A 57,671-nucleotide genomic window follows, 5' to 3' on the forward strand; every position below is an offset into this window, starting at 1 on the left:
ACCTTCATCGCGATCTGTGCGGCGTTGCTGCCGACCACCGAACCGGTGCGCGGCAACTGCCCTTCGGGCAGCAGGTGCACGAAAGGCTCTTCGTGATAGGCCTTTTCGTAGGCCGCCCGTAGCTGTGACAGCGGTGCCGTGGTCCGCGCGGTGCAGGTGGCAAGGATGCCGCGGGCGGTCGGGATCAGGACCGGGGTGAACGACACCGTGACCTCGCGGTCGGTGACCTGACGAAGCCCCTGCACGATTTCCGGCGTGTGCCGATGCGCGCCGCCGACGTTGTAGGCGCGCGCCGACCCGATGACCTCGGCGCCGAGCAGGTCGACTTTAGCGGCGCGGCCCGCGCCCGAGGTGCCGCTGACCGCGACGACGGTGACGGCGGGGTCGATGAGATCGGCCGCCACCGCGGGGAAAAGCGCCAACACCGCGGCGGTCGGATAACAGCCGGGCACGGCGATCCGGCGGGCCTCGCGCAGCGCGTCTCGGTTACCCGGTAGCTCGGGTAGGCCGTACGGCCAACTCCCGGCGTGCGGCGAGCCGTAGAAACGCTCCCATGCGGTCGCGTCGGTCAACCGGAAATCGGCGCCGCAGTCCACCACAAGCGTCTGCGGGCCGAGTTGCTCGGCCAGCGCCGCCGAGTGGCCGTGCGGCAGTCCCAGAAATACCACATCGTGGCCGTTCAGGACCTCGAGCTCGGTGGGTTCCAACACCCGCTGCGCTAGCGGCAGCAGATGCGGATGGTGATCGGCAAGGCTACTTCCCGCGCTGGTGGCGGCGGTCAGTGCGCCGATCGTCAGCCGTCCGTCGTGATGGGCCGGATGGCCGAGGAGCAGCCGCAAGATCTCGCCGCCCGCGTAGCCGCTGGCGCCGGCGATCGCCACGCTTGTCATCTCGCCATCGTTGCATGACTATGCACGCCTGTGCAAACTCATTCTCTGAGCGCTATTTCAGCCGCGTAGCACCGCGCCGACCCGCTCGGCCGCGCGACTCACCGCGGCGTCTCGAGCGGCGCTGGCTTCGTCTTCGGTGAGGGTGCGATCCGTGGCTCGGAACCGCAGCGCGAACGTCAGCGATTTCCGGTTCTCGCCGACCTGCGGGCCGGTGTAGACGTCGAACAGCCGGGCCTCTTCCAGCAGCTCCCCCGCGCCGTCGCGGACCGCGTCGGCGACGGCCTGTGCGGGCACGTCGGCGTCCACGACGAGGTTGACATCCTGGAAGACCGCCGGGAACGGAGATACCCGCGGCGCGGGTAGCGCGTCGACGATCGGGACGGCATCGAGGTTCAACTCGACCGCGCAGGTGCCCTTGGGCAGGCCGGTTCGCTCGATCACTGCCGGATGCAGCTGGCCGGCATGTCCGACGACGGTGTCGCCGACGAGCACTTCGGCGCATCGGCCGGGATGCCACGGCAGATGCTGCGCGGCCCGTAGTGTCACGTCAATTCCACTGGCGCGGGCGATGATCCGGACGGCCTCGAACGCATCGGCGGCATCGGCAGGCCGGCCGGCACCCCAGGGGCCGCGCGGCTCGCGCAGACCGGTCAACACCACCGCGACGTGTTGCGGTTGCACCGGCAGCGACGCATCAAGCGCGGCGATTTCGTCGTCGGTGGGGCGGCGGTCCACCGGGATCACCGCGACGGCCTTGGTGCGCTCGGTCGGTTGCACCACCTGCGCGACCGCGAACAGCGCCACGTCGACGATGCCGCGAGAGACGTTGCGCGACAACGCTTCCAGCAGCCCAGGCAGCAGTGTGGTGGCCAAATGCGGTCGGTCCGCCTCCAGAGGGTTGAGCACCTGGGTGGTGTGCCGCCGGGCATCGTCGGCGGGCAGGCCCCATGCGTCGAACACGCCGGCGGGCAGGAACGGCGTCGGGAGGATCTCGACGTAACCGGACAGCGCCAACGACTTGCCGATGGCGCGGCGACGGCGCTGGACGGCGGACAACCCGCGCCCGGCCGGTGCCGCCGGGAGCACCGACGGAATGACCTCCAGCCCCTCCAGCCGTAACACCTCTTCGACCAGATCGGCCGGCTGCAACAGATCCGGCCGCCAACTCGGCGGGGTGACGGTCAGGCTGTCGCCGCCGTCTTTGACCTCGGCGCCGATCTGCGTCAGCCGCCGCACCGTCGTGCCCGCGCTGTAACTCACCCCTGCCGTCCGGTCGGGCAGGTCGGTCGCCAGTTGGATCGGCGACCCCGCCCAGTCATCGCGAGGTGGATCGCCCCGCCAGTCGGTGAGGGTCGGTGCCACCGTCCCGCCAGCGATCTCGGCGAGCAGGGTGGCGCAACGGTCCAGCGCCGCAACGGAAATGGCCGCATCGACTTCACGCTCGTATCGGCGGGCGGCCTCGCTGGGCAGGTGCAGCCGCCGCGCCGTGCGTGATACCGCGGCCGGTTCCCACACTGCGGCCTCGAGCAGCACATCGGTGGAATCGTCGCGCATCTCGGTGCTGCCCGAGCCCATCACCCCACCGATCGCGGCGGTGGCGACGTCGTCGACGATCAGCACGTCCGACTGGTCGAGGGTGCGTTCGACGTCGTCGAGCGTCTGGACCTTCTCACCCGGCCTGGCAAACCGCACGGCGAAGCCACCGGTGATCCGGTTCAGGTCGTGCGCATGCATAGGATGCCCGAGTTCGAGCATCACATAGTTCGTCGCGTCGACGGCCGGTGAGATCGACCGGATCCCGCTGAGCAGCAGCCGGCGCTGTAACCACCACGGCGACACCGCCTTTGGGTCGATGCCGGAAACTGGGCGCAGCGCGAAACGGCGGACGCCCGTCTCGGGCTGGATAATCAGCGGCCAGGCCTCGGCCTCGCGAGGCAGTGCGGGAACGTCGGCCGGGTCGACGAAGTCGAGATCGTACGCGCAAGCTATCTCACGGGCCAGCCCGCGCACCGACATGCAGTAGCCGCGGTCCGGGGTGATCGCCAGATCGAAGACCACGTCGTCGAGCCCGAGCACCTCTACCCCGCTCGCGCCCGGCTCGGCGGTTCCCGGCGGTAGCACCAGGATGCCGGAATGGTCTGCGGCCAAGCCGAGTTCGGCCGACGAGCAGATCATCCCGTCGGAGATGTGTCCGTAGGTTTTGCGTGAGCCGATGTGGAAGCCGCCGGGCAGCGTGGTTCCCGGCAGCGCCACCACCACCAGATCGCCGACCACGAAGTTGGTTGCACCGCAGACGATGTCACGAGGCTGGGGTTCACCCACCTCGACCTTGCAGGCCCGGATCGGCTTCTTGAACTCGGTGAGTTCCTGGATCGCGGCGACGCGCCCCACGGTCAGTGGGCCCTGCACCGGGCCGAGCGTGATGACGTCCTCCACCTCGTGGCCGATGCGCACCAGCGCCTGCTCGAGGTCCTCGGGCGTCACGTCCCATCCGGGAGCGCCGACGCTGACCACGTCCCGCAGCCAGCTATACGGAATCCGCATCAGGCACCCACCCCGAACGGCAGCGAGAAGCGGACGTCGCCTTCGACCATGTCGCGCATGTCGGGTATGCCGTTGCGGAACTGCAGGGTGCGCTCCAGGCCCATGCCGAATGCGAAGCCCGAGTACTCGTTCGGGTCAATCCCGACAGCGCGCAACACATTCGGGTTGACCATCCCGCAGCCGCCCCATTCGACCCAGCCGGCGCCGCCCTTCTTGTTCTCGAACCAGACGTCGACCTCGGCCGACGGCTCGGTGAACGGGAAGAAGTGCGGCCGGATCCTGGTGCGCGCCTGCGGTCCGAACTCGGCTCGGGCGAAGGCGTCGAGCGTCCCGCGCAGATGGGCCATCGACAGCCCGCGATCCACCGCCAAACCTTCGACCTGATGGAAGACCGGCGTGTGGGTGGAGTCGAGTTCATCGGTGCGGAAGGTGCGGCCGATCGAGATCACATAGACCGGCAGCGTGCGCTCCAGCAGCGCACGCACCTGCACCGGCGAGGTATGGGTGCGCATCAAGTGGCGCGAGCCCTCGGGCGCGATATAGAAAGTGTCCTGCTCGCTGCGCGCCGGATGGTCGGCGGGAAAGTTGAGGGCATCGAAGTTGAACTGCTCGGTCTCGACCTCGGGCCCTTCGACCAATTCCCAGCCCATCGCGATGAAGGTGTCGGCGACGTGCTCGGCCAAGATCGTGATCGGGTGACGGGCGCCGGCCGGCTGCCGAGTCGAGGGCAACGTCACATCGATGCGTTCGGCAAGCAACACGGCGGCATCGCGCTCGGTACGCAGTGCCGCCAACCTGTCGTCGTAGCCCTGCTGGACTGCGGCGCGCGAGGTGTTGACCAGTCGGCCCGCGTCGGCGCGGTCGGTCTTCGGCAGCGTCGCCAGCGCCTGCCGCGCCAGCGCCACCGGAGACCGATCGCCGAGGTGCTCTGTCTTGGCACGCGCCAACTCATCGAGATTCGCTGCGGCCGCAAACGCGCGGCGGGCTGCGTCGACCGCGGCGGTCAACGCGTCCGGCGACAGGGCTTCCGTTGACGGGGGCTGGGGACCCACGCGGCGACACTCTCCTTCTTGCTGAACATTCCAGGCTGACGGCACTGCGTGCCGCGCAAGTGCCGATCATATGTGGTGACGTCAGCGACTTTTCCAACCCGCCGTGGGCGCGCTAGCGGTTGAAGCGGCCGGGCCTGAGTATTTTCGTACGGGTGGCGACGCCCCCAGCTCCCGAACGCGTACCGGCGCACTACCTGTTGTCGCCGCGCGCAGCGGACCCGCGCACGCTCATCGACATCCTCTACGACACCGCCGCCTGCTTCCCGGAGGCCGCGGCGATCGACGACGGCACGGTGCAACTGACCTACAGCGAACTGATCAGCGACATCGAAGCCAGCGTCGCCTGGCTGGCGGCCCGGGGTATCGGGCGCGGTGACCGGATCGGCATCCGGATGCCGTCCGGCAGCTTCGCGCTCTACGAGGCGATCCTGGCGACGCTGGCCACCGGTGCGGCCTACGTTCCAGTCGACGCCGACGACCCAGACGAACGCGCCGAGTTGGTGTTCCGCGAGGCCAACGTCACCGCGATCGTCACGGCGGCCGGCATGTCCCGGGGCCCGGGCAGTTCGCGGGGCTGGCGAGCGGGATCGCCGCTGCCCCGCGATGACGCCTGGATCATTTTCACGTCAGGATCGACCGGCACACCCAAAGGCGTCGCGGTCACGCACCGCAGCGCGGCCGCATTCGTCGATGCCGAGGCGCAGCTGTTCCTGCGGGACAACCCAATTGGTCCGGGCGACCGAGTGCTGGCCGGATTGTCGGTGGCATTCGACGCCTCGTGCGAGGAGATGTGGCTGGCGTGGCGGCATGGCGCCTGCCTGGTTCCCGCGCCGCGGTCGTTGGTGCGCAGCGGGATGGACCTCGGGCCGTGGCTGGTCAGCCGTGACGTGACCGTGGTGTCGACCGTGCCGACGCTGGCCGCGCTGTGGCCCGCCGAGGCGTTGGAAGCCGTGCGGCTGTTGATCTTCGGCGGCGAGGCATGCCCTCCGGACTTGGCGGCGCGACTGGCCGTCGACGGCCGCGAGGTGTGGAACACCTACGGCCCGACCGAGGCCACCGTAGTGGCGTGTGCCGCCCGGCTGACCGCCGAGGGGCCGGTCCGGATCGGGTTGCCGCTGCCGGGCTGGGACCTGGCCGTGGTCGACGGCGACGGAGAGCCGGTGGCCGACGGGCACATCGGCGAGCTGGTGATCGGCGGCGTCGGCCTGGCCCGCTACCTCGACGAGGGCAAGGACGCCGAGAAGTACGCGGCGATGCCGACGCTGGGCTGGCGGCGCGCCTACCGCAGCGGCGACCTGGTGCGGCTGGAGAACGAAGGCCTGGTCTTCTGCGGGCGCGCCGACGACCAGGTCAAGGTCGGTGGCCGCCGCATCGAGCTGGGCGAGGTGGACTCGGCATTGGTGCACCTACCGGGTGTCAGCGGCGGCGCCGCCGCGGTTCGCCGAACGACGGCGGGCACACCCGTGCTGGTCGGCTACGTCGCCAGCGCCGACCCGAATTTCGACATGGCCGCCGCCCGGGCTCGCCTCGCCGAGCAGCTGCCGGCCGCGCTGGTGCCGCGCTTGGTCCTGGTCGACGAGCTGCCCACCCGCACGTCCGGCAAAGTTGACCGCGACGCGCTGCCCTGGCCGCCGCCGGGCGGCGACACCGAGGTCACCGCCGACCTCGTCGGCACGGCCGGCTGGCTGGCCGGATTATGGCGGGATCTGCTCAGTACGGCCGTCGACGGCCCGGAGGCCGACTTCTTCGCCCTGGGCGGGGGCTCGCTCGCGGCGGCGCAGCTGGTCGCCGTGCTGCGGGAGCGCTATCCACAGGTCACCGTCGCCGATTTGTACGACCATCCGCGGCTCGGCTCGCTGGCGGGCTTCCTCGACGAGCAGGAGAAGCCACCCGACGTCGTCGAGCGGTCGGTCCGCCCGACCCCACGGCTGACTCAGCTCGCGCAGATCGTGCTCTCGGTGCCGCTGGCCACGCTGGCGGCGCTGCAATGGGTGACGTGGTTGGCGCTGGGCAACAACGTCGCCCGCGTGCTGCATCTGGTGCCGTGGACGGTCGCGGTGAACTGGTGGCTGGTAGCGGCGGCGTTCGTCACGTTCGTGACGCCGCTGGGTCGGATGAGCATTGCCGTGTTGGCCGCGCGGCTGCTGCTGCCGCGCGTGCGGCCCGGCAGCTATCCCCGCGGCGGGTGGCTGCACCTGCGGGTGTGGCTGGCCGAGCGGCTGGCCGAGGCCAGCGGCGCCGAGAATCTGGCCGGCGCGCCGTGGCTGGTGTACTACGCCCGCGCGCTGGGCGCTGACATCGGCAAGGGCGTCGACCTGCACTCGGTGCCGCCGGTCACCGGTCTGCTGACGCTCGGGCACCGCAGCGCGGTCGAGCCCGAGGTGGATCTGTGTGGGCACTGGATCGACGGTGACACCTTCCACATCGGCGCGATCACGATCGGCAACGACGCGACGATCGGGGCCCGCACCACGCTGCTCCCCGGCGCCGTCGTCGGCAAGAACGCCGACGTCGCGCCCGGCTCCGGAGTGGTCGGCAAGGTGAAGAGCCGCCAGTACTGGAAGGGCTCCCCGGCGGTGAAATCCGGTCGGGTGAAACACCCGTGGCCCGACGACCGCCCGTCGCGCCGAACCCAGTGGGTGGCGGTGTACGCGCTGACCTCGGTGCTGCTGGCGGCGATGCCGCTGACCGCACTTGCGGCTGGACTGGCCGTGATCGTGGTGGCCGTTCGTCACACGCACCGGCTGTCGCAAGCCGTGCTGCCGGCCCTGTACTGGACACCGGTCGCGGCCCTCGCTGGCCTCGCGGCCTACGCGGCGATGACGGTGATCGCGGTGCGGTTGCTGTCGATCGGCCTCCGGCAGGGCTACCACCCGGTGCGCAGCCGCAGCGGGTGGCAGCTGTGGGCCACCGAGCGGCTGATGGATGGCGCGCGTAACTACCTGTTCCCGCTGTATGCCAGCTTGGCGACGCCGACCTGGCTGCGGATACTGGGCGCACGGGTCGGCCGCGACACCGAGATCTCCACGGTGTTGCTGACGCCGAAGTTCACGGTCATCGAAGACGGGGCATTCCTGGCCGACGACACCATGGTCGCCTCGTATGAGCTTGGGGGCGGCTGGATTTACGTGGCCGAGACGACGGTCGGCAGGCGGGCATTTCTCGGGAACTCGGGCATCACCCAACCCGGCCGTCGGGTGCCGGACGACGGGCTCGTCGCGGTTATGTCTGCCGCGCCGGCCAAGGCGAAACGCGGTTCGTCGTGGCTGGGCAGCCCGCCGATGCGGTTACGCCGACGTCCCGCGGAGGCCGACGCGGCTCGCACGTACGAACCGCCGTGGCGGCTGAAGGCGATGCGGTCGGGAGTGGAGGCGTTTCGGGCGGTCCCGGTGATGGTGACCGCGGCGATCGGGTTGGCCGTGTTGGGCGTGCTGCAGGCGCTGGCCCGGATCTTCGGCATCTGGACGGCGGCGCTCGCCGGTGGGCTGGTGTTGTTGGCCGCGGGCGCGCTGGCGGCGTTCGCGGCGGTGGCCGCGAAATGGCTTCTGGTTGGCCGTATTCGGGCCGGTGAGTTTCCGCTGTGGTCGTCGTTCGTGTGGCGCAACGAACTCGCGGACACGTTTGTCGAGACCGTCGCCGCGCCGTGGTTCGCCCGTGCGGCCAGCGGAACACCGGTGATGAATATCTGGCTGCGGGCACTCGGCGCCAAAGTCGGTCGAGGTGCATGGTGTGAAACCTATTGGCTGCCAGAGGCAGACCTCGTCACGCTCGGCCGCGGCAGCACCGTCAACCGCGGCTGCGTCGTGCAGACTCACCTGTTCCACGACAGAATCATGCGGATGGACGAAGTCGTACTCGAGGACGGAGCGACACTGGGCCCGCACGGCGTCGCGCTGCCATCGGCCCGGCTCGGCGCCGGGGTCACCGTCGGCCCTGCGTCGCTGGTGGTCCGCGGTGATTCGGTGCCGAAATCGACGCGTTGGCAAGGCAATCCAATCAGACCGTGGAATGCGGCCCGGGAGAAGACCGGCAAGAAGGCCGCCGCGTGAAACGTGTCGCAAAAAAGCCTTCGGCGCGTCAGGCTTCGGCGGTCATCGATCCTTACCTGCCCAACAACGGCAACGTCGGCTATCGGGTGTCGCACTACGAGTTGGCCCTGGAGTACAAGGTCGCGATCAACCGGCTCTCCGGATCGGCGACCATCACCGCCGAGGTGCTGACCGAACTGGACGAATTCACTCTCGACTTCACCGATTCGATGACGGTGACCAAGGTGTTGGTCAACGGCAAGCGCGTGGCCCACTTCGCTTGTCGTGAAAGGAAATTGCGTATCCGGTTGACGTCGACGCTGGCGCCCGGTGCGCAGATGTCGGTCGCGGTGCACTACCACGGTTCACCGCGGCCACTGCGATCGCTATGGGGCGACGTCGGTTTCGAGGAACTGAGCAACGGCGCGCTGGTCGCCGGGCAGCCCAACGGCGCCGCCTCGTGGTTCCCCTGCGACGACCACCCCAGCGCGAAAGCGTCCTACCGCATCCAGATCAGCGCCGACAATCCCTACCGGGTGGTCGCCAACGGGCGGCTGGCGTCGCGGCGAGGGCGCGCCGCCCAAACCGTGTGGACCTACGAACAGCCCGAACCGACCTCGACCTACCTGGTCACCCTGCAGATCGGGGCGTACGAGCTGATCCGGCAGGGCACGTCGCCGGTGCCGATGCGGGCGGCACTACCCGGGCGGCTTCGGCGTGACTTCTACGAAGACTTCGCGCGCCAACCGGGGATGATGGAATTGTTTGTCGACCTGTTTGGTCCGTATCCGTTGGCGAACGGCTACACGATCGTCGTGACCGACGATGATCTCGAGATACCCCTTGAGGCTCAAGGGATTTCGATATTCGGTGCCAACCATTGCGACGGCACCCGGGCCAGCGAACGGCTGATCGCCCACGAGCTGGCCCACCAGTGGTTCGGCAACTCGGTCACCGCGGCCCAGTGGCGCGACATCTGGCTGCACGAGGGTTTCGCGTGCTATGCCGAATGGTTATGGTCCGAGCACAGTGGCGGACGCAGCGCCGATGACTGGGCGCGCCACTACCACCAGAAGCTGCGTGACTCGCCGCAGGATCTGCTGCTCGCCGATCCCGGCGCACGCGACATGTTCGACGACCGCGTGTACAAACGCGGCGCGTTGACGCTCCACGCGCTGCGCGGACGGCTGGGCGACCAGAAATTCTTTGCGTTGCTGAAGGATTGGACGACCCGTCACCGCCACGCCACCGCGGTCACGAACGACTTCACCAGCCTGGCCGCCGAGTACTGCGACGAATCGTTGACGCCGTTGTGGGAGAGCTGGCTGTATTCGCGGCCTGTGCCCTGATGCGGCTCAGCCGGCGACTGCCGGCTCGGGAAGGATCTCGGCCGCCGGCTTACGCGTGACGCGTGAGCGCGTGAACAACACTGCCACCGCCGCGCCGATGACACCGGCAGCACCGGCGCCCAGCATCGACCAGGTGCCGTGGGCCAACATCAGGAAGCCGAATGCGGTGGCCACGGCCAGCAGCGCGTAGCGGACCCGCGTCCAGCGGGCCGGCCCGTCCAGCCGGGTAGAGACCAGCATGCCCAGCATCAGCGCGACGGTGTGTCCGACGTCGGTGAAGTCTTCGCACAGCGCGGCCGCGGCAAGCCCGACCGGGATCCAGAATCCGACCCACGCCGGTCGCCACCGTCGAGGTATCGCCGAGGTCAATGCGCCCAGCACCGCCACGGCACCGTAGCTCACCCCGACGTCGCTGGCGCGCGACACCGACAGCGGCAGCCAGTGGAATTCGATCGCCGCCGTCAGGCCGACGGCGACCAGCAAGGTGGTGCCGATATGACCGGTGATGAATACGACGGCCAGCTGCCCACTGCGCCAGATGAGCTCAGCCAGGGCCAGCAGGCAGACCAGGCACGGCAGCCAGAAATACATCGGACCGGCGTCGGTGACGAACGCGCTGCCCAGCAGCGTGGTGAGGTGGCCGTGCGCCAGGTTGTGCAGATTCGTGCTGGCCTGCGCGATCACGTGCGCCCGCACCCGCGGACCGAGCTCGACCAGTGCCACGCTGACACCGATCAGCACGACGGCATAACCGAGCGTGATTCGCACACGCGAAAGCCGCGACAATAACTGCACCATCATCGCCATCTACTATGCCTGCGGACCGTCGTCGTCCGGATTGTCAGAACCTGATAAGTCGCTAACAGTTTCCCTGGACGGCTTGAGCCGATAGATCGCCAAATCAGCCGGTAGACCTGCAGGTTTACTCCCGAAAACCGACCAGTGAACCCGCTTGGCGACCACCCCGAGTGTGACCAAGTCGTCGGCGTCGAGCAGGTCAAGAGTTGCCCCAGACACCATTACTCCGCCGCGGGTGGCTCGTTCCATCACCCGCGCTGCGACGTTGACGTCGACGCCCAGCCAGTCGGCGGCCAGACGTCGTGGGCGACCGGTATGAATCCCCACCCGCATCCGCGGCGTGTAGCCCTCGACCTCGACGGTCTTCAACGCCCGTTTGGCCTCCAGCACGGCGGCTATCGCGACGAGCGGGTCCGCGAACACCGCCATGGCGCCGTCACCCATCCGCTTGACGATGTGCCCACCGGCATCCAACAGTGGCGGTTCGATCGCGCGCGCCACCCGCCGCAGCAGCTTCAGCGTTGCCTCATCCCCGGCCTGCAACGACCAGGTGGAAAAGCCCACTAAATCGGTGAAGACGATCGTCACCTCTTGATTCGCCGGCCGCCGCGACACGGCCTCGGTGAGGGCCTGCCACACCTGCAGCGCACCCAGGCTCACTTCGCGGGATGCTCCGCCGCGCTCGCCCAGCAGCCGCCCGGCGGCGCGGGCGGCTGCGCGTGGACCGCCCTGGCCGGCCGTCGACAGGGGATCGCCAAAATCGGGATCACCGGGCAAGCCCCGCCGTGCCCGCCGTACCAGTGCGATCAGACCGGGGCTGTGATTGGTGCTGCGTAGCCACTTCGCCGCGCCTCGCAGAGGAGTCGGCGAATGTTCTCGCGATGACGGGGAATCCGGCGCGGTCGCCGTTTGCTCGGGCTCGCCGGACATCCGTAGGGGCCCGAGTTCCACAACGCTCAGGGTAGGTGCAGTTCGGAAGGACCGGCAACGACCGTCAGGGTGGTGTCCGCCACGATCAGCGTCGAACGGCCTGATCACGGCGCCGCGACGCGTCGGTCGAGGCCCGGTAACGCTGTGCGCGGCGCGCCCGCCAAATCGTAGACAACGAATGTTGTCAACATTATCGTGAAGTGAGTGCCGGATCGGGACAGGAGGCAGTGATGACAGTGACGTCGATGCCACCGGACGACGCGACCAAGCCGTCTGCGTCTCCCCTGGGCCCGGATTCGCTGACGTGGAAATACTTCGGCGATCTGCGCACCGGCATGCTGGGCGTCTGGATCGGCGCGATTCAGAACATGTATCCGGAACTGGGCGCCGGCGTCGAGGAGCACTCGATCCTGTTGCGTGAGCCGCTGCAGCGTGTGGCGCGGTCGGTGTACCCCATCATGGGAGTGGTCTACGACGGCGGCCGGGCATCGGCGACCGGCGAGCAGATCAAGCAGTACCACCACACCATCAAGGGCGTAGACGCCAGCGGACGCCGCTACCACGCGCTGAATCCGGAGACATTCTATTGGGCGCACGCCACCTTCTTCATGTTGGTGATCAAGGTGGCGGAGTACTTTTGCGGCGGCCTGACCGAAGCCGAAAAGCGCCAGCTCTTCGAAGAACACGTGCAGTGGTATCGGATGTACGGCATGAGCATGCGGCCGGTACCGAAGTCGTGGGAGGACTTTCAGGAGTACTGGCAGCGGGTGTGCCGCGACGAACTGGAAATCAACCAGGCCACTTTGGATATCTTCCAAATCCGGATTCCCAAGCCCAAATTCGTGCTGATGCCGACACCGGTCTGGGATCAGCTGTTCAAACCGCTTATCGCCGGCCAGCGTTGGATCGCCGCCGGTTTGTTCGAGCCGTCGGTGCGCGAAAAGGCCGGCATGCGTTGGACTCCGAGCGACGAGGTGGTGCTGCGGCTGTTCGGGAAGCTGGTCGAGATCGCATTTCTGGCGGTCCCCGATGAGATCCGGCTGCATCCGCGAGCGCTTGCCGCCTACCGCAGAGCCGAGGGTCGAGGCGCCGCCGATGCTCCACTCGTCGAGGCGCCGCGGTTCATGGGACCGCCGCCAGACCGTCGCGGTTTGCCGATGCATTACTTCCCGCCGCGCAAGTCCATCATCGAGCGTGCCGGTACGCTGATGCACACGACGTTCTCGCTGGCCGGTTTGCGTCCGGCGCGCGGGCGCGGCAAGGCCGCATAGCCGCTAGTCGCGCTGCGCTCTGGCACTCTGATAGAGGCAAATCGCCGCGGCCGCAGCAACATTCAGACTCTGAGCGGTGCCGGCCATCGGAATGGTCACCCGGCTGTCGGCCTGCTCGGCAACGTGCGCGGACAACCCATGGGCTTCGGATCCGAATAGCCACGCGGTCGGTGCGGTGAGATCGGCGTCGTCGAGCGAGGTTTCACCGTTCACTGTGGTGGCCACGAGTCGGATTCCGGCACCCCGCAGCGCGGCGATCGCGGGCTCAATCTCCGCCGCGACGACGACCGGGATCGAGAAGATGCTGCCGGCCGAGGCGCGCAGGCACTTTCCGTTGTACGGGTCGACGCTGTGGCCGACGAATACGACTGCGGCGGCGCCCATCGCGTCGGCGATGCGGATCAACGTCCCGGCGTTGCCGGGTTCGCCGATCTCCACACCGACGGCGATCAGCCGGGGTTCGTGTGCGATCACATCCGCCAAGCCGGTAGCGGGATGCTCACACACTGCGACCAAGCCGGCCGGAGTTACGGTGTCCGACAATGCCTTTGCGGCCCGCTCGGTGACGACGTGGACGGCCGCGCCCTGCTGCTCCAGCAAACCGGCGTATCGCTGCGCCGCCGTCTCGGTGGCGAAGAGTTCGCGGATCAGCCCACGCCGCGAGGCGGCTTCGACCAGGTTGGCGCCCTCGACCAGGAAGCGGTCGCTACGGCGACGGGCTATCTGCCGGTGCAGCTTGGCCGCAGCGACCACCCGGGTCGATCGTTCGGTGAGCACCGGGCGCGGTTAGGCGGCCTCTCCGGACGGCGCGTTGACGTCCTCGGGCAACGCCTTACGAGCCACCTCGACCAGCGCGGTGAAGGCCGTGGCGTCGCTGACGGCGATCTCGGCAAGGTTCTTGCGGTCGACCTCGACGCCGGCCGCCTTGAGGCCCTGGATCAGCCGGTTGTAGGTGATGTCGTTGGCGCGGGCCGCGGCGTTGATCCGAGAGATCCACAGCTTCCGGAACTCGCCTTTGCGCGCCCGACGGTCGCGGTAGGCGTAGGTCAGCGAATGTAGCTGCTGCTCCTTGGCTTTGCGGTAGAGGCGGGACCGCTGACCGCGGTAACCCTTGGAAGCCTTGAGGATGGTGCGACGCTTCTTTTGGGCATTGACTGCCCGCTTCACGCGTGCCATGGGGGTGTTCCTATCTGGTTGGGAAGTGGTTGTTCCGGCGCTGGGCTGCCGGTCAGCCGTTCAGCATTCTGTTGACCCGCTTGGTGTCGTTCGCCGCCACCGCGGTACGCCCGTCAAGGCGTCGCGTCCGCTTGGTCGGCTTGTGCTCGAGCAGGTGCCGGCGGCCGGCCTTCTCACGCACGATCTTCCCGGTGCCGGTGCGCCGGAATCGCTTCGACGCTCCGCTGTGGGTCTTGGCCTTGGGCATCTCTTCTAGGTCCTCTGTCTTGTTGGGTCAGTTCGGTGACGGTTCGGTGTCACCGCTTGGCGCGGGTCGGGTGCTGGGTCCAGCGGCATCTTCAGCTGCGCGGGCGCGGGTCTTCGCGCCGCGGTGCGGTGCCAGCACCATCGTCATGTTGCGGCCATCCTGCTTGGCCGAGGTCTCCACGAATCCGTAGTCCGCGACGTCGGCGCCGAGGCGCTGCAACAGCCGGAAGCCCAACTCGGGCCGCGACTGCTCACGTCCACGGAACATGATGGTCACCTTGACTTTCGCCCCGGCCTCCAAGAACCGGATCACGTGACCTTTTTTGGTCTCGTAGTCGTGGTCGTCGATCTTGGGCCGCAATTTCTGTTCTTTGACGACGGTCTGCTGCTGGTTCTTGCGAGACTCGCGCGCCTTTTGCGCCGCCTCGTACTTGAACTTGCCGTAGTCCATGATCTTGCAGACCGGTGGTCTGGCATCCGGCGCAACTTCGACAAGGTCGAGATCGGCATCCGCGGCGACGCGAAGGGCGTCTTCGATACGCACAATGCCTACCTGCTCCCCTCCCGGGCCGATCAGTCGAACTTCAGGTACGCGGATGCGTTCGTTGACGCGGGTCTCAGTGCTGATGGGGCCTCCCTCATTGATCTTCTCGTCAATTGCCACCGTCACCTGCGCATGCGCAGAGTCAGCGGTTGGGATTCCACACCATCAGCAAAAAAGCCCTGCATAAGCAGGGCCCGGTGCCGACCGATCGCGGCAAAAGCCGCCTGCCAAACGCAGAACCAGCACATCTGGTGTGCTGGTGACCGGACCGCTGAGCCTGGTTGGCCAACGGTGGGAGCGGGACTCCACTTGCTGTCTCAGGCGTAGCCGGAGACGGTCGCGCAGGTGAGTCTACCAGTCACGACGCCCTGCTCTGTCACGTCGCTGTCCGGTCGGCTGTCTTCGGCGGCGCCCGAGGGCCGACACGACGATTTCCTGCCAGCTGGATCATAGAAATTCCATAGCAATTCCGAATATCCTCGCCGTCTGTGACCCTCACCGCCTCCCGCCCACGAAGCGAGTCGGATTCCCGGCTTCGCTGGGTGCCGGCAGCCACTGGCTGGACCGTCGGGGTCATCGCCACCCTGTCGCTGATCGCCAGCGTGTCACCGGTGATTCGGTGGGCCATCCGGGTGCCGCGCGAATTCATCAACGACTACCTCTTCAACTTCCCGGACACCAGCTTCGCGTGGTCGTTCGTGCTTGCCCTGCTGGCTGGAGCGCTGACCGCCCGCAAACGCATCGCGTGGTGGGTGCTGCAGCTCAACCTGTTTCTCGCCGCGGGATTGAACGTCGCCGGGTTGACCGCCGACCATCCCAGCCCGGCAACGACCTTCGGCGAGACGCTCGGTCTCGGTCTGCACCTCGCGGCCGTGGTGGTGGTGACCCTCGCCTACCGCGAGTTCTGGGCCAAGGTCCGCGCCGGTGCGTTGTACAAGGCCGCCGGAGTGCTGCTGACCGGGTGGGCCATCGGAATCGTGCTGTCGTGGGGCCTGATCGAGACGTTCCCGCGCACCCTGGCCGCTGAGGACCGGTTGTTCTACGTGGTGAACCGGGTGGTCGGGTTCGCTGTGGTCGAATCGGCGCAGTTCACCGGCCGGCCGCCGGTCTTCCTCAACGCGCTCATGGGGTTGTTCAGCGCGATGGCGCTGATCGCCGCCGCGATCGTGCTGTTCCAGTCGCAGCGCGCCGAAAACGCGTTGACCGGTGAAGACGAGTCGGCCATCCGTGGCCTGCTCGAATTGTGGGGCAAGAACGACTCATTGGGTTACTTCGCCACCCGGCGCGACAAGTCGGTGGTCTTCGCGCCGAGCGGGCGCGCCGCGATCACCTATCGCGTCGAAGTGGGGGTCTGCTTGGCCAGCGGTGACCCGATCGGTGACCCGCGGGCGTGGCCGCAAGCGATCGACGCGTGGTTGGCGTTGTGCCAGACCTACGGCTGGACACCGGGCAATATGGGTGCGAGTTCGGCTGGCGCCAAGGCTTTTCGCGAGGCGGGCCTCAATGCGCTCGAGATCGGCGATGAAGCGATTCTGCACACCGCCGAGTTCGGGCTGTCGGGACGCGACATGCGCGGAGTACGTCAGGCGGTGACGCGGGCCCGCCGTGCCGGGCTGACGGTGCGCATTCGCCGACACCACGACCTCGAGCCGGACGAGATGACACAGGTGACGTCGCGGGCAGATGCCTGGCGGGACACCGACAACGAGCGCGGATTCTCGATGGCGCTGGGCCGATTGGGCGATCCGGCCGACGGCGATTGCCTGCTGGTCGAGGCCGTCGATCCCGACGACACGGTGGTCGCGATGCTGTCGCTGGTGCCGTGGGGCCGCAACGGAGTATCGCTCGACCTGATGCGTCGTTCGCCGCAGTCCCCCAACGGCACCATCGAGCTCATGGTGAGCGAGCTCGCCTTGCACGCCGAACGCATCGGCATCAGCCGAATTTCGTTGAACTTCGCCGTGTTCCGGTCCGCATTTGAGCAGGGCGCCCAACTCGGCGCCGGCCCGGTCGCGCGGCTGTGGCGCGGATTCCTGGTGTTCTTCTCGAGGTGGTGGCAGCTGGAGACGCTGTACCGCTCCAATGTGAAGTACCAGCCCAACTGGGTGCCTCGCTACGCCTGTTATGAAGACGCCCGAATGGTTTCGCGGGTGGGTGTGGCGCTGGTGATCGCCGAGGGCTTTCTCGTGCTGCCTTTCGCACGACGCGACGAACACCACACCGGCCACCACCCGTCGGTCCCGCCCACGCTGCTGGCGACGGGGCTACTGCATAACGACGGCTCGGCTCCCGACGCCATGGCGTTGCAGGAATACGACGCCCATGACGCCGACGAGCGCGGTCGGCGGCTGCCCGAGCAGATGCGGGTTCGGCTATCCAAACTGAAGGCATTGCAGGACAGCGGGATTGACGCCTACCCAGTTGGGCAAGCCCCGAGCCACACCGTCGCTCAGGCCTTGGAGACGGCGGACCAGACCGATCTCTCGGTGTCGGGGCGGGTATTGCGGATCCGAGATTTCGGCGGCGTGCTGTTCGCCGAACTGCGCGACTGGTCCGCCGAAGTGCAACTGCTGCTGGAGAATTCGATCCTCGAGCACTGTCGCACCGCCGACTTCACCAAGGCCATCGATCTGGGCGACCTGATCGAGGTCACGGGAAAGATGGGATACAGCAAGACCGGTACCCAGTCGCTGATCGTGCGCCGCTGGCGGCTGATCGGTAAGTGCCTGCGCCCCCTGCCGAACAAGTGGAAGGGGTTGACCGACCCCGAGGCGCGAGTGCGCAGCCGCTATGTCGACCTGGCCGTCAACGCCGAGTCACGGGAGCTGATCGCGGCCCGCAGCAGTGTGCTCCGCGCGATCAGAGATACGTTGAACGACAAGGGGTTCGTGGAGGTCGAAACCCCGATCCTGCAGCAGGTGCACGGCGGCGCGACCGCCCGCCCGTTCATCACTCACATCAACAGCTACGACCTCGACCTGTATCTGCGGATCGCGCCGGAGCTCTATCTCAAACGCTTGTGCGTCGGCGGCATGGAGCGAGTCTTCGAGCTGGGCCGGGCGTTCCGCAACGAAGGGGTCGACTTCAGCCACAACCCGGAGTTCACCCTGCTGGAGGCCTATCAGGCGCATGCCGACTACAAGGAGTGGATCGACGGCAGCCGAGAGTTGATTCAGAACGCCGCGCTGGCCGCCAACGGCGCCCAGGTGGTGTTGCGGCCCGGTTCCGGCGACACGCTGGAACCGGTCGACATCTCCGGCGTCTGGCCGGTGAAGACCGTTCACGACGCGGTCTCCGAGGCGCTCGGAGAGCACATCGACGCGACTACCGACCTGGCCACGCTGCGCCGCTTGGCCGACGCCGTCAAGATCCCCTACCTGGCGCGCTGGGACGCCGGCGCCGTGGTGCTCGAACTCTACGAGCACCTCGTCGAAGACCGCACCGAGGAACCGACCTTTTACATCGACTTCCCCGCGTCGGTGTCGCCGCTGAGTCGGCCGCACCGCAGCCAACCCGGCCTCGCCGAGCGCTGGGATCTGGTGGCGTGGGGGGTCGAATTGGGCACGGCCTACAGCGAGCTCACCGATCCGGTCGAGCAGCGACGCCGTCTGGAGGAACAGTCCTACCTGGCCGCCGGCGGAGACCCCGAGGCGATGGAACTCGACGAGGATTTCCTGCAGGCCATGGAGTATGCGATGCCGCCCACCGGCGGGCTCGGAATGGGCATCGACCGGGTGGTCATGCTGGTCACCGGCCGCAGCATCCGCGAGACGTTGCCCTTCCCGCTGGCGAAGCCCCGCTAGCGAACACCGCGACACTCGGCATCCGATGCGTAAAAGTCGTGCTTAATCCGTAACAAGGAGTTCACAATGGACTCCGTGACGGGTTCAGCGGCGAACTTCGCCTTCGCGGTGCTGGCCGACAACCACACCTCGTTGATGCACGGATGGGTGCCCGGCGTAGTCCAGGCGCTCGCGGTGACCCTGCTGCTGCTGGCCGTCGGGTGGCGGACGCGACTTTGGCGGTTGTTCTATCTCCCGGTGGCCGCGGTGCTCGGCGCGGCGTTGGCCACCTGTTCGAACTGGTACATCGCCAGCGCCGGTCTGGCGGACGATCCCGCACCCCACCTGCTGTGGTGGTGGATCGCGGGCACCGGGGCCGCGGGCACGATCCTGATTCTGGGCTGGGGCAGCGCGCGCTGGTGGCGACGGGGTGCGTCGTTGATGGCCGTGCCGCTGTGTCTGCTCAGCGCCGCGCTGACGCTCAATCTCTGGGTCGGCTACTTCCCCACCGTGCAAACCGCGTGGGATCAGCTCACCGCAGGTCCACTTCCACATGAAACCGACGCGGCGGGGGTGGCCGCGATGTCAGCCGCCAAGCTGCAGCCCGCCCATGGTGTCGTCGTCCCGGTGGCCATCCCCGACGACGCGTCGCATTTCAAGCATCGCGGAGAGCTCGTCTACCTACCGCCGGCGTGGTTCTCCAGCAGTCCACCACCGCCGTTGCCCACGGTGATGATGATCGGCGGCGAGTTCAACACCCCCGCCGATTGGCTGCGGACCGGTAACGCTGCGAAGACCATCGATGAACTGGCGGCCACCCATGGCGGCAGCGCGCCGGTGTTCGTCTTCGTCGACTCCGGCGGGGCCTTCAACAACGACACCGAGTGCGTCAACGGCAGCCGCGGCAACGCCGCCGACCATCTCACCAAAGACGTTGTGCCATTCATGGTTTCGAAGTTCGGCGTCAGTCATGAAGCGGTGAATTGGGGCATCGTCGGCTGGTCGATGGGCGGCACGTGCGCGTTGGACCTGACCGTCATGCACCCGGAGTTATTCAGCTCGTTCGTCGACATCGCCGGCAACATGGGTCCAGAAGCCGGCACCAAGGCCCAGACCATCGCGCGGCTATTCGGCGGCAATGCGGCCGCCTGGGCCGCCTTCGATCCCTCCACCGTCATCGCCAAATACGGGCTGTACACCGGAGTCTCGGGTTGGTTCGACGTGTCGTCGAGCACCCCGTCGAGGCGTCACCACGGCCTCTCGGTGACCGGTGCGGGCGACACCACCCTCCTGGATCGGGATTCCGTGGCCAACCCGAACGATCAGGCCGCCGCCGCGGAGTCGCTGTGCGACCTCGGCCGCGCCCACGGTATCGACTGCACGATCGTCGCGCGGCCCGGCAACCACGACTGGCCCTTCGCCAGCAATGCTTTTGCCGCGGCGCTGCCCTGGCTGGCCGGCCAACTAGGCACTCCCGGGGTACCGACGATTGCGCCACCATCCTTATCGACGGCACCGGATCCCATTCCGCACGCCGCCCGTGTCGGTCGATAACCGCCGATGGTGATTGCGCGGGTGCGCCGCGCGATCTTCGCGCGTCATGCCCACCCGTTAAGCGCGTGGAGCCGATGGGTCACCACGCCGCTGGTGCTGTTGCCAGTGTGGACGCGGCGGCGCAGCCATGCGCTGATGGTTGCGATCTGGTTCTTGCTCAACCCGGTGATCTTTCCCAAGATCAGCGACGAGGATCCGTGGGCGACGCGCGCGATGCTCGGTGAAGAACTCTGGATCACCCGGCGCCCCAGGGACAGTGCGATGGTGCTGAGCGTAATGACGTCTTTGGTGGCGGTCATAGCGCTCGTGGCGGCGCGCCGGCATCGGGTCGTGCCGGCGGCGGTAGCTGTTGCCACCCAGATGGGGTTGACCCTGGTGTATTGGCAGCAAATGGTGCGCTACCTCAAAAACCACCGGTAACCTGGGTTCATGCCCGACGAGCCGGAGAACTCCCCGACTGAATCCGATACCGGCTACACGAGTTCCGGGGTGCCGACGTTCGACTCGGTTCGTGAGAAGATCGAGTCTCGTTACCAAACATCCATTGGCTCAGGGGAATTGGACGCCGAAAGTCCCGAGGGTCAACACGTCGAGGAGCAGTTCGAGGCACGCCGGCGCGCCGCCGCCGACCGGCTGGCGCAGATCCGCGAATCGATGCGCGACGACCGGCACTGAGGCCGCGCCACGGCATGCGCCAATTCACCGCGGATGAACGCCGACGACGGCTGCTAAGCCGACAACTTCTATCGCTACCCGATACCGTGCCGCAGGCCACCGCCGAACTGGTGGGCCTGCACGCCACCGACCCGGCGACGCCGTTCCTGTCGCTGTGGGCACGCTGTCCCGGGTTCGCCGCCGCCGACCTCGAGGACGAGCTGTACCGGAACCGCTCGGTGGTCAGACATTTGGCGATGCGGCGGACGCTGTGGGTGGTGGCCGCCGACGACCTGCCGGCCGTCCAGTCCGCGGCCAGCGATCGCGTCGCCGATAACGAGCATCGGAGACTGGTCGCCGATCTGCAGAAGGCGGGCATCACCAAAGACGGCGAAACATGGCTGGCGACAGCATGTTCCGCAGTGCTGGACCACCTGGATCGGCGCGGCCCGCGCAACAGCACCGAACTACGTTCGGCGCTCCCCGAAATCAGTGGAAGCTACGATCCCGCACCCGGAAAGCCGTGGGGCGGGCCGGTTCCGGTGGCACCACGGGTGTTAACGGTGCTCTCGGCCCGCGGTGAGATCGTGCGCGGGCCCAACCATGGCGGCTGGACCACGTCGCGGCCCAGGTGGGTGCGGACAGCGGACTGGCTGGACCGCGGCCCAGCACCGGCCGAATCATTTCGTGTGCTGTTACGCCGTTGGCTGCGAACCTTCGGACCTGCCACCGCCGTCGATGTCAAATGGTGGTTCGGCAGCACCCTGACCGCGACCCGAAAAGCCTTAAGCGACATCGGCGCCGTCGAGATCGAGCTGGCCAGCGGCCCGGGATATGTGCTCGGCGACGACGTAAACCCCGAGCCCGAGGTGGCGCCAATGGCCGCGCTGCTCCCCGGCCTCGACGTGACGAGCATGGGCTGGTTCGACCGTGACTGGTACGTCGGCGAGCACCGCAATCAGGTCTTCGACCGCAACGGCAATGCCGGACCCACCGCCTGGTGGAAAGGACGGGTGGTCGGCGGTTGGTACCAAGACGACGCCGCGCGCGTGCACGTGCAATTCCTCGAAGACCCCGGCCGGGACGGGCGGCGAGCGTTGACGCGGCGGGCGACCGAGCTGACGTCGTGGCTCGACGGCGTCCGTATCAAACCGCGATTCCCCTCGCCGCTGTCGAAAACCGCCGGTTAGGCGCTCACCTTGCGGCGCTTGGCCACTCGCTTCGCCGGGCGGGCCGCGGGCTTACTGGTGTCGGTGAGCACCTCGGCGAGGAACTTGCCGGTGTAGCTCTCCGGCACGGCCATCACATCCTCCGGGGTGCCCTCGGCGACGATCGTCCCGCCACCGGCGCCGCCCTCTGGCCCCATGTCGATTATCCAGTCCGAGGTCTTGATCACGTCGAGGTTGTGCTCGATGACGATGACCGTATTACCTTTGTCGACAAGGCCATTGATGACGTCGAGCAACTTGCGGATGTCTTCGAAGTGCAAGCCGGTGGTGGGCTCGTCGAGGATGTAGACGGTGCGCCCGGTCGAACGCTTCTGCAGCTCCGACGCCAACTTCACCCGCTGCGCTTCCCCGCCGGACAGCGTGGGCGCCGGCTGGCCCAGCCGCACATAGCCCAGCCCGACGTCGACCAGCGTCCGCAGGTAGCGATGGATGCCGGTGATCGGCTCGAAGAACTCCGCGGCCTCTTCGATCGACATGTCGAGCACTTCGGAGATCGTCTTGCCCTTGTAGTGCACCTCGAGCGTCTCGCGGTTGTACCGCGCGCCGTTACACACCTCGCAGGGCACATACACGTCCGGCAAGAAGTTCATCTCGATCTTGATGGTGCCGTCGCCGGTGCACGCTTCGCAGCGACCGCCCTTGACGTTGAACGAGAATCGGCCCGGCTGATACCCGCGCACCTTGGCTTCGGTGGTCGCCGCGAACAGCGTGCGGATCTTGTCGAAGACGCCGGTGTAGGTGGCCGGGTTCGATCGCGGGGTGCGGCCGATCGGTGACTGGTCGACGCGGACCAGTTTGTCGACGTTGTCCAGCCCGGTGACGCGGGTGTGCCGCCCCGGGACGTGCCTGGCGCCGTTGAGTCGGTTCGCCAGCACCGAAGCCAGGATGTCGTTGACCAATGTCGACTTGCCCGAGCCCGACACTCCCGTGACCGAGGTCAGCACGCCGAGCGGGAACGTCACGTCGATGCCGCGCAGGTTGTGCTCGTTGGCGCCGACCACCGTGAGATGGCGCTTCTTGTCGACCGGCCGCCGAATCGCCGGGGCCGCAATGCTTTCCTTGCCCGAGAGGAACGCCCCGGTGATCGAGTCCTTGTTGGTCAACAGGTCGGCGTAGGTGCCGCTGTGCACGATGTGGCCGCCGTGCTCGCCGGCGCCGGGCCCGATATCGACGATCCAGTCGGCGTGCGCGATGGTGTCCTCGTCGTGCTCGACGACGATCAGCGTATTGCCCAGATTCCTCAGCCGGGTGAGGGTTTCGATGAGTCGACGGTTGTCGCGCTGGTGCAGGCCGATGGACGGTTCGTCCAGCACGTAAAGCACGCCGACGAGGCCGGACCCGATCTGGGTGGCTAGCCGGATGCGCTGCGCCTCACCGCCCGACAGCGTGCCCGCCGCCCGTGACAATGACAGGTACTCCAACCCCACGTCGAGCAAAAAGCCCAGCCGCGATTGGATTTCCTTCAGCACCTGACCCGCGATCGCCTGCTCGCGGGTACCTAGCGTGAGCCCGTTGAGGAAGTCGGCGCAGTCGGAGATGGACAGCTCGCACACCTCGGCGATCGACTTCGCGCCGTGCTCACCGGCCGCCAAGGTGACGGCCAGGATCTCCGGCTTGAGCCGCGTTCCATCGCACTCCGGGCACGGCACGTCCCGCATGAAGCCCTCGTAGCGTTCCTTCATCAGCTCGGACTCGGTCTGGTCCAGCTTGCGCTCCAGGAACGCCAGCACGCCTTCGAAGTCGGCGTAGTAGGAACGTGTGCGGCCGTAGCGGTTGCGGTACTTGACGTGGACCTGCTCGTCGCAGCCTTCCAGGATTGCCTTGCGCGCCTTGGCTGGAAGCTTGCGCCACGGTGTGTCGACGTCGAAGCCCATCGCCTCGCCGAGGCTGGCCAGCATCCGGGTGAAGTACTCCGAGGTGTGCCCCATCGACCACGGCGCCACCGCGCCCTCGGCCAGTGTGCGATCCGGGTCGGGCACGACCAATTCGGGGTCGACCTCTTTGCGGATGCCCAGACCGACACACTCCGGGCAGGCTCCGTACGGCGAGTTGAACGAGAACGACCGCGGCTCCAGGTCGTCGACCGCCAGCGGGTGCCCGTTCGGGCAGGCCAGTTTCTCGGAGAACCGCTGCTCGCGGTTGTGGGCGTCGTGTTCGTGGTCGACGAACTCCAGCACCACGATGCCGTCTGCGAGGTTCAGCGCGGTCTCGACCGAGTCGGTGAGCCGCTGCTTGGCGCTGGCCTTGACGGTCAGGCGGTCGACCACGACTTCGATGTCGTGCTTTTCCTGCTTCTTCAGCTTGGGCGGATCGGTCAGTGAATGCACCACACCGTCGACGCGGACTCGGCTGTAGCCCTGCGCGTTGAGCTTTTCGAACAGGTCGGCAAATTCGCCCTTGCGGGTCCGCACGACGGGCGCGAGCACCTGGAATCGGGTGCCCTCCGGCATCACCAGCACCTGGTCCACGATCTGCTGTGGGGTCTGCCGGGCGATCCGCTCGCCGCAGACCGGACAGTGCGGCGTGCCGGCCCGGGCGTACAGCAGACGTAGATAGTCGTAGACCTCGGTGATGGTCCCGACTGTGGACCGCGGGTTGCGGTTGGTCGACTTCTGGTCGATCGAGACCGCCGGGGACAGACCCTCGATGAAATCGACGTCGGGCTTGTCCATCTGGCCGAGGAACTGACGGGCGTAGGCCGACAGCGACTCGACGTAACGCCGCTGTCCCTCAGCAAAGATCGTGTCGAACGCCAGCGACGACTTTCCGGAGCCCGACAACCCGGTGAAGACGATCAACGCATCGCGTGGCAAATCAAGATCGACACTGCGCAGATTGTGCTCACGCGCACCCTTAACGATCAGGCGATCAGCCACGCAATCCCTTTCTGGGCGATTTCCAGGCGCTACCCGGACGTGTCATTCCCATGCTATGTGCCCATACCGACAAGCGACTTCCGGCCAGTACCGTGACTGGTATGACCGTCCTGGACGACAACTACACCGGCCACGTCGAACCGGGCAGCGCCGCCCGCCGAGTATTGCCGGGCGCGAGCATCGTGAAGACCTCGGTCGGCCCCATGGACAACAACGCGTACCTGGTCACGTGTTCCGCAACCGGCGAGACGCTACTGATCGACGCCGCCAACGACGCCGACAACCTCGTCGGCCTGATCCGCGCCCACGCCCCTAAGGTGTCGTTGATCGTCACCAGCCACCAGCATTTCGACCATTGGCAGGCGTTGGAAGCCGTCGCCACCGCGACGGGTGCGCCGACCGCCGCCCATGAGATCGACGCCGAACCGCTGCCGGTCACACCGGACCGGCTGCTGGCCGGCGGCGACACCATCGAGATCGGCGAGTTGACCTTCGACGTCATCCATCTGCGTGGGCACACGCCGGGATCGGTCGCGCTGGCGCTCGACGGTCCGGCGACCGGTGGCGTCACGCAGCTGTTCACCGGCGACTGCCTGTTTCCCGGCGGGGTCGGCAAGACGTGGCAGCCCGGCGATTTCGACCAGCTGATCGACGACGTCGCCACCCGGGTGTTCGATCGGTTCGGCGACGACACGGTGGTGTATCCGGGCCACGGCGATGACACCACGCTCGGCGCCGAGCGGCCGCATCTCGCCGAGTGGCGCGAACGCGGCTGGTAAGCCGCGGGAGCGACCTCCAACAAACGCAGTGCGCGAACGCGGCTGGTAAGCCGCGGGAGCGACCTCCAACAAACGCAGTGCGCGAACGCGGCTGGTAAGCGGTGGGTAAATTGCGCCGCGAAACACGGTGCAGCGCCTACGCTTAGCGGATGCGGGTGGGGATCGACTTCGGCACAACACACACCGTCGTCGCGGTCGTCGATCGCGGCAACTATCCCGTGGTGTCGTTCGACGGCGTCGACACGTGGCCGTCGCTCATCGCCGCCAACCCGGCCGGGGAGCTGCGCTACGGTCTTGACGCCGCCGCGGTGCGCCGCGAGCCCGACTGGTCGGTGCTGCGCTCCTTCAAGCGGCTGCTCAACGACGCCGGGCCCGCGACCACCGTCGAGCTCGCGGGGCGCCGCCACCGGCTGGCCGACGTATTCGCCGGGTTCCTGGCGCAGCTGAAAAGCGACCTGCTGCACCGCTCCAACGCCGAATTGTCCCCCGGTGACCGGGTCGAGGCCGCGATCAGCGTGCCGGCCAACGCGTCCAGTTCGCAGCGCTTCCTGACCATGGACGCGTTCGCCCAGGCCGGCTTCGAGGTAGTCGCGCTGCTCAACGAGCCGTCGGCGGCCGGCTTCGAGTACGCCCACCGGTACCGCTCGACGATCACCGCCAAGCGCGAGTATGTGCTGATCTACGACCTCGGCGGCGGCACGTTCGATGCGTCGCTGCTGAAGATGACGGGACGGCTCAACGAGGTCGTGTGCAGCGAAGGCATCCAGCGCCTCGGCGGAGACGACTTCGACGAGGCCATCCTCGAGCTCGTTCGCACCCGCGCGGCACTGCCCGCCCACGCCAGCGAGCAGCTGCTGGAGGAATGCACGGCGCGCAAGGAATCCGTCGGACCCAACACCCGACGATTCCTGGTCGACCTCGCGGCGTTGGGCAAAGAGCCGTTCACTTGCCCGATCGATGAAGTGTATGCGGCCTGTGCTCCCTTGGTGGATAAGACAATTGGTGCGCTACCCCTGGTGCTGTACGACCGGACGGGCGCCGACGTCGACTGGTCCGACATCGCGGGCATTTACGTGGTCGGCGGGGCCGGCAGCTTCCCCCTGGTTGCACGCGCATTGCGCGCGGCGTTCGACGAGAAACGGGTCAAGCGCTCGCTGCACCCGTTCGCGGCGACGGCGATCGGCCTGGCGGCGTTCCTCGACAAAGAGGCCGGATTCGTTCTCTCTGAACGCCTTTCGCGGCACTTCGGCGTCTTCCGGGAAGCCCGCGCGGGCGAGGACGTGTACTTCGACCCGATCGTGCCGAAGGGCGCCGAGGTGCCGGCCACGGGCCAGCCACCGATCGTCGTCACCCGGACCTATCGCGCGGCCCACAACATCGGGCACTTTCGCTTCGTGGAATGCAGCCGACTGCGTGACGGTCGCCCCGACGGCGACGTGACCCCCTACGACCCGGTGTTCTTCCCGTTCGACCCGGCCCTCGACGACGACCGGGATCTGCCGCAACGCACAGTCCTTCGCCGCGACGACGGCCCAGACGTCGAAGAGCGCTACGTGATCACCGACGGCGGAGCCGTCGAGGTCACGCTCACCACGCGCCCGGAACGGGTCAGCCGCACGTTTCGGTTGGAGCGTCGCGCGCTCGCCGGGGTGTAACCGCCCCTACGAGGTGTGGACGATCAAAACGTCGACCTTGGCCCGCCGCGAGACGTTGGCGGGTACCGAGCCCAGTAGTCGGCCGGCAATGGTGCTCAAACCCACGTTTCCGACCACCAGAAGGTCGGCGCCGACCTCCTCGGCAAGGCCGACCAGCGCGTCGACCGGAGCGCCGACGATCGAGCGTTCCTCGACGGTTTTGGCTCCCCCGGCGATGGCACGCTCTTTGGCCTCGCGCAGGATCGCGTAGATCGGGGCGCTGCCCGACACCTTGTAGCTTTCGTCCTTCAGGGCGTCGGCGGCGCGTGCGTCCTCATTCTGAGGCAGATACGCAGTAGCCACGATCAGCTTCGCGTCCGCCCCGGCGATGCTTCCTGCCTTCTCCACCGCGCGCAGCGACGAATCCGATCCGTCGGTTCCTACCACCACGGTCCGATAGGCGCTCATTTACCCTCCCAGGTGTTGGTTGCTACGCCAACCACAGACACTAACGGTTTGCCGCAGAGAGATGGTCGAATTCGAAACACGCCGATTTGGTTCGGAATTATCGGCTACCACTGGGGCGCGCGCATTCTGAGACTTTGGTCTCATTCACGATCGCGATGCACGAGCGAGAAAAACCTTGTCGGACAGCATCTTTCGCTAGACATCCAGTTGACCGTTCCAACCGTCGATATCGGATTCGCCGGGAAAAGTGGTCCGTGAGCAGGCAGTACGGGTAAGCAGGTTCACCACGGTGGCCCTACAGTGACACACATCATGGTTGTCACGACAGTCGAGGAACCCGCCAAGGCGGTCCTCGCACCGGTTACGCCCCCGCGGAGCCCGGGCAGGCTGCTGGATCCCCTTGCGGCCGGGTTGCTGGCCACGCTGCTCGGCAGCGTGGCTGCCGGTCGACCGTCGTTGTGGTTCGACGAGAGCGCGACGATTTCCGCCTCGTTCAGCCGTTCGGTGCCCGAACTGTGGAAGCTGGTGGGCCACATCGACGCCGTGCACGGCTTGTTCTACCTGCTGATGCACGGCTGGTTCTGCCTGTTTCCGCCGACCGAATTCTGGTCTCGTGTGCCCAGCTGTCTGGCGGTCGGCCTGGCGGCCGCGGGTGTGGTGGTGCTGGCCAGGCAATTCCTGCCGCGGAGCACCGCGATCTACGCGGGCATCGTCTTCGCGATCCTGCCGCGCGTGACCTGGGCGGCCGTCGAAGCACGTTCGTATGCGCTGCAAGCGGTCGCGGCCGTGTGGCTGACCGTTCTGTTGATCACCGCGATACGCCGCCACAAAGGGTGGCTGTGGGTGCTCTACTCGCTTGCGCTGATGGTCGCGGTTTTGTTGAACGTCTATCTGGTGTTGCTGGTGCCGGTATACGCCGTCGTCACACCGTTGCTGCGGCGGCAACGATCTGTCGTGTGCTGGTGGGCGATCACCTCGGTGGTGGCAGTCGCCGCGCTGACACCGCTGATGCTGTTCGCCCACAGCCAGAGCTTCCAGGTGGCCTGGATCCATTCGTTGACTTGGCACACAATTCTCGACGTCGTGCTGCACCAGTATTTCGACAACAGCGTCCCATTCGCGATCATGACGGCGCTCGTTTTCGTTGCAGCGCTGACGATTCGACTCGCGGGGCGACGGCCCGCCGCCGACGATACCCGCCGGATACTGATCATCTGCGCGGTCTGGATGGCGCTGCCGACCGCGATCAGCCTGATCTATTCGGCGCTCAGTGATCCGTTCTACTACCCACGGTATCTGTTCTTCACCATGCCGGCGATGGCGATCGTGATCGCCGTCGCGATCGTGGCGGTCGCGCGTCAGCCGCGCTGGATCGCGCTGGCGCTGGTCGCGTTCACTGTGGCGGCCTTCCCGAATTACCTTCTGTCGCAACGGCAGCGGTACGCCAAGGAGGGCTGGGACTACAGCGACGTCGCCGATCTCATTACCGCCCGGGCCGCACCCGGCGACTGCCTGCTGGTCGACAACACGGTCGGCTGGCTGCCCGGGCCCGTGCGGGCACTGCTGGCGGCCCGGCCGGCCGCATTCCAGCCTTTGGTGGACATCGGGCGAGGCGTCCCGGCTCCCAAGCGCGAGACGTTGTGGGACGGGCACGTCGCGGTGTGGCTGATCGTCGGTCGACTCTACAAGTGCACGACGTTATGGACGATCACCACGCACGACACGAAGCTGCCGAATCATCAAGCCGGGAATTCGCTGCCGGCCGGACGAGAGTTTGTCCGCGCGCCCGCCTACCTGGTGCCCAAGAACGTGGGTTTCCACATCGTCGAGCGGTGGCAGTTTCACCGGACTCAGGTCATCAAGTCGACACGTTAGTCACTTCGTCCGCTCGAAAGTCATTGCGGCAGCGCCACATTGCGGGCGGCGCGACGAGAGGCAAGCGCGCCCGACAGGCCGATCGCGGCGAATACCGCGAACAATGCCCGGGCGGCGATCACCACATTGCCTTCCGCACTGTTGACCACCACTCCGGCCAGCCCGGCGCCGAAGGCCCCGGCGATCACCTCGATGGTGTTGATCGCCGCCCCCGCCGCGGCCCCTTCCTTCTCGTCGACGCACTGCATCGCCCACGCCGACAGATGCGGCCAGCCCGCGCCGATACCGGCACCGGTGATCGTCAACGCCACCGCCCACGTGAATACCAGGCCGAATGGCGCGTCGCCGACCTGGGTGACCGCGGCCAGCATCAGACCAACCCCAATGACCAGCGGCGCGGCGACCACCACCCGGTTGACGGCTTTGCCGCTCGTCAACGACGCGCTGACCAGTTCGCTTACCGCCCACCCGATCGCAAGCGCGGCCCCCAGAAATCCGGCAGTCACGGGCACCAGGTGGGCCAACCGCTGACCGAACAGCGGCACATACATGTCGATCATCGCCGAGACCATCAGCACCGCCAGGGCCACGTAAATCCACTTCAACGGGCCGGGGCCAAACATGCTCGGGGGCAACACTTTTACTGCCATACGACGGTCCACGAACACGAAACCGACGATCAGCAGCGCGCTGACGACGAGCAAGACCGCGGTCAGCGCGATGCTGGTCGGAACCTGGGCGATGCTGACGGTCAACGCCGCCGAGCTCAACAGCAACACCGACCACACCGGCACCCCCAAGACCGCTCCGGTGCGATCCGGGTCGCCATGGCCGGCCGGTAACACCACCGGGACCAGCACCGCCATCGCAACCGAAAAGATCGCCATGGCGCCAAACGCCCAGCGCCACAACCCGAACTGGGCGAACAGGCCGCCGGTCGCCGGGCCCACCACCGTCGCGACCCCCCACATCGCCGACACCAACGCCGAGGCCCGCGTCCACAGCGCTCGCGGCAGGGTTGTCGTGATCAGGGCATAGCCCAGACCGGCCAGCAATCCTCCGGCCGCACCCTGCAGGGTCCGGCCCGCCAGCATCACAGCCATACTCGGAGCTACCGCGCACACCACGCTGCCGAGCCCAAACGCTATCAGCCCCAACAAAAATGACCATCGCGCCCCGACCCGCAGCAGCATCGCGTTGACCGCCGCGGCCGCGACCACCGACCCCACCAGATACAGCGTGGTCACCCAGGCGAAGAGGCGCTCGCCGCCGATCTCGGCGATCGCGCTGGGCAACAGGCTGACCGTCAAGAACTCGTTCGTCGCATACAACGCCACGCCGCCGGCCAGCAGGGTCGCGGTGCCCAGGTGCTTTGGCCCTAGCAGAGAGCGCCAGCTGTCGTCTGTCCCGCTCACTTGAGACCGGCGGCGTCCATCCCGCGCAGCTCTTTCTTCAGATCAGCGATCTCGTCGCGGAATCGAGCGGCCAGCTCGAACTGCAGGTCACGAGCCGCGGTCATCATCTGCTCGGTGAGGTCCTTGATCAGGTCGGCCAGCTCGGCCCGCGGCATGTTCGAGGTGTCACGCCCCTCGATGACCCCGGCGCTGACCGCCCGGCCCGGCTCACCCTGCGCGCGCCGGCCCCGCGAGGCATTGCGGCCCGACCCGCCGACCTCGACGCCCGCCGTGTCGTCGGCCTCGCGGTACACCTGGTCGAGGATGTCGGCGATCTTCTTGCGCAGCGGCTGCGGGTCGATGCCGTTCGCCTCGTTATAGGCAACCTGCTTGGCGCGGCGTCGTTCGGTCTCGTCGATCGCCTCTTTCATCGAATCGGTAATCGAGTCGGCGTACATGTGGACCTCGCCGGAGACGTTGCGGGCCGCGCGGCCGATGGTCTGGATCAGGCTGCGCGACGAGCGCAGGAATCCCTCCTTGTCGGCGTCGAGGATCGCGACCAGCGACACCTCGGGCAGGTCGAGGCCCTCGCGGAGCAGGTTGATGCCGATGAGCACGTCGTAGTCACCCAGCCGCAATTGGCGCAGCAGCTCGACACGCCGCAGCGTGTCGACCTCGGAGTGCAGGTAACGCACCCGGATACCCAATTCCAGCAGGTAATCGGTGAGGTCCTCGGCCATCTTCTTGGTCAACGTCGTCACCAGGACCCGCTGGTCGGCCTCGGCGCGCTTGCGGATCTCGCCGATCAGGTCGTCGATCTGCCCCTTGGTCGGTTTGACCACGACCTTCGGGTCGACCAGGCCGGTGGGGCGAATCACCTGCTCGACGAACTCCCCGCCGGCCTGACTCAGCTCATAGGGGCCCGGTGTTGCCGAGAGGTACACCGTCTGCCCGATCCGGTCGGCGAACTCCTCCCACGTCAACGGCCGGTTGTCACACGCCGACGGCAGCCGGAAGCCGTATTCGACCAGGTTCCGCTTGCGGGACATGTCGCCCTCGTACATGCCGCCGATCTGCGGCACCGTCACGTGTGACTCGTCGATCACCATCAGGAAGTCTTCGGGGAAGTAGTCCAGCAGCGTCGCGGGTGGCGAGCCCGGTCCGCGGGCGTCGATGTGCCGCGAATAGTTCTCGATGCCCGAGCAGAACCCGACCTGACGCATCATCTCGACGTCGTAGTTGGTCCGCATCCGCAGCCGTTGCGCCTCCAACAGCTTGCCCTGGCCCTCGAGCTCGGCCAGCCGCTCCTCGAGTTCCTGCTCGATGGTCGAGATCGCCTGCGCCATCCGCTCCGGGCCCGCCACGTAGTGAGTCGCTGGAAAGATGCGCAGCGAATCGACTTGGCGCACAACGTCGCCCGTGAGCGGGTGCAGGTAGTACAGCGCCTCGATCTCGTCGCCGAAGTACTCGATGCGCACCGCGAGTTCCTCGTACGACGGGATGATCTCGACGGTGTCGCCGCGCACTCGGAATGACCCGCGAGTGAACGACATGTCGTTGCGGGTGTACTGCACGTCGACCAGTAGCCGCAGCAGCCCGTCGCGCGGCACCTCGGTGCCGACCTTCAGTTCCACCGACCGGTCCAGGTAGGACTGCGGCGTGCCCAGCCCGTAGATGCAGGACACCGACGCGACAACCACCACGTCACGGCGCGACAGCAGCGACGACGTCGCGGAGTGCCGCAGCCGCTCGACGTCGTCGTTGATCGAGCTGTCCTTCTCGATGTAGGTGTCGGTCTGCGCGATGTACGCCTCGGGCTGGTAGTAGTCGTAGTACGAGACGAAGTATTCAACAGCGTTGTACGGCAACATCTCTCGTAATTCATTAGCCAACTGAGCGGCCAGCGTCTTGTTCGGCGCCATCACCAGCGTCGGCCGCTGCAGTCGCTCGATGAGCCATGCGGTGGTGGCCGACTTACCGGTACCGGTGGCCCCCAGCAACACGACGTCGCGCTCCCCCGCTTCGATGCGGCGCTGTAGCTCGTCGATGGCTGCGGGTTGGTCGCCGGCGGGCGCGTATTGGCTGACGACCTCGAAACGGCCGCCGGCCCGCACCATCTCCTCGACCGGGCGGTACTCAGAGTGCGCGACCACTGGATGTTCGGTAGCAAACGCCATGTTCACCAGGGTAGAACGCACCACCGACATGCGGCGCGCGGCGATGATGCAGGAGGATGAGGCCGTGAAGCTTGCCGAGTGTCCGGTCTTCCCCGACGAGGCGGGAACCACGCTGAGCACGGACCGCGGCGCGGGTTGGCGCCTGGCGCGACAGGCCGGCCCCGTCCTGCGCCATTCAGCGGGAAACTCGGCGTTTGCAAACTGGGTCTTTGTCGTCGGACGCGAAGAGGTGTTGGCGAATCTCGACGACGCGAGGATGGAAGGCACCCGTGCGCTCCCCGAGCGCCATCTCGAGGCTCACCGACAGCTATTCGCACCCAAAGCCGCTCATGACATCGCAGCGGAGTTTCGTCCGACCGTCGCCGCACTGATCCATCGTTTCGTCGCCGCTGGTGGCGGTGACGCGGTGGCCGACGTGACCACACCGATGGCGAATGCCATCTTCGACATCGTGTCGCGTCTGCAGCTGTTGCCTGTCGAGCACCTGAATGGGCAGTCCGGGCATGTTTTTTTGGAGGCGTGCCGCAACCTGTCCAAACACGCCGGCTGGCACATATTCGAGTTGGCCCGCCGCCCCGAAGTGTGCGGCACGCTTCGCCGTCAGCCTGAGCTGATCCGCGGCTTCGTCGAAGAGGTTCTGCGGCTGGAGCCGATGGTTCCGATTTGTCAACGTTTCACGACCCGGCCCACGACCGTCGGTGAGGTGGAGCTGCCGGTCGGCGTGGTGGTGATGCTGTGTATCGGCGCAGTGCAACGCGATGGCAGCGACGCCATGTCGACGGACGATCTTGTGATTGGTGTTAGGGCGCACCGGCATTGGAGTTTGGGTGCGGGGTCGATGCGCTGCCGGGGTGGCCACATCGTCCGGCAGGCGTTACGCGTGTTGGTCGAGGAGTGGGTCGAGCGGGCCGAGGAGATCGGGCTGGTTCCCGATTTCCGACCGGTCACCGAGTTCCCAGCGACCCAGACCGCTTTGTGGCTACCGCAGCTGCCGCTGGCGCCGCGAGCGTCGTAGCCGCTGACAATCGGTCAGCCGTGCTGGCTGCTCCACACCCGGGTTCCGGGGTCGCATTCGATGAGGTGTCCGTCCTCGGACTTCGACATGGTGAACACCGGGGTGTCAGTGCACGAGGTCCCCACCGGATGCACGCCGTTGGTCGCCGGAGCCTTGTCCCAGGTGTTGCCTTCACAGACGACCTGCTGATTGGCCGTCGAGTCGAAGGCGACCTTGTCGATGTCGGTGCACGATCCCCCCAGAACCGTCGGCGTCGAAGCGCCGACCGCCGCCGCGGTGTTGTTGGCGGCCCGCGCGGGGTCGGCGATCGTGACATCCGGCGGGGTGTCGCCGAGCCGTGACGCGACCAGCGGGATCCGCAGCATCGCTCCTTGCGATCCGCACTCGTTGCTCCCTACGGTCTGGGTTTGCACTCCGCGCAGCGTGCCGTCAGGTTCCGGGGTCAACGTCCACACCACGGTCTCCGACTGCGAGGACATCGGCCCGCCACGCGACGTCCGACACTGCACCTGAATCCGGCGGGGCTCGCTCTGCCAGCGGCCGTCGACGAAATGCAGGACTCCGACGCTGCCGCTGCTGGCGGTCTTGGCCATCGTGTGGCTGGTGTCGTCCAGTTTGGTTCCGGTGGCCGCGCACCCCGTCGCGGTGCACGCCGACGAAAAGGCCCACCAGCTGGTGGCGCCGCCGTTGGTGCGGATGACACCGTTCGAAGTCTGCTTTGCGCGGTCGTAATCGAGACGGTAGCTGCCGTTCAGCGGTGGTGCCGTGAGCGCCGATCCCGACGACGACGTCTTGCTCACCTTCGGCGGTGCGCCCGGGTTGGTTTGCGGGGCGTCGTCCCAGGAGAAGAACGAGATCGCCCACGTCACCGACAGCGAGAGCAACCCGAGTACCGCCGCCACCGCGAGGCCGGTTTTCAGCGACACCCTTCGCCGACGCGGCATGACCCGGGTGCGCCGGAGCGACGATCGCGGCCGGTCCTTGTCGATGCAGCCGGAAACCTGCTCGCTGAACGCCGCGGCGAACTGGCGGCACCGCTCGAATCGGTCCGCGGGCTCCTTGGCCAGGGCCCTGCAGAACACCTCGTCGAGGCCGGCCAGGTCGGGCCGATAGTCGCTGAGCCGTGGCGGCGCCGCGTGCAGGTGCTGACCGATCACCGCGACGGGGTTGGAGCTCTGGAACGGCGGCACGCCGGTGAGCAGGTGGAATGCCGAGGCGGCCAACGCGTATTGGTCGGCGCGGCCGTCGATGTTCGACCCGACCAGCTGCTCGGGAGCCGCGTAGGCGACGGTGCCGACCGCGACGTTGGTCTCGGTGATTCCGCTGATGTCGGCGAGTTGACGGGCAACTCCGAAGTCCGCCAACAAGATTCGACGATCGTCCTCGTCGGGATGGGTGAGCAGGATGTTGGCGGGCTTGACGTCGCGGTGCAGCAGGCCTCGGGCGTGGGCGTAGTCCAGCGCCCCCGCGACCGCGGTGACAATCGCGCAGACGTCCGCCTCGGGCATCCCGCCTCGGAATCGCTCCCGCATCAGACGGGCGGCGTCGGTGCCCTCGACGTAATCCATTGCGATCCACAGGTGGCCGTCGAACTCGCCGCGGTCGTGCACCGCGACGATGTGTGGATGCCACAGCGTCGCAGCCAAATCGGCTTCGCGGTTGAAGCGTTCGCGGAACTCGTCATCGGCGGTCGTGCCCTCGCTCAGCACCTTGAGCGCATCGCGACGCGGCAGACGCGGGTGCTTGGCGAGGTAGACGTCGGCCATCCCGCCGGACCCCAATGGCCGCAGGATCGTGTAGCCGGCGAATGACGTCGGCGCAGCCAACGCGCTGCCGGAGTGGACGTTCACCGGTTCGCGTTGCGGCCGCGATCCGATCAACGGCACACGGGTGAGTAGCCGGGTGATACTCAGGTCCGGAAGTGACGCATAGCCACGCTGCAGCAGACTGCGCGAGCGCGGCGGCTCTGGAGGCGTCGCCGGTGGCCGTGACTGGGCGTCCCAGCGCTCGGTAGCCCTGGTCGCCTCATCCATCGCCGTTTCCCCCTGTCATCGCTCGATTGGCGTGTGCTTCACCACATTCCCGCTGACCCGCGAAATCTCTATGTGGGCCCAGCCTTTTCAACATCCCCCGTGGACGCTGCCGAGTGCGCAGAATTCGCGCACCGTTGCCGATCATGCCGCCAAATGTGGTGCTGTCCTGTTGTGCCACTTATGAAACAACTGTGAATCGAACCCTGCACAACACATAGCTGAATCACAGTGCGTCCCATGGAAACCACTCCGTCGCAGAGTCGATACTGGTGTGGTGAGCCGACCAGCCCCACCCGTTCTGACGATCTGGCATAACGGGTCCGAGAGCACCTTTCTGCCTGGTCACGATGTAATCATCGGTCGTGACCTAAGGGCTGACGTCCGGATTGCCGACCCGCGGATATCTCGCGCTCATCTGATCCTTCGTTTCGAACACGGCACCTGGGTGGCCATCGACAACGGTTCGGTGAACGGCACTTTTGTCAACGGCTACCGGCGACCGGTGGTCGACATCCACGACGGGCAAAGCATCAACGTCGGTAACGCGGGCGGCCCAAAGCTGACGTTCGAGATCGGAAGGCGCCGCGGCCGAGGCGGCACGCCCGAGCCGGGCGCACCTGAGCGCCCGCAGCAGACGATGACGTGGTCGACCCCGCCCCGTCCGATGCCGTCGGCAACGCGACCCCCGTCGGCCCCTCCTCTGCCGCCGTCGGAGCATCCGACGACCGTGCAGGGCGGGCGGCGGGCCGCAACACCGCCCGATCAGGCCACGGTCGTCAACGCGCGTTCCGCACCCGTGCAGCACGCCGTCCCGCCCACCGAAGTCACCACACTCGACGCGCGGGCTCCACACGGGGCCAACTTCGCGACCCGCTTCGTCAAACGCCTCGCTCCGAGAGCGACCCCGGCGGCCAAGCCCGCCGGGGCGGTCACGATCGGTCGCGCATCCGACAACGACATCGTGGTCCCCGACGTGCTGGCCTCGCGGTATCACGCAACGCTGACTCTGACCCCGCTGGGCACCGAGATCCGTGACACCAGCGTCAACGGCACCTTCGTCAACGGGACCCGGGTCGGCTCGGCGATCCTGCGCGAAGGTGACGTCGTCACCGTCGGCAACATCGACCTGGTGGTCAGCGGCGGCCTGCTGGTCCGTCGCAGCGAGACCGAGGCCGCCACCAGCACCGGCGGCCTGGAAGTCCGCAACGTCCAATACCTGGTCGAGAACGGCAAACAGCTGCTCAGCGACATCTCGCTGACCGCGCGCCCCGGCACGTTGACCGCCGTGATCGGCGGATCCGGAGCCGGAAAGAGCACTCTGGCCCGGCTGATCGCCGGGTACACCACACCAAGCTCCGGCTCGGTCACGTTCGAGGGCCACGACATTCACGCCGAGTACGCGTCGCTGCGCAGCAGGATCGGCATGGTTCCGCAGGACGACGTCGTGCACCGCCAGCTGACCGTGAACCAGGCGTTGAGCTACGCCGCCGAACTGCGCCTACCTCCCGACACCAGCAAGGCCGACCGGACCAAGATCGTCGCGCAGGTACTCGACGAGCTCGACCTGACCAAGCACGCCCACACGCGGGTCGACAAGCTGTCCGGAGGGCAGCGCAAACGCGCCTCGGTGGCCCTCGAGCTGCTCACCGGACCGTCGCTGTTGATGCTCGACGAGCCCACCTCGGGTCTGGACCCGGCGCTGGACCTTCAGGTCATGACCATGCTGCGGCAATTGGCCGACGCGGGTCGCGTGGTGCTGGTCGTCACGCACTCGCTGTCCTACCTCGACGTGTGCGACCAAGTGCTGCTGGTCGCGCCGGGCGGCAAGACCGCCTACTGCGGGCCGCCGGACGGCATCGGCGAGGTGATGGGCACGACGAACTGGGCCAAGATCTTCAGCCAGGTCGGCGCCGATCCGGACGAGGCCAACCGCCGCTTCCGCGAACGCGAACAGCCACAGCAGCCGTCGAAGACGGGCGAGCCGGCCGATCTGGGCGAGCCGGTGCACACCAGCATCGCCCGACAGATCTCGACGATCGCCCGGCGCCAGGTTCGGCTCGTGGTCGCCGATCGGGCGTATTTCGTGTTCCTGGCGCTGCTGCCGTTCATCCTCGGCGCTCTGTCGCTGACCGTGCCGGGCAACACGGGCTTTCGTCCCGCCGGACCGCATGGCACGCCCGACGAGTCCGCGCAGATCCTGGCGCTGCTTCTGCCGGCGGCGGCGTTCATGGGCGTGGCGCTGACGATTCGCGACCTGGTGGGCGAACGCGCCATATTCCAGCGTGAGCAGGCGGTCGGACTGTCCACGACGGCGTATCTGCTGGCCAAGACGCTGGTGTTCTGCGGGTTCGCGGTGCTGCAGGCGGCCATCGTCACCGCGATCGTGGTGGGCGGCAAGGGTGCGCCGAGCCAAGGGGCAGTGCTGCTGGGTCATTCGACGGCCGCCGCCACCGGGGAGCTGTTTCTCACCGTCGCGGCGGCGTGCGTCGCCTCGGCCGTCCTGGGCCTGGCCATCTCGTCATTGGTCCGATCCAGCGAGCAGATCATGCCGCTGTTCGTGGTCGCGGTGATGGCGCAGTTGGTGCTGTGCGGCGGCATGGTCCCGGTGACCGGTCGGCTGGGGCTCGACCAGCTGTCGTGGTTGATGCCGGCCCGCTGGGGTTATGCGGCCGCGGCGTCGACGGTCGACCTGAGGCACCTGGTGCCGCCGACCCTGCTGCCGCAGGATCAGTTCTGGCAGCACACCCGTCACTTCTGGTTGCTCGACATGGGCATGCTCGCCGGGCTGACGCTGTTTTACGCCTCCTTCGTCCGCTGGAAAATCCGGCTGCGGCGCTAGGGCCACGCGATGCATCCGCCCAAGCACGAGACGTTCGACCTGCGCGCCCGGACCAACACCGACCCCAAGGGGATCGTGCGGGCCGTCGACGAGTTCGTCGTGCGGCCGTGGGGCCTCTATCTGGCCCGCCCGACGCCCGGCCGGGCCCAGTTCCATTTCCTCGAATCGTGGCTGCTTCCGTCGCTGGGGTTGCGCGCCACCGTTTTTCACTACAACCCCGGCCACGAACGCGACCACGACTTCTATCTTGACGTCGGCGAGTACACGCCGGGCCCGCACCAGTGGACGTCGGAAGACCACTACCTCGACCTGGAGGTGCGCACGCACACCGGCGTCGAGCTCGCCGACGTGGACGAACTATTCGACGCGGTCCGGCACGGTCTGTTGGCGCCCGAGGTCGGCGAATTGGCCGTCCGGCGAGCAACACACGCCGTGGAAGGCTTGGCCCGCAACCACTATGACCTCAACACCTGGCTGGCCGGCGAAGGCATGCAGCTCGATTGGCGAGACTAGGCGCTCGCCTCCTGCGACCTGGTGTCGGCCTTCGCGTTCTCGAGCAGCGTCTCGAACAGCGTCCGGTAGTGCATGAACGCGTCGCGCTGGTGGTCTGTGCTGACAGCATCACGCTGCGAGGTGGTGACGCTGTGCGCGGCGCGGTAGCTCTCGACGATCTCGGGGTAGTCCACGGAGATGTCGGCCGCCCTGCGGTCGAAATCATCGACGGGATAACCACGTTCGCGCATCACCTCGGTCACCAGCCGATCGGCGGCGTCTACCGCACTTGCCGGGTTGTCGACGAAGCTGGCCTGTACCTCCTGCCACCCGGTGGTGAAATTCGCAATCGCGGCCGCCGACAGCGGGACAAGGTCGAGCTTGTCGTGTCGTCGTTCCCGCGCGGTCAGTTCACGGTTGGCGGCCTTCTCGCTGCCACTCTTGGATACCAGCCGCTGGTACTCAGGGCCGTAGTGCTGTTTGAGCCGCTGCGTCCTTCCGCGGTTGCGCAGTATGCCGCCGGCGACGACCACAGCGGGTATCGCGACGACGACGATGGCCGCGATCAGAATCCATGCCCAAATGGTCATCACAGCCTCCTTCCCTACCCGCGTCGAATATCCCGCCTGTCATCTGTGCAAACGCGCTCACAGAGCATCGTCAGTTTCCCGGGCATGGTCTGGCGGGTATGGAGCACGGATGGCTTTGAGCAATCACCGGCCTCATCGGCGATCAAGCAAGCGAGGACCATTTTTCGTCATCCAGCACCGCGAGCAGAGCGACGACTATTACGACTTCCGTCTCGAGATCGACGGCGTCCTGGTCTCGTGGGCCATCCCCCGTGGGCCGACCGTCAACCCGCAGAACCGGCGGATGGCACGACGGACGGAAGACCATCCCCTGGAAGACATCGCCACGAAGGTCGACGGCGCCGGTGAGGACGTATTCGTCTGGGACTGCGGCACATACGCCAACAAGACCGACCACGAGATGACGACCTGCCTGGGCCGAGGTCATTTGTCGTTCCTGCTGGACGGCGAGAAATTGCACGGCGGCTATGCGTTGACCCGGGTCCGCGAGGGTGAAGACGAGACGTGGTTGCTGGTCAAACGCCGCGATGACGTTGCCGAGCCGGTGAACCACGTCAACGGCTAGCGGTAATCTGTGCGGTCATGGGCACTATGCACAGATGCGTGGCGATCGCCGTAGTGGTTGCTGGCGCGCAACTGCTTCCCGCGACCGCGCACGCCGACTTGCACAACATCACCTACATCGCGCGAGTCGACGGCGTGGCTCCCGGTAGCACCGCCACCTTCATCACGGCCGACAACCAGACCAACATGGCGCAGCTGGGTGCGGTGCCGGGCAGCTCTTTCCAGGCCAACGCGGTTCTACCCGACCCGCATCACGCCGGCATGGAGGTAGCGGTCAAGTGGCCCTACGCGGCGAATGTGCATTGCGAAATCGACGTCGACGACAAGGTTTTCGTCCAGGTCGACCAGGTCGTCCACCCCGCTCCGGGCAGCACCGATCCGATGAACGGCGTGCTGCCCTGCGGCGCCCCGCTTCCTAACCCGGCTCCCTAGCGCGCCAACCGGAGGAGTCCGCCCACCCCCACGCCTCGCGGTACGCATTGTCGAACCACGGTTCTTTGGCAGCGGCATAGCCCGCGACATCGGCAGCGTGCTCCGCGTCGCGCTTGACGGCCGAATATTGTTCCCGGACATCGGAATTGGCGGCGAGCCAGTCGACGAACAGCAACGCGAACTGCTGGTCGGGCCAACCGTCGACGCGGAGGTGGACGTTCGTTGGCCGACCGGGATCGGCCGAGCAGTGAAGTCGCTTGTGCCACAAGGATTCATCGTCGGTGTGGTCGAACTCGGCAACGGTGCTGCGACCATCCGGCTTGCCCAGATCGGCGGTGATCGGCATTCGCACGTATCCCGCGCTGGTCAACGCTTCGGCTAGCGCGTCCGCGTCGGCGAGCGAGGCGACCGTCACCTGCATGTCGATGACGTCCTTGGCGGCGAGCCCTGGCACCGCCGTCGACCCGACGTGGTCGATGCGGACAGCACGGTGCCCACAGGCCGTGTTGAGCCGAGCCGCGATGCGCCGGGCCTGATCCGGCCAGGACGGGTCGTATGGCACCAGGACGGGCCGAGAGCGGGCCGGCCTGCCGGCGTCGAGGTTCTGCTCGAACGGCAGGATCCGCTGGTGCCACAGTGCCCGCGCCTGCTCGACCAATTCGTCTGCGCTGCCGGTGTTGTCAAGCCACACGTCGGCGACTGCGCGACGCTGTTCCTCGGTGGCCTGGGCCGCGATCCGCGCCCGGGCGTCCTCTTCGCTGAAGCCGCGATATTCGATCAGCCGCTTGACCCGTAGATCCTCGTCGGCGTTCACGATGATCACCAACGGGAACATCGGCGCCATACCGGATTCCACCAGCAGCGGGATGTCCTCGACGATCACCGCATCCTCGCCGGCCTCGGCGATCAGCTCCGACCGGCGCTTCGCGACCAGCGGATGCACGATGCCGTTGAGCGTCTGACGCTTCTCCTCGTCACTGAACGCGATCGCGGCCAGCGCGGGCCGATTGAGCGAGCCGTCGTCGGACAGGATCTGCTCGCCGAACGCCTCGACGAGCTTGGCCAGGCCCTCGGTGCCCGGCTCGACGACCTCACGGGATATCACGTCGCCGTCGACGACGATTCCGCCGAGATCGCTGAACGTCGAGGACACCGTCGACTTTCCGGCGCCGATACCGCCGGACAGGCCAATGCGCAGCACCGCACCAGTCTGTCAGGGCCTCGCAATGACGAACGCCCCGACTCGGTTGAGCCGGGGCGTTCGCGAGGGTCTTACTGGTTAGGCGCTGCCTGCCAGCTTCTCCCGCAGGGCGGCGAGCTGCGCGTCGCTGGCCAACGAGCCACCGGTGGGCGCGTCGTCGCTCGACGAGCTGCTGGACTGCGGACGGGCGGCCTCTTCGGCCTCGGCAGCGGCGAACTTCTCCATCTGCGCGGTGTGCATCTTGTGCCGCCGCTCGGCCTCGGCGTAGCGGGCCTCCCACTCGGTGCGCTGGGTGTCGAAACCGTCGAGCCATTCGTTGGTGTCGGCGTCGAAACCCTCGGGGAAGATGTAGTTGCCCTGGTCGTCGTAGCTGTCGGCCATGCCGTACTTGGCGGGGTCGAATTCCTCGGTGTAGTCCTCGTTGGCCTGCTTGAGGCTCAGCGAGATCCGGCGACGCTCGAGGTCGATGTCGATGACCTTGACCATCGCGTCGTCGCCGACGGCGACCACCTGGTCCGGCACCTCGACGTGGCGTTCAGCCAGCTCGGAGATGTGCACCAGACCTTCGATGCCCTCTTCGACGCGGACGAACGCACCGAAGGGCACCAGCTTGGTGACCTTGCCGGGCACGATCTGGCCGATGGCATGGGTGCGGGCGAAGTGCCGCCACGGGTCTTCCTGAGTTGCCTTGAGCGACAACGAAACCCGCTCGCGGTCCATGTCCACGTCGAGCACCTCGACGGTGACTTCGTCGCCGACCTGGACAACCTCCGACGGGTGGTCGATGTGCTTCCAGGACAGCTCGGACACGTGCACCAGACCGTCGACACCGCCGAGGTCGACGAACGCGCCGAAGTTGACGATGGAGGACACCACACCCTTGCGGATGGCGCCCTTCTGCAGCTGGTTGAGGAACTCGCTGCGCACCTCGGACTGGGTCTGCTCCAGCCACGCGCGACGGGACAGCACCACATTGTTGCGGTTCTTGTCCAGCTCGATGATCTTGGCCTCGATCTCCTTGCCGATGTACGGCTGCAGATCGCGCACGCGACGCATTTCGACCAGCGAGGCGGGCAGGAAGCCGCGCAGGCCGATGTCGAGGATCAGGCCACCCTTGACGACCTCGATGACGGTGCCCTTGACGGCCTCGTCCTTCTCCTTGAGGGCCTCGATGGTGCCCCAGGCGCGCTCGTACTGGGCGCGCTTCTTGGACAGGATCAGACGGCCTTCTTTGTCCTCTTTGGTGAGGACCAGGGCTTCGACTTCATCGCCTACGGAAACGACCTCATTGGGGTCGACATCGTGCTTGATGGACAGTTCGCGGGAGGGGATGACACCTTCGGTCTTGTAACCGATGTCGAGGAGAACCTCGTCCCGGTCGACCTTGACGATGGTCCCTTCGACGATGTCGCCATCGTTGAAGTACTTGATTGTTTTATCGATGGCGGCGAGAAAATCCTCGCTCGAGCCAATGTCGTTGACGGCTACTTGCGGCGAGGTGACGGTGGGACTCGGCATATTGTTGGGTTGCTCCGGACAGGTTGAGGTCGTAGGGACAGTGCTGGTTTCAATTCGATCGCCCGGCTCCCCATCGCGCTGCACGCTCTGAAATGCCGCCGGACTACCTGTCGAGGTTACTCGACTAGGCCTACGCTGGCCAAACTCGGCCCGCCGGGGTCTGGTGACGGTTCGGCATCCGGACGCTAGTGGGCGGCGGTATCCCAACTCGGCCCATAGCCCACCGAGACCTCCAACGGCACGTCAAGCGGGTATGCGCCGCCCATTTGATCCCGCACCAGCGCCTCGAGCTGCTCGCGTTCACCCTCGGCGACCTCGAATAGAAGCTCGTCGTGGACCTGCAGCAGCATTCGCGACGTCAGCCCGGCATCGGTGAGCGCCTTGTCGACCTCGATCATCGCCACCTTGATGATGTCGGCCGCGCTGCCCTGAATCGGCGCGTTGAGCGCCGCCCGCTCGGCGGACTCGCGGACCTGCCGGTTGCTGCTGTCCAGCTCAGGCAGATAGCGCCGCCGGCCGAACACCGTCGAGGTGTAGCCGTCTTTGCGGGCCTGCTCGACGACGTTGTGCAGGTAGTCGCGCACTCCGCCGAACCGGGAGAAGTACTGCTCCATCTGGTCCTTGGCCTCTTCGGTGGAGATCTTGAGCTGGGCGGACAACCCGTAGGCGCTCAGACCGTAGGCCAGACCGTAGGACATCGCCTTGACCCGGCGCCGCAGTTCGCCGGTCACTTCCTCGATCGGCACGCCGAAGGCCCGCGACGCGACAAACGAGTGCAGGTCTTCCCCGGTGTTGAAGGCTTCGATCAGGCCTTCGTCGCGGGACAGGTGCGCCATGATCCGCATCTCGATCTGGCTGTAGTCGGCGGTCATCAGCTCGGTGTGCCCGCGCCCTACGACAAAGGCGTCGCGGATCTGTCGCCCGGCGTCGGTCCGGATCGGGATGTTCTGCAGGTTGGGCTCGGTGGACGACAGCCGTCCGGTCGCCGCGATGGTCTGGTTGAACGTGGTGTGGATACGGCCATCGCCCGCAACGGAATTCAAGAGGCCGTCGACGGTCACCTTGAGCCGGGTGACGTCGCGGTGCGCCAGCAGATGCTGCAAAAATGGGTGTCCGGTCTTGTCGAACAACGTCTGCAACGCATCCGCGTCTGTGGTGTACCCGGTCTTGGTCCGCTTGGTCTTCGGCATCTCCAACTCGTCGAACAGCACCACCTGCAACTGTTTTGGCGAGCCGAGGTTGATCTGTTTGCCGATCACGGCGTAAGCGGCTTCGGCGGCGTCACGGATCTGGTCGCCGAATTGGCTTTGCAGCGAGCTCAATTGGTCGAGGTCGACGGCGATACCGACCGCTTCCATGGCCGCCAGCACTCGCTGCACCGGCAGTTCCATCTCGGCCAGCAGTTTCGTCGAGTCGATGCGGTCCAGCTCGACGTCCAGCGCGTCGGCGAGGTCGACGACGGCACGGGCGCGCAGCACCGCGGTCTGCACGGCCTGCTCGTCGACGCCGTCGGTGTCATCCAGGAGCGAAAGTTGTTGCTGCTCAGACGTTTCCGCGCGCAGCTCGCGGCGAAGATAGCGCAGCGACAGATCGTCGAGGGTGAAGCTGCGCTGGCCGGGGCGGACCAGGTAGGCGGCCAGCGCAGTGTCGGAGGTGACCCCGTTCAACGTCCAGCCGCGGCCCGCCAGGTCGTGGATCGCCAGCTTGGCCTCGTGCAGCGCCTTCGGCCGCTCAGCGTCGGCGAGCCAGGCCGCCAGCGCCTTATCGTCCTCGGCGGTCAGCGTCGTGGTGTCGATGAATCCGCCCTCACCGTCGGCGGCGGCGATGGCCAGCGCGGTCGCATCGCCGTCGTAGGGCAGATGCGTGCCCACCACGGCTAGCCCGGCGCGCCGGCCGTCGGAGACGTGGTCGGCCAGCCATTGCGCGACCTCGCCGGGCTCCAGGGCTCCCCCACGAACATCGAAACCCTCGTCGACCTCGGGTTCGACGGCGGCCAGCGTCTCGAACAGCCGGTCGCGCAGCACGCGGAACTCCAGCTGGTCGAACAGGGTGTGGATCTGGTCGCGGTCCCACGGTTGCATCCGCAGCGTGTCGGGTGTCTGGGCCAGCGGCACGTCGCGGACCAGGTCGGTGAGCTCGCGGTTGAGCACCACGCTGGACAGGTTCGCCCGCAGCGCGTCGCCCACCTTCCCGCGCACCGAGTCGACGTTGTCCACCAGCGCTTGCAGGGACCCGTATTCGGCGATCCACTTGGTCGCGGTCTTCTCGCCGACACCGGGGATGCCGGGCAGATTGTCGCTCGGGTCGCCGCGCAGCGCGGCGAAGTCGGGGTATTGCGCGGGCGTCAGGCCGTATTTCTCGAGCACGGCCTCGGGGGTGAACCGGGTCAGCTCGCTGACGCCCTTGCGGGGGTACAGCACGGTGACGTCGTCGGTGACCAGCTGCAGCGAGTCGCGGTCGCCGGTGACGACCAGCACCCGGTAGCCCTCCTTTCCGGCCTGCGTGGTCAGCGTGGCGATGATGTCGTCGGCTTCGAAACCCGGCTCGGCCAGCGTCGTAATGCCAAGGGCGGCAAGGACTTCCTTGGTGATGTCGATCTGTCCACGAAACTCGTCCGGCGTGGTCGAGCGGTTCGCCTTGTACTCCGGGTAGCGGTCGGAGCGGAACGTCTGCCGCGAGACGTCGAATGCCGCGGCCACGTGGGTGGGCGCCTCGTCGCGCAGCAGGTTGATCAGCATCGCGGTGAATCCGTAGACGGCGTTAGTGGTCAACCCGCCCTGGGTCTTGAAGTTCTCTGCGGGCAGCGCGTAGAAGGCCCGGTAGGCCAGCGAATTGCCGTCCAGCAGCATCAACGTCGGCTTGTCGTCGGCGGCCTTGGCGGCTTCGGTCTTCTTGGTCGCGGTCCTCGCTGGGCTCACGGCCTCAACTCTAGGCACTGGGTCCGACGCCGAGTAGCGGCGACGTCCGCTCGCCTCGAACTGCAACACGTTTCAGTTTTGCGGCCACCCTGGGTAGGCTGGCCCGGTGCCCGAGGTCACCAGCCCAGAACCGGCGATCGATGGGTGGTTTTCCACCGATGACGCCGAGAAGCCCCATCTGATCGGCAGTAAGTGCCCGAAGTGCGGGACGTACGTGTTCCCGCCGCGGGAGAACAACTGCCCCAACCCGGCCTGCGACAGCGACGTACTAGAGGCCGTCGCGTTGTCGCGTCGCGGAAAGCTGTGGAGCTACACCGAGAACCGGTATCCGCCGCCAAAGCCCTACCCCGCGCCGGATCCGTTCGAGCCGTTCGCAATCGCCGCGGTGGAACTGGCCGCCGAAGGCATCATCGTCCTGGGCAAGGTCGTCGAGGGCACGCTGGCCGCCGACCTGAAAGTCGGCATGGAGATGGAACTGGCCACCATGACCCTGTACACCGACGACGATGGCGTCGAACGCCTCGTCCACGCGTGGAAAGTTGCGTCGTCATGAGCACTCCCGAACCGCTGTACATCCTCGGCGCCGGCATGCACCCGTGGGGCAAGTGGGGCCGCGACTTCACCGAATACGGCGTCGTTGCCGCGCGGGCCGCGCTGGCCGAGGCCGGACTGGATTGGCGGCAGATCCAGCTCGTCGCCGGTGCCGACACCATCCGCAACGGCTACCCGGGATTCATCGCCGGGTCGACCTTCGCGCAGAAGCTCGGCTGGAACGGCGTGCCGGTCAGCTCCAGCTACGCCGCGTGCGCCAGCGGTTCGCAGGCCCTGCAGAGCGCCCGCGCCCACATTCTGGCCGGGTTCTGCGACGTCGCGCTGGTCATCGGCGCCGACACCACCCCCAAAGGAGCGTTTGCCCCGGTCGGCGGGGAGCGCAAGAACGACCCGGACTGGCAGCGTTTCCACCTGATCGGCGCGATGAACCCGGTGTACTTCGCGTTCCTCGCGCGACGCCGGATGGATCTCTACGGTGCGACGTCCGAGGACTTCGCTCAGGTCAAGGTGAAGAACTCCCGGCACGGCCTGCAGAACCCAAATGCCCGGTACCGCAAGGAATCCGCCGTCGAGGACGTGCTGGCCAGCCCGGTCGTCAGCGACCCGCTGCGGCAGCTCGACATCTGTGCCACCTCCGACGGCGCGGCCGCGCTGATCGTGGCCAGCGCCGACTTCACCCGCAATCACCTCGGCTCCCTCGACGGTGTGCCGTCGGTGCGCGCGGTGAGCACGGTGACGCCACAGTATCCGCAGCATCTTCCCGAATTACCCGACATCGCAACGGATTCCACGGCGGTCGCGCCCGCACCGGAGCGGGTGTTCAAAGACCAGATCCTCGATGCCGCCTACGCCGAAGCCGGAATCGGACCCGAAGACGTGAGCCTGGCCGAGGTCTACGACCTGTCGACTGCACTGGAACTCGACTGGTACGAGCACTTGGGCCTGTGCCCCAAGGGTGAGGCCGAGGCGCTGCTGCGCAGCGGCGCCACCGCGATCGGCGGCAAGGTGCCGGTCAACCCGTCTGGCGGGTTGGCCTGCTTCGGCGAGGCGATCCCTGCCCAGGCGATCGCGCAGGTCTGCGAGTTGACCTGGCAGCTGCGCGGTCAGGCGACCGGCCGACAGGTGGAGAACGCCAAAGTGGGCGTCACCGCCAATCAGGGCCTGTTCGGCCACGGCTCCTCGGTGATCGTCGCGCGCTAGCCATGCTGGGGCACCTCGGTATCAACGTGCCTGACCTTGCCGCGGCCAAGCGGTACTACGGCGAGCTGATGCCGCTCGTCGGATTCGAATTGTTCGTGGAAGCTGACGATCAGATTGCGTTTCGACCGGTCGGCGGGAAACCGGGAACGTATGTCTTCGTGTACCCGGCAATCGAATCGGGCGAGTATTCGCGCCATCGGGCGGGACTGCAGCACCTGGCCTTCATGGTGAAGACGCGGTCGGCTGTCCGCGACGTACACGACTGGGTGGACAAGCTCGGCGGCGTCGTCGTCCACGAGCCGCAGACGTTCCCGCAGTACCCGCCGCCGTATTTCGCGACGTTCTGGCTGGATCCGTTCGGCATCATGCTCGAGGCGGTCTGCCACCACGACCGGGACTGAGGTCAGCTCTTGGCATCCTTGGCCACGTCGAGGGTTTCCAGGACGACCTCGGCGACATGCTTCATCGTGGTGCGCCGGTCCATGGCGGCCCGCTGAATCCACTTGAACGCCTCGGGCTCGGTCATGCCCTGGTTGGCCTGTAGCAGACCCTTGGCGCGCTCGACGAGCTTGCGGGTCTCCAGCCGGTCGGACAGCGTCTCGACTTCGCGTTCCAACGCCCGAATTTCGCTGAATCGACTGAGCGCCACCTCAATTGCCGGGATCAGGTCGGAAATTGTGAACGGCTTCACCAGGTACGCCATCGCGCCGGCGTCACGAGCCTTCTCCACCAGGTCGCGCTGGCTGAATGCGGTCAGCACGACGATCGGCGCAATGCGCTTGCCGGCGATCTCCGATGCGGCGTCGATGCCGTCGCGGCGGGGCATCTTGACGTCCATGATCACCAGATCGGGCTTCAACTGTTCGGCCAGCTCGACGGCTTCCTGGCCGTCACCGGCCTCTCCGACGATCTCGTAACCCTCTTCGCGCAGCATCTCGGACAAGTCGAGCCGGATCAGCGCCTCATCTTCGGCGATCAGGACCCGGTGCGCGGTGCGAGTGTCGTCGTCGGTCATGCCGGACATTCTCTCGTGAACCGCTGGAAACCTCGACTGCGGGGCTGTGAGTCGGCTCGCAGCGGCCCATCCTCTATGGTGGGAGGCCGAAGTTCGCAGGCCCTCGTATCCCAACTGGCAGAGGAAACGGATTCAAAACCCGTCCAGTGTGAGTTCGAATCTCACCGAGGGCACCGCAAACCTTCCCCACAGGGTTCGCTCCACCCGTTAGGCTTTTGCTGTGGTGGCTAAGCGGTGCGCCGCCCAACAACCAGCAGGTTCGCGGCGAACACCGGATTGTGTAGCAGCAGTGCGCGAGCAACCGCGCGCCCGCAGCCAGGTTTACGCCGAGCGTATTGAACGGCGTCGGCGAATACTGAACCTCACCGCGGCGATGGCGGTCTTCATCAGCGCCGGTTTCGGCTTCATCCAGGTCTTCTCGACGCCCACGTTGTGGTGGACGGGAGTAATCAACATCGTCGGCGCCGCGATCTACGCCTCGGTGCCGATGTTGCATCGCTTCGGCGAGCTGATCCCGCCGTTGACCTTCATCTGCACCGCGTACCTATCGATCTTCGCGATCTGCTGGTTCGTCGGCACCGGCTCGGGGTTGCAGTTCTACTTCTTGGTCGCAGCCTGCCTGATCGTGCTGCAACTCGGCGTCGACCGCATTTTCCTCGCGTCGATTCTGGCCGCGATCGCCGCGATCATGGTGATCACGCTCCAGTTCCTGGTCCCCCGGGACACCGGAGCCCAACCAGTGTGGGCGCTGTCGCTGAGCTTCATCATCACGACCATCTCGGCGTGCGTCATGGTGGTGACGACCGTCTGGTACGCCGTGCGGGAAATCGTGCGGGCGGAAGCGGCGATGGAAGTGGAGTACGAACGCTCCGAAGCGCTGCTGGCGAACATCCTGCCGATCAGCGTCGCCGAACGTCTAAAAGACCCGGGGCGCAACATCATTGCCGATAAATACGAGGAAGCCTCGGTGCTGTTCGCCGACATCGCCGGCTTCACAGAGCGGGCCAGCGACATGCCACCGGATCAACTAATCCTGTTCCTGGACAAGCTTTATGGCGATTTCGACGCCCTGGTCGACAAGCACGGTCTCGAGAAGATCAAAGTCAGCGGCGACTCCTACATGGTGGTCAGCGGAGTCCCGCATCCCCGGGCCGACCATGTCGAGGCGCTGGCGGCTTTCGCTCTCGACATGGCCGAAGTCGCACGGGTCCTGAAGGATTCGCACGGCAATCCACTGCCCCTGCGAATCGGTTTGGCGTGCGGGCCCGTCGTCGCCGGCGTCGTCGGGTCGCGCCGATTCTTCTACGACGTGTGGGGCGACGCGGTCAACGTCGCGTCCCGGATGGAATCCACCGACTCGGTCGGCCGGATTCAGGTGCCCGAGGATGTTTATCGACGGCTGAAAGACGATTTTGTGCTGCAAGAGCGCGGCGACATCGCGATCAAGGGGAAGGGGTGCATGCGCACCTGGTATCTGATCGGGCGCAGGCCCGACGCTGGTTCCGGTGACGTCTTCACCAAGGCGCCGCAAACGGCTGGGGTCTGACGACTCGCAAATCTTTCACCTCGGTGGCTGTTTGTGGGAAAATCCGGGCATGGAAACCACTGCTGCTCCAAGGTTGTTGCCGCATCTATGGAAGTCGACCCTGCTGTCGGGGATCCTGTCGTTGACCCTGGGGATTCTGGTGTACGTCCTGCCGGAACACTCGATCGTGATCGCGGCTGCCCTCTTCGGCATCTATCTATTGGTCACCGGCGCCGCACAGGTGTTCTTCGCCTTCGCGCTACACGTCTCGGCAGGCGGTCGCGTGTTGTCGTTCGTCAGCGGGGCCGCGTCGCTGGTGTTGGCGGTGTTGTGTTTTCGGCACTTCGGTCAGGGCTATGCAATTTTGCTGCTCGCCATCTGGATCGGCGTCGGCTTCATTTTTCGCGGTGTGGCGACATCGATCTCGGCTATCAGCGATCCTTACCTGCCCGGCCGCGCCTGGCAGATTTTCCTCGGTTTGGTCAGCCTGCTGGCCGGCATCGTGATGCTCGGATCCCCATTGGAGAGCATCGAAATACTGACGCTCGTCGTCGCGATCTGGCTGATCGTTATCGGGGTCTTTGAGATCGTCTCCTCGTTCGGCATCCGTAGTGCCTCCCGGCGGATGGAGAAGGCTCTGGCGGGTGCACCGCCGCCTGCGGCCTGATCCTCGACAGACGACGAATTCGGTTGTGCGGTAAGCCGGGAAGGCGTCGTGGTTGTCTACGACGGCGCGTATTCTGGCCACTATGTCGCCGCACACCGGGCCGCTGAATCCGAGGAACGGGTTCGGAATCGCCGCACTGGTGCTGGCCGTAATCGGCCTGTTGAGTGTCGCGACGGTGTTTGCCCCGATCGCGCTCGGCGTTGTCGCGGTGATCCTCGGCATCCTCGGGCGCGCGCGGGCCAAACGCGGGATCGCCGACAACGGCGGTGTCGCGATCGCGGGGATCGTATTGGGCGCCTTGGCGGTCGTCGTCGGGCTGGCGTTCGTCGCGATCTGGAACACGGTCTGGAAAGACGTCCGGGGCGGCGACTACATCGACTGCATACAGAAGGCAGGGGAAAATCAAGTCGCAGAACAACATTGCGCCGACCAGTTCCGGCGCACCGTTCAGGACCGGCTGAGCGTGACGTTGACACCCGCATCAGCGCCCTAGGTCGCTACAGCCTCCGCCTGCGCGGCATGAACTCCAACGACAGCATCACGTAGAGCAACGGCACCAGCTGGGTGAGAGACACCAGCGCGTAACGCTGTTCGCCCATTGCATGAAATTTGCGCAGGTATCGGTACAACGACTCCAACGCGATCAGCGGGTCGAGCCGATGGATAAGCCAGTAGAAAATTGCGTGCGCGCGACCTCGGTCCTTCTCGTCGAAAAGCTCTCCGAAAGCGGCAAAGGACAACGATACACGTTGTGCACCAGCAGCTTTCGCAGCCTCGATCATATCGACGCTGAGCCGTTCGTCGATGCCGTTCGGCGCGCCGCGTCTCCGCCATGGAACTTCGAGACTGACTTCACGGCCATCGCCGGCCGTGGCATACCTGTGAAATCCTTGTGCGAGTCCGGATTTGTCCCTCGCGACAACCAGTTGTATTCCGGGAAAACGGCCTTCGAGCACACCATCGAGCGCCATGCAGAATCCACGGTCGCTGTGTGCTCCACTCGGAGATGCCCGTAGCACGTCGCTCAGCTCGGCGATCTGACGCTCGTCGAGGTCCTGCTCGGCGATGATCTCGGTGGTGATCCCGCAGTTATGGGTGCGTTGCACGGCCTGTCGCAAATTCCGGAATTTACGCCCGGTCAGGGTGAAGTCCGCCACGTCGATGACGACATCCCGCCCGATCGGTATGGCCCGCAACGACCTTCCGACAACGCTCGGATCGCTCCACAAGTGCAGGCGGCGTTCACTGCACGCCAGCACGGCGATTCGCCAGCCATGAGCTTTGCAATGCGCGGCGAAATCGGAAACCAGTTCGGGAAACTGCGCCTCGTCGCCTACCGGATCGCCACTCACGACGGCATACCCGATTCGGGTTCGATACGCCAGAGCCGCCCTGCCATCGGCGCTGAACGCATAGCATTTTCCGACCTGCATCATGAACGGCGCCAACGGGTCGCCGTCAGTGGAGTCGATCAACTCCCACACTCGGGAAAGGTCCCCGGGCTGTCGTCGCGCGGCGATCGGCCACATCAACACCAAACCGGAACCGGCGATCAGCACGCCGCCGAGCAGATCAAAAGTCAACAGTCGGGCGGCAATTCCAACCACCAGGAAGAGCGACGCTACGGCCGCATGCCGCGCGGTGACTGGACGCCCGAGGAATAGCCCTCGCACGATGAAAGCGACCGCGCCCAGTACCGCGACCGACCACTCAAGTCGGCCCGGCGCGTTCCAGCCCGTTTGGACATGGGTGCGCACGATGATCACGATCGGCCAGCACATCGCGCACAGCAGGACTACCAGGCCTGACCAACGCGCGATCGGGGAATCGACGTGAGCGACTTGCTCGTCTGACCGGACTCGACTCGCGAGACCGAGCGGTGACTCTTTCACGCGTACCCCCGGTTGACTCGACTATCCAACCCCCCTCGACGATACGCCTGAGGTCGCTACCAGCGTCGCAAGCGGAATGGGCGATTGTCCGATGGTTTTGCCGGCGTCAGCTCTAACCCGGAAAGTATTTGACTAAACCCTCCTGCACCACGCTGGCCACCGGCCGCCGGGAACGATCGAAGAAGTAGCCGGTACCCAGCCCGCGCGAATCCGAGGCCACCGGCGACGACGTCGAGTACAACACCCACTCGTTGAAATTCACTTGGCGGTGGAACCAGACCGAGTGATTGACGGTCGCCGCGAAGATGCGGTCATATCCCCACGAAAGTCCGTGCGTCGTAATGATCGAATCCAGCACCGTGGTGTCCGACGAATAGAGCATCGTGGCGGTGTGCAATACCGGGTCGCTGGGCAGCTCGCCGTCGGCCTTGACCCAGACCCGGTTGTAATCCAGCTGGTTCCCGTTCTCCCGCATCACCCACGACGGTTCGTTGGTGTACCGCCACTCGATCGGTTGCAACGCGTTGACGAACAGGGGCACCCGGTCTTCGTAGCCGCGTAGTCGCTCCGTGAGACTCGGCACGTTCTCCGGGTCGGCGACGTCCGGCGCCTCGACGTTGTGTTCGAGACCGCTTCCGCCAGCCAGATAGGAAATCATCACCGTCGCCAACAAGACTCCGTCCTGCGTCACGTCGACGCGGCGGTTCGCGAAGCGGCGTTCGTCACGCAACCGAACGACGGTGAATTGCATGTCCTTGGCGGTGTCGCCGCCGTTGATGAAGTGTGCCGACAGCGCGTTGGGTGGCAGATTGCGGGCGCGCGTGCGGCTGGCCGCCACGAACGACTGCGCCATCATCAGACCGCCGAACGTCCGAGGCGGGTTCTTGCTGGGATGCGATCCGACGAAGACGTCGTCGCCCTCGTGGTGCAGGTCCAGCACCTCTATCAGCTCGTCGAAGTCAGACACCGGGCCAGCCTAGTCAGCGGCGTTAGACGTCCTCTTCGCCGATGCGGTGCACATGAATCAGGTTGGTCGATCCGACGGTGCCCGGCGGAGCACCGGCCACGATCACCACCATGTCGCCGCGCTTGTAGCGGCCCAGCGACAGCAGCGATTTGTCGACCTGGCGGATCATGCCGTCGGTGGTCTGCATGATTGGGACGATGAATGTCTCGGTGCCCCACGTCATGGCCAGCTGGCTGCGTACCTCGGGCAGCGGGGTGAACGCCAGTAACGGCAGCGGTGTATGCAGTCGCGCTAGCCGGCGGACGGTATCGCCCGACTGAGTGAAGGCGACCAACGCCTTGGCGTCGAGCCGCTCGCCGATATCGCGGGCGGCGTAACTGATCACACCGCGCTTGGTCCTCGGCACATGCGTCAAGGGTGGTGCGGCCGTCGAGTTTTCCTCCACCGCACAGATGATGCGGGCCATCGTCTGGACAGCGGCCAACGGATACTTACCGACAGACGTCTCGCCGGACAGCATCACGGCGTCGGCGCCGTCGAGGACGGCGTTGGCGACGTCGGAGGCCTCGGCCCGCGTCGGCCGCGAATGGTCGATCATCGATTCCAGCATCTGGGTCGCGACGATCACGGGCTTAGCGTTCTCCCTTGCCATTTGGATGGCGCGCTTCTGAACCAGCGGCACCTCTTCCAGCGGCAACTCGACCCCGAGGTCGCCGCGGGCGACCATTACCGCGTCGAAGGCCAGCACCACCGCTTCGAGGTTGTCGATCGCTTCGGGCTTTTCCAGCTTCGCGATCACCGGTACCCGCCGGCCCACCCGGTCCATCACCTCGTGGACAAGTTCGACGTCCGACGGGGAGCGCACGAACGACAGCGCCACCATGTCGACACCCAGGTGCATCGCGAACTCGAGATCGTCGACGTCTTTCTCCGAGAGCGCCGGCGCCGACACACTCATGCCGGGCAGCGACATGCCCTTGTTGTTGCTGACCGGTCCGCCCTCGGTGACCGTGCACACCACGTCGTCGCCGTCGATGTGGTCGACCACCAAACCGACGTTGCCGTCGTCCACCAGAACCCGGTCACCGGGCACCGCATCTTGGGCCAGTTGCTTATAAGTGGTCGAAACCCGGTCGTGGTTTCCTTCGCAATCCGCCACCGTGATCCGCACGGTTTCGTCGTTGGCCCAGTAGGTCGGTCCGTCGGCGAAGCGCCCGAGTCTGATCTTGGGGCCCTGCAGATCGGCCAGCACGCCGACGGCGCGGCCAGTGGCGTCGGAGGCGGCACGCACACGGTCGTAAGACGTTTTATGGTCGCTGTAGTCGCCGTGGCTGAAGTTGAGCCGGGCCACATCCATACCGGCTTCGACCAGCGCTCTGACCGACTCGTCGGAGCTCGTGGCCGGACCGAGAGTACAGACGATCTTTCCGCGTCTTGCCACGATGAAAAGCATAGTCGTGCGATCTGATCATCTCGCGTCAGTTCCCCTTCGCGCAGCGGGCTAACGGGTGAGCAGCGTCGGAACCAACGGGAATCCGGGCAGGTTGCGCACCACCGTCCACGCCAACAATGTGATCAGCACCGCTGCGCCCGCCGGGAGTGTCAACGTCCACTTCCACCTGTGGCGACGCAGGAGTACCCATCCGAGCAGCAGAGGGATCCCGACCAGAAGCACCAGGTTGTCGTTGATCGCGGCTGCCAGGTCGCCGTGCAGGACGTCGTGGACCATCCTCAGCCCGCCGCATGCCGGGCAGTTCCAACCGGTGAGCAGACGGAAGGGGCAGATCGGAAAGAACGAGCCCGGCCGGTGCGGATCGACCAGACCGATGTAGCCCAATGATCCCGCCAACAGCGCGCCCGATCCGAGCAGCACGTAACGATTCCAGCGAGCAGCCGGCCGGTCGGCCCCGTGCGCGGCTGGGTCGGACATCAGTCGTCGACCGGCTTAGCGTCGGAATCGGCGCCGGCTGCCTCCGCTGCGTCGTCAGCTTCCGGTACCTCGGTTTCACCGTCGTCGGCGTCCGCCGCGTCGTCGGTCTCCTCGACCGGTTCGACCTCGACCTCAGGGGGATCTACTTCAGCGGCATCCGCCTCGGCGACGACGGCCTCGGCTTCGGCGTCCGGCTCGTCGAGCGCCGCGGGCTCCGCATCATCCTCGGCATCGACGACCGGCGGGGTTGTTTCTCCTGGCTCCGACTGGTCCGCCGCGGAAGCGGCGGCGCCGTCCTCGTCTTCGATCGAGTCCGGCTCCAGCAACTCAGCAGCCGAGCCGCTGAGCGTTGCCGGGTCTTCGCGGCCCTTCGGCGCCAGCACCAGATACACCACCGCTCCAATGAGCACGAACGTCGACGTGAAGGAGTTGATCCGGATGCCGGCGATATGGGTGGCTGTGTCGTCGCGCAGCAATTCGATCCAGAATCGCCCAATGCAATAACCCGCGACGTAGGCCGCGAACAGCCGACCGTGCCCGATCGTGAAGCGCCGATCGATAATGATCAGAACGACGAAAACCAGTAGATTCCAAAGTAATTCGTAGAGAAAGGTCGGTTGGACCACCATCGCGAGCTGGCCGGTCGACACGCCGTCGAGTGAATGCACGTCGACGAATCCGGCCGGATCGCGGCGGTAGAAGATCTCCAAGCCCCACGGCATGGTGGTCTCGTGGCCGTACAGCTCTTGGTTGAAGTAGTTGCCGAGGCGTCCGATCGCCTGCGCCAGAACGATGCCCGGTGCGATTGCGTCGCCGAATGCCGGCAGCGGGATGTCCCGACGCCGACAAGCGATCCAGGCGCCGACCCCGCCGAGGGCGACAGCACCCCAGATTCCCAGCCCGCCGTCCCAGATACGCAGCGCGGCAACGGGACCGGCACCACCGTCACCGAAGTAGGTGCGCCAGTCGGTGGCCAGGTGATACAGCCGGCCGCCGATCAGCCCGAACGGCACCGCCCACAGCGCGATGTCGTAGATCACGCCGCGCTCGCCGCCGCGCGCTTCCCAACGA

Annotated in this window: 45 protein-coding genes, 1 tRNA gene and 1 pseudogene (1 of these 47 running past the window's edge); 23 read left to right on the forward strand and 24 right to left on the reverse strand. The window is 66.5% G+C overall.

Annotated elements, in window-relative coordinates:
- The 3 genes from argC to pheS all read right to left on the reverse strand — a co-directional run.
- A partial coding sequence (gene argC, locus A5658_RS05170) for an N-acetyl-gamma-glutamyl-phosphate reductase (RefSeq protein ID WP_067332133.1) occupies nt 1-890 on the reverse strand: 890 nt, incomplete at its 3' end.
- 57 nt (nt 891-947) lie between these two features.
- A complete protein-coding gene (pheT, locus tag A5658_RS05175; RefSeq protein ID WP_067331923.1) occupies nt 948-3,434 on the reverse strand; it encodes a phenylalanine--tRNA ligase subunit beta in 2,487 nt (828 codons plus the stop codon).
- Complete coding sequence (pheS, locus tag A5658_RS05180) at nt 3,434-4,486, reverse strand: phenylalanine--tRNA ligase subunit alpha (RefSeq protein WP_067331925.1); 1,053 nt, start codon at nt 4,484-4,486, stop codon at nt 3,434-3,436. Before pheS ends, pheT begins: the two co-directional genes overlap by 1 nt.
- A gap of 152 nt (nt 4,487-4,638) precedes the next feature.
- Here pheS and A5658_RS05185 point away from each other — a divergent pair, with 152 nt between their 5' ends.
- Together A5658_RS05185 and A5658_RS05190 are read left to right on the forward strand one after the other, a co-directional pair.
- Nucleotides 4,639-8,535, forward strand: a complete 3,897-nt coding sequence (locus A5658_RS05185) for a Pls/PosA family non-ribosomal peptide synthetase (protein WP_067331927.1) — start codon at nt 4,639-4,641, stop codon at nt 8,533-8,535.
- Entirely contained in the window at nt 8,532-9,863 is a 1,332-nt protein-coding gene (locus A5658_RS05190) for a M1 family metallopeptidase (protein ID WP_067332135.1), read from the forward strand. The genes A5658_RS05185 and A5658_RS05190 overlap by 4 nt, the downstream gene beginning before the upstream one ends.
- Nucleotides 9,864-9,869: 6 nt before the next feature.
- Here the strand turns inward: A5658_RS05190 and A5658_RS05195 are convergent, their stop codons facing one another.
- Nucleotides 9,870-10,664 (reverse strand): rhomboid-like protein, encoded by a 795-nt coding sequence (locus A5658_RS05195; RefSeq protein WP_067332138.1) that lies wholly within the window; start codon nt 10,662-10,664, stop codon nt 9,870-9,872.
- Nucleotides 10,665-10,673: 9 nt separating this feature from the next.
- Nucleotides 10,674-11,591: an adenylate/guanylate cyclase domain-containing protein gene (locus A5658_RS05200; protein WP_082992962.1), complete on the reverse strand. Its 918-nt coding sequence runs from the start codon at nt 11,589-11,591 to the stop codon at nt 10,674-10,676.
- Between the two features lie 245 nt (nt 11,592-11,836).
- Here A5658_RS05200 and A5658_RS05205 point away from each other — a divergent pair, with 245 nt between their 5' ends.
- The gene (locus A5658_RS05205; RefSeq protein ID WP_156751270.1) at nt 11,837-12,862 is read left to right on the forward strand and encodes an oxygenase MpaB family protein; all 1,026 of its coding nucleotides are present in this window, start codon (nt 11,837-11,839) and stop codon (nt 12,860-12,862) included.
- Nucleotides 12,863-12,865: 3 nt separating this feature from the next.
- On the opposite strand, the gene A5658_RS05210 is transcribed toward A5658_RS05205, so the two are convergent.
- Genes A5658_RS05210 through infC form a run of 4 tightly spaced genes read right to left on the reverse strand, consistent with a single transcriptional unit; the run spans nt 12,866 to nt 14,912 of the window.
- Nucleotides 12,866-13,639: an RNA methyltransferase gene (locus A5658_RS05210; protein WP_067331932.1), complete on the reverse strand. Its 774-nt coding sequence runs from the start codon at nt 13,637-13,639 to the stop codon at nt 12,866-12,868.
- Between the two features lie 9 nt (nt 13,640-13,648).
- Nucleotides 13,649-14,038 carry a 50S ribosomal protein L20 gene (rplT, locus tag A5658_RS05215; RefSeq protein WP_067331934.1) on the reverse strand — a complete coding sequence of 130 codons (390 nt, stop codon included), beginning with the start codon at nt 14,036-14,038 and terminating at the stop codon, nt 13,649-13,651.
- A 52-nt stretch (nt 14,039-14,090) separates the two neighbouring features.
- Nucleotides 14,091-14,285: a 50S ribosomal protein L35 gene (gene rpmI, locus A5658_RS05220; protein ID WP_067331936.1), complete on the reverse strand. Its 195-nt coding sequence runs from the start codon at nt 14,283-14,285 to the stop codon at nt 14,091-14,093.
- Between the two features lie 27 nt (nt 14,286-14,312).
- Nucleotides 14,313-14,912 carry a translation initiation factor IF-3 gene (infC, locus tag A5658_RS05225; RefSeq protein WP_067332143.1) on the reverse strand — a complete coding sequence of 200 codons (600 nt, stop codon included), beginning with the start codon at nt 14,910-14,912 and terminating at the stop codon, nt 14,313-14,315.
- 389 nt (nt 14,913-15,301) lie between these two features.
- Between infC and lysX the strand changes: the two genes are divergently transcribed.
- The 5 genes from lysX to A5658_RS05250 all read left to right on the forward strand — a co-directional run bounded on the left by lysX (nt 15,302) and on the right by A5658_RS05250 (nt 22,008).
- Nucleotides 15,302-18,631, forward strand: coding sequence for a bifunctional lysylphosphatidylglycerol synthetase/lysine--tRNA ligase LysX (gene lysX, locus A5658_RS05230; RefSeq protein ID WP_082992963.1), 3,330 nt, complete (start codon nt 15,302-15,304; stop codon nt 18,629-18,631).
- A 711-nt stretch (nt 18,632-19,342) separates the two neighbouring features.
- On the forward strand, nt 19,343-20,164 hold the full coding sequence (locus tag A5658_RS29255; RefSeq protein ID WP_369830488.1) for an alpha/beta hydrolase: 822 nt from the start codon (nt 19,343-19,345) through the stop codon (nt 20,162-20,164).
- A gap of 6 nt (nt 20,165-20,170) precedes the next feature.
- Nucleotides 20,171-20,584 carry a DUF6653 family protein gene (locus A5658_RS05240; protein WP_369830487.1) on the forward strand — a complete coding sequence of 138 codons (414 nt, stop codon included), beginning with the start codon at nt 20,171-20,173 and terminating at the stop codon, nt 20,582-20,584.
- Between the two features lie 9 nt (nt 20,585-20,593).
- Nucleotides 20,594-20,839: a hypothetical protein gene (locus tag A5658_RS05245; RefSeq protein WP_067331941.1), complete on the forward strand. Its 246-nt coding sequence runs from the start codon at nt 20,594-20,596 to the stop codon at nt 20,837-20,839.
- A 14-nt stretch (nt 20,840-20,853) separates the two neighbouring features.
- Nucleotides 20,854-22,008 (forward strand): winged helix DNA-binding domain-containing protein, encoded by a 1,155-nt coding sequence (locus A5658_RS05250; RefSeq protein WP_067331943.1) that lies wholly within the window; start codon nt 20,854-20,856, stop codon nt 22,006-22,008.
- Here the strand turns inward: A5658_RS05250 and uvrA are convergent.
- Entirely contained in the window at nt 22,005-24,923 is a 2,919-nt protein-coding gene (gene uvrA, locus A5658_RS05255; RefSeq protein WP_067331946.1) for an excinuclease ABC subunit UvrA, read from the reverse strand. The two genes, A5658_RS05250 and uvrA, sit on opposite strands and share 4 nt — an antisense overlap.
- Before the next feature lie 101 nt (nt 24,924-25,024).
- On the opposite strand from uvrA, the gene A5658_RS05260 reads away from it, so the two are divergent.
- Both A5658_RS05260 and A5658_RS05265 read left to right on the forward strand, forming a co-directional pair.
- On the forward strand, nt 25,025-25,702 hold the full coding sequence (locus tag A5658_RS05260) for an MBL fold metallo-hydrolase (RefSeq protein ID WP_067331948.1): 678 nt from the start codon (nt 25,025-25,027) through the stop codon (nt 25,700-25,702).
- Between the two features lie 149 nt (nt 25,703-25,851).
- A complete protein-coding gene (locus A5658_RS05265) occupies nt 25,852-27,357 on the forward strand; it encodes an Hsp70 family protein (protein WP_067331951.1) in 1,506 nt (501 codons plus the stop codon).
- A 6-nt stretch (nt 27,358-27,363) separates the two neighbouring features.
- Here A5658_RS05265 and A5658_RS05270 read toward each other — a convergent pair whose 3' ends face one another.
- A complete protein-coding gene (locus A5658_RS05270) occupies nt 27,364-27,804 on the reverse strand; it encodes a universal stress protein (protein ID WP_067331953.1) in 441 nt (146 codons plus the stop codon).
- 312 nt (nt 27,805-28,116) lie between these two features.
- Between A5658_RS05270 and A5658_RS05275 the strand changes: the two genes are divergently transcribed.
- Nucleotides 28,117-29,679: a glycosyltransferase family 39 protein gene (locus tag A5658_RS05275; protein WP_067331955.1), complete on the forward strand. Its 1,563-nt coding sequence runs from the start codon at nt 28,117-28,119 to the stop codon at nt 29,677-29,679.
- A gap of 20 nt (nt 29,680-29,699) precedes the next feature.
- On the opposite strand, the gene A5658_RS05280 is transcribed toward A5658_RS05275, so the two are convergent.
- Together A5658_RS05280 and uvrB are read right to left on the reverse strand one after the other, a co-directional pair.
- Entirely contained in the window at nt 29,700-31,094 is a 1,395-nt protein-coding gene (locus A5658_RS05280; protein ID WP_067331957.1) for an MFS transporter, read from the reverse strand.
- Entirely contained in the window at nt 31,091-33,250 is a 2,160-nt protein-coding gene (uvrB, locus tag A5658_RS05285) for an excinuclease ABC subunit UvrB (protein ID WP_067331960.1), read from the reverse strand. The genes A5658_RS05280 and uvrB overlap by 4 nt, the downstream gene beginning before the upstream one ends.
- Between uvrB and A5658_RS05290 the strand changes: the two genes are divergently transcribed.
- Nucleotides 33,249-34,265 (forward strand): cytochrome P450, encoded by a 1,017-nt coding sequence (locus A5658_RS05290; RefSeq protein ID WP_067331962.1) that lies wholly within the window; start codon nt 33,249-33,251, stop codon nt 34,263-34,265. The two genes, uvrB and A5658_RS05290, sit on opposite strands and share 2 nt — an antisense overlap.
- A 14-nt stretch (nt 34,266-34,279) precedes the next feature.
- Here the strand turns inward: A5658_RS05290 and A5658_RS05295 are convergent, their stop codons facing one another.
- Nucleotides 34,280-36,298, reverse strand: coding sequence for a serine/threonine-protein kinase (locus tag A5658_RS05295; protein WP_067331964.1), 2,019 nt, complete (start codon nt 36,296-36,298; stop codon nt 34,280-34,282).
- Nucleotides 36,299-36,572: 274 nt separating this feature from the next.
- Between A5658_RS05295 and A5658_RS05300 the strand changes: the two genes are divergently transcribed.
- Both A5658_RS05300 and A5658_RS05305 read left to right on the forward strand, forming a co-directional pair.
- Nucleotides 36,573-39,137, forward strand: a complete 2,565-nt coding sequence (locus A5658_RS05300) for an ATP-binding cassette domain-containing protein (protein WP_082992967.1) — start codon at nt 36,573-36,575, stop codon at nt 39,135-39,137.
- Between the two features lie 75 nt (nt 39,138-39,212).
- Complete coding sequence (locus tag A5658_RS05305) at nt 39,213-39,650, forward strand: DUF402 domain-containing protein (RefSeq protein WP_197503059.1); 438 nt, start codon at nt 39,213-39,215, stop codon at nt 39,648-39,650.
- On the opposite strand, the gene A5658_RS05310 is transcribed toward A5658_RS05305, so the two are convergent.
- The gene (locus A5658_RS05310; protein WP_067331968.1) at nt 39,647-40,219 is read right to left on the reverse strand and encodes a hypothetical protein; all 573 of its coding nucleotides are present in this window, start codon (nt 40,217-40,219) and stop codon (nt 39,647-39,649) included. The genes A5658_RS05305 and A5658_RS05310 overlap by 4 nt on opposite strands.
- Before the next feature lie 109 nt (nt 40,220-40,328).
- On the opposite strand from A5658_RS05310, the gene A5658_RS05315 reads away from it, so the two are divergent.
- Nucleotides 40,329-40,784: a DNA polymerase ligase N-terminal domain-containing protein gene (locus tag A5658_RS05315; protein WP_067331970.1), complete on the forward strand. Its 456-nt coding sequence runs from the start codon at nt 40,329-40,331 to the stop codon at nt 40,782-40,784.
- Between the two features lie 17 nt (nt 40,785-40,801).
- Complete coding sequence (locus A5658_RS05320) at nt 40,802-41,215, forward strand: hypothetical protein (RefSeq protein WP_067331973.1); 414 nt, start codon at nt 40,802-40,804, stop codon at nt 41,213-41,215.
- On the opposite strand, the gene coaE is transcribed toward A5658_RS05320, so the two are convergent.
- The 3 genes from coaE to polA all read right to left on the reverse strand — a co-directional run bounded on the left by coaE (nt 41,199) and on the right by polA (nt 46,783).
- Nucleotides 41,199-42,416: a dephospho-CoA kinase gene (gene coaE, locus A5658_RS05325; protein WP_067331976.1), complete on the reverse strand. Its 1,218-nt coding sequence runs from the start codon at nt 42,414-42,416 to the stop codon at nt 41,199-41,201. The genes A5658_RS05320 and coaE overlap by 17 nt on opposite strands.
- A gap of 78 nt (nt 42,417-42,494) precedes the next feature.
- Nucleotides 42,495-43,934 carry a 30S ribosomal protein S1 gene (gene rpsA / locus A5658_RS05330; protein ID WP_067331979.1) on the reverse strand — a complete coding sequence of 480 codons (1,440 nt, stop codon included), beginning with the start codon at nt 43,932-43,934 and terminating at the stop codon, nt 42,495-42,497.
- A gap of 185 nt (nt 43,935-44,119) precedes the next feature.
- The gene (gene polA / locus A5658_RS05335) at nt 44,120-46,783 is read right to left on the reverse strand and encodes a DNA polymerase I (RefSeq protein WP_156751272.1); all 2,664 of its coding nucleotides are present in this window, start codon (nt 46,781-46,783) and stop codon (nt 44,120-44,122) included.
- A gap of 175 nt (nt 46,784-46,958) precedes the next feature.
- Here polA and A5658_RS05340 point away from each other — a divergent pair, with 175 nt between their 5' ends.
- From A5658_RS05340 to A5658_RS05350, 3 genes are read left to right on the forward strand one after another with little or no spacing between them, the layout of a single operon-like run.
- Nucleotides 46,959-47,405, forward strand: coding sequence for a Zn-ribbon domain-containing OB-fold protein (locus A5658_RS05340; RefSeq protein WP_067331981.1), 447 nt, complete (start codon nt 46,959-46,961; stop codon nt 47,403-47,405).
- Complete coding sequence (locus A5658_RS05345; RefSeq protein ID WP_067331984.1) at nt 47,402-48,604, forward strand: lipid-transfer protein; 1,203 nt, start codon at nt 47,402-47,404, stop codon at nt 48,602-48,604. The genes A5658_RS05340 and A5658_RS05345 overlap by 4 nt, the downstream gene beginning before the upstream one ends.
- A gap of 2 nt (nt 48,605-48,606) precedes the next feature.
- Nucleotides 48,607-49,005 carry a VOC family protein gene (locus tag A5658_RS05350; protein WP_067331987.1) on the forward strand — a complete coding sequence of 133 codons (399 nt, stop codon included), beginning with the start codon at nt 48,607-48,609 and terminating at the stop codon, nt 49,003-49,005.
- A 2-nt stretch (nt 49,006-49,007) separates the two neighbouring features.
- On the opposite strand, the gene A5658_RS05355 is transcribed toward A5658_RS05350, so the two are convergent.
- A complete protein-coding gene (locus A5658_RS05355) occupies nt 49,008-49,628 on the reverse strand; it encodes an ANTAR domain-containing response regulator (protein WP_067331989.1) in 621 nt (206 codons plus the stop codon).
- Nucleotides 49,629-49,718: 90 nt separating this feature from the next.
- Between A5658_RS05355 and A5658_RS05360 the strand changes: the two genes are divergently transcribed.
- The 4 genes from A5658_RS05360 (at nt 49,719) to A5658_RS05375 (ending at nt 52,304) form a co-directional block, all read left to right on the forward strand.
- Nucleotides 49,719-49,792, forward strand: a tRNA-Leu gene (locus A5658_RS05360).
- Nucleotides 49,793-49,839: 47 nt separating this feature from the next.
- On the forward strand, nt 49,840-51,165 hold the full coding sequence (locus A5658_RS05365) for an adenylate/guanylate cyclase domain-containing protein (RefSeq protein ID WP_067331991.1): 1,326 nt from the start codon (nt 49,840-49,842) through the stop codon (nt 51,163-51,165).
- A gap of 73 nt (nt 51,166-51,238) precedes the next feature.
- Nucleotides 51,239-51,811, forward strand: a complete 573-nt coding sequence (locus A5658_RS05370; protein ID WP_067332156.1) for an HdeD family acid-resistance protein — start codon at nt 51,239-51,241, stop codon at nt 51,809-51,811.
- An 82-nt stretch (nt 51,812-51,893) separates the two neighbouring features.
- Nucleotides 51,894-52,304 (forward strand): DUF4190 domain-containing protein, encoded by a 411-nt coding sequence (locus A5658_RS05375; RefSeq protein WP_067331993.1) that lies wholly within the window; start codon nt 51,894-51,896, stop codon nt 52,302-52,304.
- Nucleotides 52,305-52,308: 4 nt separating this feature from the next.
- Here the strand turns inward: A5658_RS05375 and A5658_RS05380 are convergent, their stop codons facing one another.
- From A5658_RS05380 to A5658_RS05400, 5 genes and pseudogenes are all read right to left on the reverse strand, one after another.
- Nucleotides 52,309-53,703, reverse strand: a complete 1,395-nt coding sequence (locus tag A5658_RS05380) for a bifunctional lysylphosphatidylglycerol flippase/synthetase MprF (protein ID WP_067331996.1) — start codon at nt 53,701-53,703, stop codon at nt 52,309-52,311.
- Nucleotides 53,704-53,815: 112 nt separating this feature from the next.
- Nucleotides 53,816-54,670, reverse strand: a complete 855-nt coding sequence (locus tag A5658_RS05385) for an acyl-CoA thioesterase II (protein WP_067331998.1) — start codon at nt 54,668-54,670, stop codon at nt 53,816-53,818.
- A 22-nt stretch (nt 54,671-54,692) separates the two neighbouring features.
- Nucleotides 54,693-56,111 (reverse strand): pyruvate kinase, encoded by a 1,419-nt coding sequence (gene pyk / locus A5658_RS05390; RefSeq protein ID WP_067332158.1) that lies wholly within the window; start codon nt 56,109-56,111, stop codon nt 54,693-54,695.
- A gap of 60 nt (nt 56,112-56,171) precedes the next feature.
- A complete protein-coding gene (locus tag A5658_RS05395; RefSeq protein WP_067332000.1) occupies nt 56,172-56,600 on the reverse strand; it encodes a DUF2752 domain-containing protein in 429 nt (142 codons plus the stop codon).
- A gap of 26 nt (nt 56,601-56,626) precedes the next feature.
- Nucleotides 56,627-57,671: pseudogene (locus A5658_RS05400) on the reverse strand (prolipoprotein diacylglyceryl transferase) (its annotated part continues 131 nt past the right edge of the window); the annotation flags it as partial.

This window comes from Mycobacterium sp. 1245111.1, from assembly GCF_001673405.1.
Classification (GTDB): Bacteria; Actinomycetota; Actinomycetes; order Mycobacteriales; family Mycobacteriaceae; genus Mycobacterium.

Bases quoted from the DNA above. Each gene is read 5' to 3' on its own strand.
- pheT (WP_067331923.1), bottom strand. From the start codon at position 3,434: ATGCGGATTCCGTATAGCTGGCTGCGGGACGTGGTCAGCGTCGGCGCT.
- A5658_RS05195 (WP_067332138.1), bottom strand. From the start codon at position 10,664: ATGATGGTGCAGTTATTGTCGCGGCTTTCGCGTGTGCGAATCACGCTC.
- A5658_RS05200 (WP_082992962.1), bottom strand. From the start codon at position 11,591: ATGTCCGGCGAGCCCGAGCAAACGGCGACCGCGCCGGATTCCCCGTCA.
- A5658_RS05205 (WP_156751270.1), top strand. From the start codon at position 11,837: ATGCCACCGGACGACGCGACCAAGCCGTCTGCGTCTCCCCTGGGCCCG.
- rplT (WP_067331934.1), bottom strand. From the start codon at position 14,038: ATGGCACGCGTGAAGCGGGCAGTCAATGCCCAAAAGAAGCGTCGCACC.
- rpmI (WP_067331936.1), bottom strand. From the start codon at position 14,285: ATGCCCAAGGCCAAGACCCACAGCGGAGCGTCGAAGCGATTCCGGCGC.
- A5658_RS29255 (WP_369830488.1), top strand. From the start codon at position 19,343: ATGATGATCGGCGGCGAGTTCAACACCCCCGCCGATTGGCTGCGGACC.
- A5658_RS05240 (WP_369830487.1), top strand. From the start codon at position 20,171: ATGGTGATTGCGCGGGTGCGCCGCGCGATCTTCGCGCGTCATGCCCAC.
- A5658_RS05245 (WP_067331941.1), top strand. From the start codon at position 20,594: ATGCCCGACGAGCCGGAGAACTCCCCGACTGAATCCGATACCGGCTAC.
- A5658_RS05250 (WP_067331943.1), top strand. From the start codon at position 20,854: ATGCGCCAATTCACCGCGGATGAACGCCGACGACGGCTGCTAAGCCGA.
- A5658_RS05260 (WP_067331948.1), top strand. From the start codon at position 25,025: ATGACCGTCCTGGACGACAACTACACCGGCCACGTCGAACCGGGCAGC.
- A5658_RS05265 (WP_067331951.1), top strand. From the start codon at position 25,852: ATGCGGGTGGGGATCGACTTCGGCACAACACACACCGTCGTCGCGGTC.
- A5658_RS05270 (WP_067331953.1), bottom strand. From the start codon at position 27,804: ATGAGCGCCTATCGGACCGTGGTGGTAGGAACCGACGGATCGGATTCG.
- A5658_RS05275 (WP_067331955.1), top strand. From the start codon at position 28,117: ATGGTTGTCACGACAGTCGAGGAACCCGCCAAGGCGGTCCTCGCACCG.
- A5658_RS05290 (WP_067331962.1), top strand. From the start codon at position 33,249: ATGTTCACCAGGGTAGAACGCACCACCGACATGCGGCGCGCGGCGATG.
- uvrB (WP_067331960.1), bottom strand. From the start codon at position 33,250: ATGGCGTTTGCTACCGAACATCCAGTGGTCGCGCACTCTGAGTACCGC.
- A5658_RS05295 (WP_067331964.1), bottom strand. From the start codon at position 36,298: ATGGATGAGGCGACCAGGGCTACCGAGCGCTGGGACGCCCAGTCACGG.
- A5658_RS05310 (WP_067331968.1), bottom strand. From the start codon at position 40,219: ATGACCATTTGGGCATGGATTCTGATCGCGGCCATCGTCGTCGTCGCG.
- A5658_RS05315 (WP_067331970.1), top strand. From the start codon at position 40,329: ATGGCTTTGAGCAATCACCGGCCTCATCGGCGATCAAGCAAGCGAGGA.
- A5658_RS05320 (WP_067331973.1), top strand. From the start codon at position 40,802: ATGGGCACTATGCACAGATGCGTGGCGATCGCCGTAGTGGTTGCTGGC.
- rpsA (WP_067331979.1), bottom strand. From the start codon at position 43,934: ATGCCGAGTCCCACCGTCACCTCGCCGCAAGTAGCCGTCAACGACATT.
- polA (WP_156751272.1), bottom strand. From the start codon at position 46,783: ATGCTGCTGGACGGCAATTCGCTGGCCTACCGGGCCTTCTACGCGCTG.
- A5658_RS05345 (WP_067331984.1), top strand. From the start codon at position 47,402: ATGAGCACTCCCGAACCGCTGTACATCCTCGGCGCCGGCATGCACCCG.
- A5658_RS05350 (WP_067331987.1), top strand. From the start codon at position 48,607: ATGCTGGGGCACCTCGGTATCAACGTGCCTGACCTTGCCGCGGCCAAG.
- A5658_RS05355 (WP_067331989.1), bottom strand. From the start codon at position 49,628: ATGTCCGGCATGACCGACGACGACACTCGCACCGCGCACCGGGTCCTG.
- A5658_RS05375 (WP_067331993.1), top strand. From the start codon at position 51,894: ATGTCGCCGCACACCGGGCCGCTGAATCCGAGGAACGGGTTCGGAATC.
- A5658_RS05395 (WP_067332000.1), bottom strand. From the start codon at position 56,600: ATGTCCGACCCAGCCGCGCACGGGGCCGACCGGCCGGCTGCTCGCTGG.